This window comes from Micromonospora pisi, from assembly GCF_003633685.1.
GTDB classification, from domain to species: domain Bacteria; phylum Actinomycetota; class Actinomycetes; order Mycobacteriales; family Micromonosporaceae; genus Micromonospora_G; species Micromonospora_G pisi.
The window spans coordinates 6830737-6888407 of record NZ_RBKT01000001.1; the positions used below are offsets into that span (position 1 = coordinate 6830737).

49 protein-coding genes and 2 pseudogenes (2 of these 51 only partly in view) are annotated in these 57671 nt (G+C 70.9%); 28 read left to right on the forward strand and 23 right to left on the reverse strand.

Features of this window, described 5'->3' with window-relative positions; all coding sequences use genetic code 11:
• The 6 genes and pseudogenes from BDK92_RS29555 to BDK92_RS29580 all read left to right on the forward strand — a co-directional run.
• On the forward strand, positions 1-791 hold the 3' portion of the coding sequence (locus BDK92_RS29555; RefSeq protein ID WP_121159669.1) for a DUF1206 domain-containing protein. The gene continues 43 nt to the left of window position 1, outside the view; the window shows 791 of its 834 coding nt (coding positions 44-834); its start codon lies beyond the left edge, outside the window; it ends in the stop codon at positions 789-791.
• A 168-nt stretch (positions 792-959) separates the two neighbouring features.
• Positions 960-2144, forward strand: a pseudogene (locus BDK92_RS29560) (mechanosensitive ion channel family protein); the annotation flags it as partial.
• 222 nt (positions 2145-2366) lie between these two features.
• Positions 2367-2801 (forward strand): phage holin family protein, encoded by a 435-nt coding sequence (locus BDK92_RS29565; RefSeq protein WP_121159670.1) that lies wholly within the window; start codon positions 2367-2369, stop codon positions 2799-2801.
• Positions 2798-3148, forward strand: coding sequence for a DUF3618 domain-containing protein (locus BDK92_RS29570; protein WP_121159672.1), 351 nt, complete (start codon positions 2798-2800; stop codon positions 3146-3148). The genes BDK92_RS29565 and BDK92_RS29570 overlap by 4 nt, the downstream gene beginning before the upstream one ends.
• A complete protein-coding gene (locus tag BDK92_RS29575) occupies positions 3145-3417 on the forward strand; it encodes a DUF4235 domain-containing protein (protein ID WP_121159673.1) in 273 nt (90 codons plus the stop codon). The genes BDK92_RS29570 and BDK92_RS29575 overlap by 4 nt, the downstream gene beginning before the upstream one ends.
• Positions 3418-3752: 335 nt before the next feature.
• The gene (locus tag BDK92_RS29580; RefSeq protein ID WP_091424054.1) at positions 3753-3956 is read left to right on the forward strand and encodes a cold-shock protein; all 204 of its coding nucleotides are present in this window, start codon (positions 3753-3755) and stop codon (positions 3954-3956) included.
• Between the two features lie 103 nt (positions 3957-4059).
• Here BDK92_RS29580 and BDK92_RS29585 read toward each other — a convergent pair whose 3' ends face one another.
• Positions 4060-5043 (reverse strand): aldo/keto reductase, encoded by a 984-nt coding sequence (locus tag BDK92_RS29585; RefSeq protein WP_121159674.1) that lies wholly within the window; start codon positions 5041-5043, stop codon positions 4060-4062.
• Positions 5044-5128: 85 nt separating this feature from the next.
• Between BDK92_RS29585 and BDK92_RS29590 the strand changes: the two genes are divergently transcribed.
• Together BDK92_RS29590 and BDK92_RS29595 are read left to right on the forward strand one after the other, a co-directional pair.
• Entirely contained in the window at positions 5129-5953 is an 825-nt protein-coding gene (locus BDK92_RS29590; RefSeq protein WP_121159676.1) for a trans-aconitate 2-methyltransferase, read from the forward strand.
• Positions 5950-6975 (forward strand): adenosine deaminase, encoded by a 1026-nt coding sequence (locus BDK92_RS29595; RefSeq protein WP_121159677.1) that lies wholly within the window; start codon positions 5950-5952, stop codon positions 6973-6975. The genes BDK92_RS29590 and BDK92_RS29595 overlap by 4 nt, the downstream gene beginning before the upstream one ends.
• A 127-nt stretch (positions 6976-7102) precedes the next feature.
• Here BDK92_RS29595 and BDK92_RS29600 read toward each other — a convergent pair whose 3' ends face one another.
• The 4 genes from BDK92_RS29600 to BDK92_RS29615 form a co-directional block, all read right to left on the reverse strand.
• On the reverse strand, positions 7103-8059 hold the full coding sequence (locus BDK92_RS29600) for a cation diffusion facilitator family transporter (protein ID WP_121159679.1): 957 nt from the start codon (positions 8057-8059) through the stop codon (positions 7103-7105).
• A gap of 626 nt (positions 8060-8685) precedes the next feature.
• A complete protein-coding gene (locus BDK92_RS29605; protein ID WP_121162706.1) occupies positions 8686-9444 on the reverse strand; it encodes a class I SAM-dependent methyltransferase in 759 nt (252 codons plus the stop codon).
• A 118-nt stretch (positions 9445-9562) separates the two neighbouring features.
• Entirely contained in the window at positions 9563-10954 is a 1392-nt protein-coding gene (locus tag BDK92_RS29610) for a HAMP domain-containing sensor histidine kinase (protein ID WP_211349685.1), read from the reverse strand.
• A 29-nt stretch (positions 10955-10983) separates the two neighbouring features.
• Positions 10984-11673: a response regulator transcription factor gene (locus BDK92_RS29615; protein WP_121159681.1), complete on the reverse strand. Its 690-nt coding sequence runs from the start codon at positions 11671-11673 to the stop codon at positions 10984-10986.
• A 74-nt stretch (positions 11674-11747) separates the two neighbouring features.
• On the opposite strand from BDK92_RS29615, the gene BDK92_RS29620 reads away from it, so the two are divergent.
• Entirely contained in the window at positions 11748-12665 is a 918-nt protein-coding gene (locus BDK92_RS29620) for an ADP-ribosylglycohydrolase family protein (RefSeq protein WP_121159682.1), read from the forward strand.
• Between the two features lie 115 nt (positions 12666-12780).
• Here the strand turns inward: BDK92_RS29620 and BDK92_RS29625 are convergent, their stop codons facing one another.
• Positions 12781-13923, reverse strand: coding sequence for a class I SAM-dependent methyltransferase (locus tag BDK92_RS29625; RefSeq protein WP_246017317.1), 1143 nt, complete (start codon positions 13921-13923; stop codon positions 12781-12783).
• 114 nt (positions 13924-14037) lie between these two features.
• Between BDK92_RS29625 and thrS the strand changes: the two genes are divergently transcribed.
• Positions 14038-16104, forward strand: coding sequence for a threonine--tRNA ligase (gene thrS / locus BDK92_RS29630; protein WP_121159685.1), 2067 nt, complete (start codon positions 14038-14040; stop codon positions 16102-16104).
• Between the two features lie 116 nt (positions 16105-16220).
• The gene (locus BDK92_RS29635; RefSeq protein ID WP_121159687.1) at positions 16221-16784 is read left to right on the forward strand and encodes an HIT family protein; all 564 of its coding nucleotides are present in this window, start codon (positions 16221-16223) and stop codon (positions 16782-16784) included.
• 12 nt (positions 16785-16796) lie between these two features.
• Here the strand turns inward: BDK92_RS29635 and BDK92_RS29640 are convergent, their stop codons facing one another.
• Together BDK92_RS29640 and BDK92_RS29645 are read right to left on the reverse strand one after the other, a co-directional pair.
• Entirely contained in the window at positions 16797-17483 is a 687-nt protein-coding gene (locus tag BDK92_RS29640) for a TetR/AcrR family transcriptional regulator (RefSeq protein ID WP_211349411.1), read from the reverse strand.
• Positions 17484-17491: 8 nt separating this feature from the next.
• Positions 17492-19027: an MFS transporter gene (locus tag BDK92_RS29645; RefSeq protein WP_121159690.1), complete on the reverse strand. Its 1536-nt coding sequence runs from the start codon at positions 19025-19027 to the stop codon at positions 17492-17494.
• Between the two features lie 131 nt (positions 19028-19158).
• Here BDK92_RS29645 and BDK92_RS29650 point away from each other — a divergent pair, with 131 nt between their 5' ends.
• Entirely contained in the window at positions 19159-20169 is a 1011-nt protein-coding gene (locus BDK92_RS29650) for an aldo/keto reductase (RefSeq protein ID WP_121159691.1), read from the forward strand.
• A 78-nt stretch (positions 20170-20247) separates the two neighbouring features.
• Here the strand turns inward: BDK92_RS29650 and BDK92_RS29655 are convergent.
• Positions 20248-21486, reverse strand: a pseudogene (locus tag BDK92_RS29655) (GTP-binding protein); the annotation flags it as partial.
• A gap of 309 nt (positions 21487-21795) precedes the next feature.
• On the opposite strand from BDK92_RS29655, the gene pgsA reads away from it, so the two are divergent.
• The 8 genes from pgsA (at position 21796) to BDK92_RS29695 (ending at position 29419) form a co-directional block, all read left to right on the forward strand.
• Positions 21796-22425, forward strand: a complete 630-nt coding sequence (gene pgsA, locus BDK92_RS29660) for a phosphatidylinositol phosphate synthase (RefSeq protein WP_121159694.1) — start codon at positions 21796-21798, stop codon at positions 22423-22425.
• 139 nt (positions 22426-22564) lie between these two features.
• Complete coding sequence (locus BDK92_RS29665; RefSeq protein WP_121159696.1) at positions 22565-23497, forward strand: phosphatidylinositol mannoside acyltransferase; 933 nt, start codon at positions 22565-22567, stop codon at positions 23495-23497.
• Positions 23498-23510: 13 nt separating this feature from the next.
• Positions 23511-24671 carry a glycosyltransferase family 4 protein gene (locus BDK92_RS29670; protein WP_121159698.1) on the forward strand — a complete coding sequence of 387 codons (1161 nt, stop codon included), beginning with the start codon at positions 23511-23513 and terminating at the stop codon, positions 24669-24671.
• Positions 24672-24752: 81 nt separating this feature from the next.
• Positions 24753-25313 (forward strand): hypothetical protein, encoded by a 561-nt coding sequence (locus BDK92_RS29675; protein ID WP_246017318.1) that lies wholly within the window; start codon positions 24753-24755, stop codon positions 25311-25313.
• Positions 25314-25432: 119 nt separating this feature from the next.
• Positions 25433-26350, forward strand: a complete 918-nt coding sequence (pdxS, locus tag BDK92_RS29680) for a pyridoxal 5'-phosphate synthase lyase subunit PdxS (protein ID WP_281278656.1) — start codon at positions 25433-25435, stop codon at positions 26348-26350.
• Between the two features lie 25 nt (positions 26351-26375).
• Positions 26376-26978, forward strand: coding sequence for a pyridoxal 5'-phosphate synthase glutaminase subunit PdxT (pdxT, locus tag BDK92_RS29685; protein WP_121162709.1), 603 nt, complete (start codon positions 26376-26378; stop codon positions 26976-26978).
• Positions 26979-27214: 236 nt separating this feature from the next.
• Positions 27215-27964 carry a YebC/PmpR family DNA-binding transcriptional regulator gene (locus tag BDK92_RS29690; protein WP_121159699.1) on the forward strand — a complete coding sequence of 250 codons (750 nt, stop codon included), beginning with the start codon at positions 27215-27217 and terminating at the stop codon, positions 27962-27964.
• 336 nt (positions 27965-28300) lie between these two features.
• Entirely contained in the window at positions 28301-29419 is a 1119-nt protein-coding gene (locus BDK92_RS29695; RefSeq protein WP_246017589.1) for a low temperature requirement protein A, read from the forward strand.
• A gap of 92 nt (positions 29420-29511) precedes the next feature.
• On the opposite strand, the gene BDK92_RS29700 is transcribed toward BDK92_RS29695, so the two are convergent.
• The 3 genes from BDK92_RS29700 to BDK92_RS29710 all read right to left on the reverse strand — a co-directional run bounded on the left by BDK92_RS29700 (position 29512) and on the right by BDK92_RS29710 (position 35203).
• Positions 29512-31404 carry a LamG-like jellyroll fold domain-containing protein gene (locus BDK92_RS29700; RefSeq protein WP_121159703.1) on the reverse strand — a complete coding sequence of 631 codons (1893 nt, stop codon included), beginning with the start codon at positions 31402-31404 and terminating at the stop codon, positions 29512-29514.
• A 216-nt stretch (positions 31405-31620) separates the two neighbouring features.
• Entirely contained in the window at positions 31621-33993 is a 2373-nt protein-coding gene (locus BDK92_RS29705) for a glycoside hydrolase family 95 protein (protein ID WP_121159704.1), read from the reverse strand.
• Between the two features lie 385 nt (positions 33994-34378).
• On the reverse strand, positions 34379-35203 hold the full coding sequence (locus BDK92_RS29710) for a TrmH family RNA methyltransferase (protein WP_121159706.1): 825 nt from the start codon (positions 35201-35203) through the stop codon (positions 34379-34381).
• 282 nt (positions 35204-35485) lie between these two features.
• On the opposite strand from BDK92_RS29710, the gene BDK92_RS29715 reads away from it, so the two are divergent.
• Positions 35486-37099, forward strand: a complete 1614-nt coding sequence (locus BDK92_RS29715; RefSeq protein WP_425462323.1) for an ABC transporter ATP-binding protein — start codon at positions 35486-35488, stop codon at positions 37097-37099.
• Complete coding sequence (locus tag BDK92_RS29720; RefSeq protein WP_121159709.1) at positions 37096-38988, forward strand: ABC transporter ATP-binding protein; 1893 nt, start codon at positions 37096-37098, stop codon at positions 38986-38988. Before BDK92_RS29715 ends, BDK92_RS29720 begins: the two co-directional genes overlap by 4 nt.
• Here BDK92_RS29720 and BDK92_RS29725 read toward each other — a convergent pair.
• Together BDK92_RS29725 and BDK92_RS29730 are read right to left on the reverse strand one after the other, a co-directional pair.
• The gene (locus tag BDK92_RS29725) at positions 38985-39668 is read right to left on the reverse strand and encodes a response regulator (protein ID WP_121159711.1); all 684 of its coding nucleotides are present in this window, start codon (positions 39666-39668) and stop codon (positions 38985-38987) included. The two genes, BDK92_RS29720 and BDK92_RS29725, sit on opposite strands and share 4 nt — an antisense overlap.
• Positions 39665-41272: a sensor histidine kinase gene (locus BDK92_RS29730; protein WP_121162710.1), complete on the reverse strand. Its 1608-nt coding sequence runs from the start codon at positions 41270-41272 to the stop codon at positions 39665-39667. The genes BDK92_RS29725 and BDK92_RS29730 overlap by 4 nt, the downstream gene beginning before the upstream one ends.
• Positions 41273-41410: 138 nt before the next feature.
• Between BDK92_RS29730 and BDK92_RS29735 the strand changes: the two genes are divergently transcribed.
• The 3 genes from BDK92_RS29735 to BDK92_RS29745 all read left to right on the forward strand — a co-directional run bounded on the left by BDK92_RS29735 (position 41411) and on the right by BDK92_RS29745 (position 45418).
• Positions 41411-42826 carry a cation:dicarboxylate symporter family transporter gene (locus tag BDK92_RS29735; protein ID WP_121159712.1) on the forward strand — a complete coding sequence of 472 codons (1416 nt, stop codon included), beginning with the start codon at positions 41411-41413 and terminating at the stop codon, positions 42824-42826.
• A gap of 108 nt (positions 42827-42934) precedes the next feature.
• The gene (locus BDK92_RS29740; RefSeq protein WP_121159714.1) at positions 42935-44122 is read left to right on the forward strand and encodes a YncE family protein; all 1188 of its coding nucleotides are present in this window, start codon (positions 42935-42937) and stop codon (positions 44120-44122) included.
• A 162-nt stretch (positions 44123-44284) separates the two neighbouring features.
• Positions 44285-45418: an acyltransferase family protein gene (locus BDK92_RS29745; RefSeq protein WP_121159715.1), complete on the forward strand. Its 1134-nt coding sequence runs from the start codon at positions 44285-44287 to the stop codon at positions 45416-45418.
• Between the two features lie 16 nt (positions 45419-45434).
• On the opposite strand, the gene BDK92_RS29750 is transcribed toward BDK92_RS29745, so the two are convergent.
• The 6 genes from BDK92_RS29750 to BDK92_RS29775 form a co-directional block, all read right to left on the reverse strand.
• Entirely contained in the window at positions 45435-45941 is a 507-nt protein-coding gene (locus BDK92_RS29750; protein WP_121159716.1) for a hypothetical protein, read from the reverse strand.
• Positions 45938-47404, reverse strand: a complete 1467-nt coding sequence (locus BDK92_RS29755; protein ID WP_121159717.1) for a sensor histidine kinase — start codon at positions 47402-47404, stop codon at positions 45938-45940. The genes BDK92_RS29750 and BDK92_RS29755 overlap by 4 nt, the downstream gene beginning before the upstream one ends.
• Entirely contained in the window at positions 47401-48096 is a 696-nt protein-coding gene (locus BDK92_RS29760) for a response regulator transcription factor (RefSeq protein WP_121159718.1), read from the reverse strand. The genes BDK92_RS29755 and BDK92_RS29760 overlap by 4 nt, the downstream gene beginning before the upstream one ends.
• The gene (locus tag BDK92_RS29765) at positions 48053-49120 is read right to left on the reverse strand and encodes a phosphatase PAP2 family protein (protein ID WP_170208734.1); all 1068 of its coding nucleotides are present in this window, start codon (positions 49118-49120) and stop codon (positions 48053-48055) included. The genes BDK92_RS29760 and BDK92_RS29765 overlap by 44 nt, the downstream gene beginning before the upstream one ends.
• A 151-nt stretch (positions 49121-49271) precedes the next feature.
• On the reverse strand, positions 49272-50105 hold the full coding sequence (locus BDK92_RS29770) for a helix-turn-helix transcriptional regulator (protein ID WP_121159721.1): 834 nt from the start codon (positions 50103-50105) through the stop codon (positions 49272-49274).
• Positions 50106-50134: 29 nt separating this feature from the next.
• Complete coding sequence (locus tag BDK92_RS29775; protein WP_121162711.1) at positions 50135-51061, reverse strand: SDR family oxidoreductase; 927 nt, start codon at positions 51059-51061, stop codon at positions 50135-50137.
• 143 nt (positions 51062-51204) lie between these two features.
• Here BDK92_RS29775 and BDK92_RS29780 point away from each other — a divergent pair, with 143 nt between their 5' ends.
• The 3 genes from BDK92_RS29780 (at position 51205) to BDK92_RS29790 (ending at position 54627) form a co-directional block, all read left to right on the forward strand.
• The gene (locus tag BDK92_RS29780; RefSeq protein WP_121159723.1) at positions 51205-52239 is read left to right on the forward strand and encodes an aminotransferase class V-fold PLP-dependent enzyme; all 1035 of its coding nucleotides are present in this window, start codon (positions 51205-51207) and stop codon (positions 52237-52239) included.
• Between the two features lie 146 nt (positions 52240-52385).
• The gene (locus tag BDK92_RS29785; RefSeq protein WP_121159724.1) at positions 52386-53966 is read left to right on the forward strand and encodes an MFS transporter; all 1581 of its coding nucleotides are present in this window, start codon (positions 52386-52388) and stop codon (positions 53964-53966) included.
• A 10-nt stretch (positions 53967-53976) separates the two neighbouring features.
• Positions 53977-54627: a TetR/AcrR family transcriptional regulator gene (locus tag BDK92_RS29790; protein WP_121159725.1), complete on the forward strand. Its 651-nt coding sequence runs from the start codon at positions 53977-53979 to the stop codon at positions 54625-54627.
• Between the two features lie 19 nt (positions 54628-54646).
• On the opposite strand, the gene BDK92_RS29795 is transcribed toward BDK92_RS29790, so the two are convergent.
• The 3 genes from BDK92_RS29795 to BDK92_RS29805 form a co-directional block, all read right to left on the reverse strand.
• Positions 54647-56563, reverse strand: a complete 1917-nt coding sequence (locus tag BDK92_RS29795) for a helix-turn-helix domain-containing protein (protein WP_121159726.1) — start codon at positions 56561-56563, stop codon at positions 54647-54649.
• A 17-nt stretch (positions 56564-56580) separates the two neighbouring features.
• The gene (locus BDK92_RS29800) at positions 56581-57363 is read right to left on the reverse strand and encodes a 3-hydroxybutyrate dehydrogenase (RefSeq protein ID WP_121159728.1); all 783 of its coding nucleotides are present in this window, start codon (positions 57361-57363) and stop codon (positions 56581-56583) included.
• 239 nt (positions 57364-57602) lie between these two features.
• A protein-coding gene (locus BDK92_RS29805) for a hypothetical protein (RefSeq protein ID WP_147457155.1) crosses the window boundary here: on the reverse strand, positions 57603-57671 show its 3' portion. It continues 222 nt past the right edge of the window; the window shows 69 of its 291 coding nt (coding positions 223-291); the start codon falls outside the window, past its right edge; its stop codon occupies positions 57603-57605.

A 57671-nucleotide genomic window follows, 5' to 3' on the forward strand; every position in this document is an offset into this window, starting at 1 on the left:
CGTCCCGAGCCGCGAACAGCCCCGCCCTGGCCGCCCTGGCCCGGGCCGGATTCGTCGGCTACGGAATCGTCCACCTTCTCTTCGCCTGGCTGGCGCTCCAGATCGCCTTCGGTACGGCCGCCGACGACGGTGACCAGTCCGGTGCCCTGCGTACCCTGGCCGAACAGCCTCTGGGCGGGTTCCTGGTGATCGCGATCGGGATCGGCCTGCTGGCGATGGCGGTCTGGCAGGCGTTCGAGGCCGCCATCGGGCACACCGGGGACCAGGGCCGCGAGCGGATCTTCGAACGGCTCGCCTCCGCCGGCCGTACTCTCGTCTACCTCTACTTCGCGTGGACCGCGTACCAGGTCTTCAGCCACGCCAACTCCTCCAGCGCGGACAAGCAACAGGCGCTCACCGAGGAGCTGATGGCCTCGTCGGGTGGCCGCTGGCTGGTCGGCGTGGCCGGGCTCGCGCTCGCCGCCCTCGGCGTCGGCCTGGTGGTCTACGGGGTGAAGAAGCGCTTCGAGAAGCACCTGATGACCGGCCAGATGAGCCCGAAGACCCGGATCCTGAGCCGCCGACTGGGTGTCGCCGGCTACAGCGCCAAGGGCGTCGCGTACGGCATCGCCGGCCTGCTGGTCCTGACTGCCGCCGTGACGTACGACCCGGACCGGGCCCGGGGGCTGGACGCCGCGCTGCACACGCTGCGCGAGCAGTCGTACGGCACCCTGTTGCTCTCCCTGGTCGCGCTCGGCATCGCCGCGTTCGGTGCGTTCTGTTTCGTGCAGGCCCGGTACCGCAACGTTTAAGCCGGATAGAACTGGCTATTTTGCGCAATCTCGCTATCTACCGCATGTGACCTTGGGACCCGTACCACCTGACCGGTGTTTCCCCGTGGGTCGGCGCCTGATCGCCGGCCCGCGCGGAGCACCGGTCACCTGTACGCGGGACCCCGGTCCGGCCCAGGGGAGAAAGTTGTGCCGGAATACGCCGAGACGATCGCCACCGGACTGGGCGCCGCGGCGATCGCCCTCCTCGTGGCCGAGGTGCTCTACCGCGCCATGCACTGGCTGGGCCGGCGGTCACTGCTCCTGATCGAACTGGCCGAGCACGGCCACCGGCCCTTCCAGGTCGCCGGAACCATCTTCGCCGTGCAGGTCGGGCTCCGCCACAGCACCGGTTACGCCGAGGACGCCGAATGGCGGCATGCGCTGCTGCACGTGCTGGTCCTCGGCACGATCGCCGGCGCCGCCTGGCTGGTGGGTGCGGTACTGCTCGCCGCCGAGGACACCGCGCTGGCCCGGTTCCGGACCGACGTACCGGACAACCGGCAGGCCCGGCGGATCAAGACCCAGGTGGTGATGCTGCGCCGGGTCACCATCGCGGTGATCGTCGTACTCGCCCTCGGTGCCACGCTGATGACCTTTCCCAGCGTGCGCGGCGTCGGCGCCAGCGTGCTCGCCTCGGCCGGTGTGATCGGTGTGGTCGCGGCACTGGCCGCACAGACCGTGCTCGGCAACGTCTTCGCCGGCATCCAGCTCGCCTTCAGCGACGCGGTACGCCTCGACGACGTGGTGGTGGTCGAGGGGGAGTGGGGACGGATCGAGGAGCTGACCCTCAGCTACGTGGTGGTCCAGATCTGGGACGACCGGCGGCTGATCCTGCCGACCTCCTACTTCACCAGCAAGCCGTTCCAGAACTGGACCCGGACCAAGGCGGCGGTGCTCGGCACGGCGGAGTTCGACGTGGACTGGTCGGTACCGGTCCAGTTGATGCGCGAGGAACTGCGCCGGCTGGTCGAGGGTACGGAGCTCTGGGACGGGCGGGTCTGCGTACTCCAGGTCACCGACGCGGTGGGCGGTCTGGTCCGGGTACGGGCGCTGGTCAGCGCCGCCGACGCGCCGAGCCTCTGGGACCTGCGCTGTCTGGTCCGCGAGCACCTGGTCGCCTGGATCCGGGACCAGCGTCCGATCGCCCTGCCCCGTACCCGGGCCGAGGTTGGCGGCGCCAGCGGCGGGTTCGACTGGTTGGACGTGTCGACGACCGGTCGGGGCAGGTCGGCCTCCGCGGCCGAGGCACCGGACGACGCCCGCGTCTTCGGTGGTAGCGACGACGGCGACGCGCGCAGCAGCACGTTTGTCGGCCCCGACGAACCGGTCGACCCCGGCCCTCCCGCCGGCCACCTCAACGGTGCCGACCTCGGCCCCCGCAACGGTGACGCCGGCCCGCCCAAGGGTTAGGAAGGGCCCCTTCCTCTACCGAATGCGATAACAAGGGGCCCTTCCTTCACCCCTGGTCGGCGGTGGGGGGAAAAGTTTGTGGGCGGAGGATTGACCAGGGCCAGGTCGGGGCATACAGGTCGGGCACGCGGATAGGAGGACACCATGGCCGACCTGCGCGACGGCAAGGTAACCCGACCGGTGGCCGAGCAGTCGGTCGCCGAGTTGGTGCAGCGCGCGACCGAGCAGGTGTCGAGGCTGGTCCGCGACGAGCTGACGCTGGCCCGCGCCGAACTCACCCAGAAGGGCAAGCACGCCGGCATCGGCGTGGGCCTCTTCGGCGGTGGCGGGGCACTGGCCTTTTACGGGCTCGGGGCCCTGGTCGTCACGGCGATCCTGGCGCTGGACGTGGTCCTGCCGGCCTGGGCGGCGGCCCTTGTCATCGCCGGAGCGCTCTTCCTCGGCGCCGGGCTGCTCGCCCTGATCGGCAAGCGACAGGTCACCCGGGCGGTGCCGCCGGTCCCCACAGCGGCGGTCAAAAGCATGCGCGCCGATGTCGACACGGTTGCCGCAGCGGTGAAGGACAGGGGACAGCCATGACGATGAGTAATGGCAGTGGCGATCACGAAGCGTTGCGAGAGGATATCCGGCAGACCCGGGCGGAGTTGGCCGAGACGGTCCAGGCGCTTGCCGCCAAGGCGGATGTGAAGGCCCGTATCAAGGGTTCCGCCAGCCAGGTGACCGGCCGCCTGCGGGGGCAGGCCGCGCACGTCACGGGCGCGGTGCGGGCGCAGGCCGGGGAGCGGGTCGGCGAGGCCCGCTCGTCGGTGTCGGAGGTGAACCAGGCGGTCCGGCGTAGGCCGGTGCCGTGGGCTGCCGGCGTGCTCGCCGCGGCTGCGGTGGCGGCCGCGATCGTGGTCCTGGTGCTGCGGCAGAGGCAACGATGAGCAGGGGAATCGGCCGCGCCGCGTACCGTCCGGTCGGCATCCTGCTCGGCATGGGCGCGGGTGTGCTGGCCGGGGCGCTGTTCCGGCAGGTCTGGAAGGTGACGGCGGGCGACGGCGAGGCGCCGGACGCGACCGACGAGGAGCGCGGCTGGGTCGAGATCCTGGCCGCCGCGGCGTTGCAGGGGGCGATCTTCGCGGTGGTCCGCGCCGCCGTCGACCGGGGCGGTGCGATCGGCGTACGGCGGCTCACCGGATCCTGGCCGCAGTGACCGATACACCCCTTGCGACTGTCCGTTAGGTACAGCGCGGATCGCTCTCGGTATTGGCCCCCGATATGCCCGCCACCACTGGTAACCGTGGTGGTCGGACGCTGCCTGCCATCGATGGTTCGCCGAAGAAGTAGCGGCCGTTCAGGTCACATGTCGGAGAATTTCGTCGGGTAGGCTGTGCGAAGTTTTTGCGTACGTGGTTTGCTGTTCCCCGCTGTTAGAGACAGCGGGGTGTGAGAAGTCTCCCTTCGTGGGGGCCGCCTCAGGCGCCGCTGCTCGAAAACGGCCAACCGGCCGCACGGCGTGCTCGGCCGCCAGTTTAGAAGGAGATACACATGGCGCAGGGAACCGTGAAGTGGTTCAACGCAGACAAGGGCTTCGGCTTCATCACCGTCGACGGCGGGGGTGCTGACGTGTTCGTCCACTTCTCGGCGATCCAGTCCAGCGGCTACCGCACGCTGGAGGAGAACCAGCGGGTGGAGTTCGAGATCGCTCAGGGCCAGAAGGGCCCGCAGGCTGAGCAGGTCCGCCCCATCTGAATCAGTGACGGCCGGCCGCCGCCGGCCCAGTAATTGATCCATCACCGGATCGACGTCGAGCCCCGCGGCCAGCGATGGTCGCGGGGCTCGATGCGTCAGTGGGTCACCAACGGTCGTGCACCTGGGGCCGGATCAGATCGTCGTAGACCGCGTTCACACCGGCCAGCGTCTCCGCCGGCAGCGGTGCCAGATCGTTCGCCGCGACGTTGCCGAGAGCCTGCGCGGGGTTACGGGCGCCGGGGATGACCACGGTGACGCCCTGCTGGTCGATCACCCAGCGGAGTGCGAACTGGGCCATCGTCGCGCCCACGGGGACCAGCGGCAGCAGACGCCGTACGGCCTCCAGGCCGACGCTGAAGTCCACTCCGGAGAAGGTCTCTCCGACGTCGAACGCCTGCCCCTGCCGGTTGTAGTTGCGGTGGTCGTCGGCACCGAACGTGGTCCGTTCGTCGTACTTGCCGGAGAGCAGGCCACTGGCGAGCGGGACCCGGGCGATGATGCCGACCCCGGCGGCCTCGGCCGCCGGCAGCACCTGCTCCAGGGGCTTGAGCCGGAACGCGTTGAGGATGATCTGGACGCTCGCCACCCCGGGGCGGGCGATCGCGGCGAGGGCCTCGTCGCAGGTCTCCACACTGACCCCGTACGCGCTGATCCGCTTCTCCTCGACCAGGGTGTCGAGGTCGTCGTAGACGGCGTCGGTGGAGAAGACCACGGTGGGCGGGCAGTGCAGCTGGACCAGGTCCAGCCGGTCCACCCCGAGGTTGGTCCGGGACCGGTCGGTCCAGGCCCGGAAGTTGTCCAGGGTGTACGCCTCGGGGGTCTGCGGCACCCGACGGCCCATCTTGGTCGCCACGGTCAGCCCGGCGTTGGGGCGCTCCCGGAGGAAGCGGCCGATCAGCTGTTCGCTGCGTCCGTCGCCGTACACGTCGGCGGTGTCGAGGAAGGTGACCCCGCCGTCCACCGCCGTGGCGAGGATTTCGAGGGCATCGTCCTCGCTGACGTTGCCCCAGTCGGCACCGAGTTGCCAGGCACCGAGCCCGACCACACCGACCTCACGCCCCAATCGGGGGAAGCTTCGCTTTTTCACAGCAGGAGCCTAGTCCTCCCGGTTGGGGGAGCGGGCCGTGGTGCCCCTATGCTAAACAAAACGTACGTACGGTTTGGAGATTGCCATGTGGGATCCGAGCAGATACCTGCGCTACCGGGACGAACGCGCCCGCCCCTTCCACGACCTGCTCGCCCGGCTCCCCGCCAGCGCACCGAGGACCGTGGTCGATCTCGGCTGCGGACCGGGCAACCTCACCACGACCCTGGCACAGCGCTGGCCACAGGCTCGGGTCACCGGACTCGACTCGTCACCCGAGATGATCGACAAGGCGCTCGAACTGGGGTCCGGCATCGAGTTCGCCGTCGGCGACGTACGCGACTGGGTCCCGGACCCGACCGTCGACGTGGTCGTCTCCAACGCCGTACTCCAGTGGGTGCCCGGACACGAGGAGTTGCTGGTCCGCTGGGCCGCCCAGTTGCCCGCCGGGGCGTGGCTCGCGGTCCAGGTGCCGGGAAACTTCGACGCCGCCTCACATCGTGCCCTGCGCGCCGTCGCCGAGGACCCCCGGTGGCGGGAGCGGCTGGTGCCGCTGCTCCGGTCGGCGCCCGTCTCCGACCCGATCGGTTACGCCGCCCTGCTGACCGGGGCAGGCTGCGCGGTGGACGCCTGGGAAACTACCTACGTGCACCTGCTCCCGGCCGACCAGGCCGCCGACCATCCAGCGCTGACCTGGATGGAGGGGACCGCCCTGCGCCCGGTCCGGGCGAGCCTGGGCGGTGACACCCCGGCCTGGGCCGACTTCCGGGCCACGCTCGGCGCCCAGCTCGCCGAGGCGTACCCGGTTCGGGACGGTCTGGTGTACTTCCCGTTCCGCCGCCACTTCTTCGTCGCCCAGACCGGTGCGCGTGCCGTGGCGGATCAGCGACCCGCAGTTAGGGAGAACCCGTGACCGATCTGTCGGCCTTCATCGCCGGACTGCCCAAGGTGGAACTGCACGTGCACCACGTCGGTTCCGCCTCCCCCCGGATCGTGGCCGAACTGGCCGCCCGGCACGAGGGGCGTACCCCGGTGCCAGCCGACCCGGCCGCCCTCGCGGACTACTTCGCCTTCCGCGACTTCGCCCACTTCGTCGAGATCTACCTGAGCGTCGTCGACCTGATCCGGGACCCCGACGACGTCCGGATCCTCACCTACGAGGTGGCCCGCGAACTCGCCCGGCAGGAGGTCCGGTACGCCGAACTGACCATCACCCCGTACTCGCACGTGCGGCGGGGAATCCCGGCGCGGGCGTTCTGCGAGGCGATCGAGGACGCCCGCAAGGCGGCGGCGGTCGAACTCGGCATCGAGTTGCGCTGGTGCTTCGACATCCCCGGCGAGGCGGGGCTCCCGGCCGCCGAGCAGACGCTGCGCATCGCGTTGGACGAGCGCCCTGACGGCCTGGTCAGCTTCGGTCTCGGCGGACCGGAGATCGGCGTGCCCCGGCCCCAGTTCAAGCCCTACTTCGACCAGGCCCGCGCGGCCGGACTGCGGTCCGTACCGCACGCGGGGGAGACCACCGGTCCGGAGACCATCTGGGACGCGCTGCGCGAACTCGGCGCGGAACGGATCGGGCACGGAATCTCCGCCGCGCAGGACCCCCGGCTGCTGGAACACCTGGCCGAACGGCGGATCCCGCTGGAGGTCTGCCCGACCTCGAACCTGCGCACCCGTGCCGTCCGGAGCATCGACGAACACCCGCTGCCGACCCTGGTCGACGCCGGGGTGCTGGTCACCATCAACTCGGACGACCCGCCGATGTTCGGCACCACGCTCGAACAGGAGTACGCGGTCGCGGCCAACCTGCTCGGCCTCGGCCCGGACGGGGTGGCCGCACTCGCCGTCGACGCGGTCACCGCCTCGTTCCTGCCGGCACCCGAGCAGGCGCGGATCATCGCCGAGATCAACGGTTACCTGGCCTCTGCGGTCGGCTGAACCACGACCCCCGGTCGGCCGCCCAGCGGGGTCGACCGGGGTCGGCCGGACGCGCCGCCGAGCGCCGTCGGGCGGCCCCGCGAGCCGTCCAGGGCCGGCCGGTACGGGCTCGGCCGACGTGTCCTGCTCACCGCACCGCTCGCGGCTCCTCGTCCCCCGGTGCGGAGAGCGTCAGCACCGCCTCGGCGACATTCGGATGGCGTTCCATGTCCTGCTCGAGCCGGCGCAGGCTCAGCGCCAGCCGGTCCTCGGGTTCGTTGCCGGCGAGGTCGACCGCCGCGACGACGAAGAGCCGGTCCGGCCCCACGTACTCCATGTGCAGGTAGGTCACCCGGTCGACGTCCGGGCGGAGCAGGAGTTGCTCCACGATCAATTGCCGGGTCGCGTCGTCGATGGCCTGACCGACCAGGAACCGGCGGTTGCGGTCGATCAGGATGATCGCGACGACGCCGAGCATCACGCCGATCAGGATCGAGCCGAGGGCGTCGAAGAGCGGTGACCCGGTCAGCTGGTGCAGCAGCACACCGAGGAATGCGAGGACAAGCCCGACCATCGCAGCCGAGTCCTCGGCGAAGACGGCCCGCAGGGTGGGGTTGGAGGTCGCGATGACGTGTTCGAGCGTGCCCGTGTTGCGTTCGTGGGCGAGCCGGCGGGCCTGCTGGTACGCCCGTACGAACGAGACACCCTCGATGACCGCGGAGACCGCGAGTACGACGTACGCCACCGGGTAGTCGCCGGCGGGTTCCGGCGCGAGCAGCTCCTGGATGCCGTGCTGTACGGAGAGCACGGCGCCGGCGGTGAAGAGTCCGAACGCGGCGATCATCGACCAGACGTACGCCTCCTTGCCGTAACCCTGGGGGTGACGGACGTCGCGGGGGCGCTGGGAACGGCGTTCCGCGACGAGCAGGAAGACCTGGTTGGCGGTGTCGACCCAGGAGTGGGCGGCTTCGGCCACCAGCGAGGCGGAGCCGGTGACCAGCGCGGCGGCCGTCTTGGCGGTCGCGACCAGGAGGTTTGCGGCGAACGCGATCACGACCGTGAGCAGGCTCTCCTGTGCCTGGCCTCGCGCGGGAGGTGATGGCATGGCGGTGACTTTCTCGGCTGGCGACCGTCGAGGCTGCCGTGGGCCTCGGGTCGCTGTTAGCTGGTCCGGCACCCGCCGGGTGACGGACCACCGGGTCGGGAGCGGTCGCCCGGTCGGGGGACGGCTTGTCAGGTCGGCAACAGGGCGACGGATTCCCCGCCGCCTTCCGGACGAAACGGTTTTGCCGAGCGAAGACGGAAATCGGGGGAGAAGGAGCTGGCCCGGCACGGGGTGCTGCGGGCGGCCGTGCCGGGCCAGCGTACGGGGGCGGCTCGCGGTGCCACGCCGACCAGGGGATCGGCGCCCGGCACCGGAGCGTCGCCGGTGAGGCAGGGCCGGTGGGGGCCGGACCCACCTTCCTGCTCGGGCTGGCGCGCGCGACGGGACGGGTGTGGGGGACCGAGTCCCGCCGCGCGCACGACTCCCGCCGGACCAGGATGGGGAAACTGGTGGTAGTCCGGCGGAACTGGATGGGATCGGTGCCAATCCTGCCATCGGCGATCCGCCTCGATCACGGGATTAATCCAGACCTAAGCTGAACTTGAAGATTTCTTGCCTGTTGCGCGGAACCGTGGCCCGAGAGCACGTTCCACAGTGGTGTAACGGCCACGATCCCTTGTGGAGGGTCAGCGCGGACCGGGCTGATCTCCCGGCGGGGTGCGGTACACCGAGACGTGGGAACGCGATTCGGCGGTGAAGTCGGACCCGGCCCAGTCCGCATGCCTGGACTCCAGCTCGAACCCGGCCAACTCGGCCATCAGGTCCAGCTCCGCCGGCCAGATGTAGCGGTGCGGGGTGCGGGACAACCGCGCCTGCGTGCTGTCGTCGAACCTGAAGTGGTGCGACACCACGTGCTGGTGCAGCACGTCGTAGGTGTCCAGGCCGATGTAGCCGGGCTCGCAATGCCAGACCATGGCCTGCTGGCCGGGTGGGAGCTTACGCAGCTCAGGCACCCAGAGCTCGATCACGAACCGGCCGCCCGGTGCGAGATGACGGGCGGCGTTGCGGAAACAGGCGACCTGCTCGGCCTGGGTGAGCAGGTTGGCGACGGTGTTGTAGACGAGGTAGACGAGCGTGTAAGTCCCCGGGGCGACGGCGGTCGCCATGTCGCCGACGACCACCCGGATCGCCGCCTCGTCCGCCTTCGTCCGCAGTCGGTCGATCATCGGCTGGGACAGCTCGATGCCGGTGACGGGCACACCCCGCGCGGCGAGCGGGACGGCCACCCGGCCGGTTCCGATGGCGAACTCGAGCGCCGCTCCGTCGCCGGCGAACTCGGCCAGGCGGTCCACGGTCGGCCCCAGGACCTCGGGCGCGAACATGCCGGTGCCCGGCGTGTCATAGCGGCGGGCGGCGTCGGCGTTCCAGATCTCGTCCTGTCGCATACCGCCCACCATCGCCACGGACCTGCCTGCTGTCCAGCGGTTTACCGGCCCGCAGGCGGTCGAGCATGGGCCGGGCCGGCGCCCGGCGCCCGGCGCCCGTCGGCCGGAGCCGGCCCGGTCAGCTTCCCGTACCGCCGGGTTTCGGCTGTCGGCGTCCCTTGCCGTCGCGTTCCCGGGCCAGCCGCCCGACCAGCCCGAACCGGCTCACCTGACGCGGTATGGCCTCCGGGTCGGCGAGCAGCATCACCACGCTGGCACCGCCGAGCCGGGCCCGGTCGATGCTGACCGAACCGTTCGCCTGCAACGCCACCCGTCGGGCGATGTCCAGCCCCAGACCGGTGGAGCCCCGATCGCTCGCACCCCGGCGCAACGCGCGATCCGGGTTGGCGATACCCGGCCCGGCGTCGTCGACCCGGACCGCGATGTAGCCGTCCCGTCGGGAGACGGCCACCTCGAACGCGGTCCCCTGCGGGGTGTAACGGAACACGTTGCCGAGCACCGCGTCGAGCGCCGCCGCCAGCTCCGCCCGTGGCACCGGTACGGGGATGCGAAGCTGGGCGCCGCTGATCCGGTGCGGACGGTTCTGGTCCCCGGCGAGCGCGGCCCAGAAGACCATCCGGTCCCGGACCACCTCGCTGACGTCGCACACGCCCGGCGCGGCCTCCTGCGCCACCGTCTTACGGGTGGTGTTGATCAGCACGTCGATCTCACCCTCCAGGGTGACGATCGCCTGCCGGATCCGCCGGATCGTCCGGCGCCGGTCGAGTTCCGCTTCGCTGAACGAGCCGACGCTGGTGTCGTCGGAGTCGAGTGCGTCCGCGTCGAGCCGCAGCACCGTCAGGGGCGTACGCAGCCGGTGGGAGAGGTCGGCGACAAGTTCACGTTCGTCCGTACGCGAGGTGACGAGCCGGTCCGCCATCCGGTTGAAGGCGTAGCCGGCCTCGGCCAGCTCCCGTGGGCCACTCGGCTCGATCCGTACCTCCAGATCGCCGTCGCCCACCGCGAGCGCCGCCTCGACCAGACCACGGGCGGAGGCGACCGCACGGGCCGCGAGCCGGTCCACCACGATCACCGAGACCACCACCAGCCCGACCGCGATGGCGATCAGCGTGAGCCAGCGCCCGGCCGCCCCTGGTTGCAGCGCGGCGTCGGGGATGAAGACCTCGACCACCGCGACCTGGTCGTTGAGCTGCACCGGCTCCAACCGGACCACACCGCCGGGTACGTCGGCGACGACCAGCTCACCACCGGACCTGGCCCGGTCCACGTCAGCCTCGCTGGCGTGGGTCGTGCCGCCGGTCTCCAGCCCGTGCACCACCGGCCGCTCGGCCGAGGCGCTGTCGAACTGCTCGATCACCTGGGTGAGTCGGGTCGGATCCGCCCCGGCGGCCAGCGCCCCCACCACTACGGCGGCGTGTCTACCCGCGTCGGCGAGCGCGTGCTCCCGCGCCTCCTGCTGCAACGCCAGGCCGAGCGGAACGAGGAAGGCGAGCGCGACGATCGAGGTCATGCCGGCCCCGAGATAGGCCAGCGCCAACCTCAGTCCGGTACCACCAACCGGAACCCGACCCCCCGCACGGTGCGCAGGTAGCGGGGTTTCGCTGCGGACTCGCCCAGTTTGCGACGAAGCCAGTACAGATGTACGTCGATTGTCTGATCCTCGCCGACTGATGGCTGACGCCATACCTCCTCCAACAGTTCCCGGCGGGACACTACCCGGCCCGGTCGCGCCGCGAGATAGGCCAGCACGTCAAATTCCTTGCGAGTCAGCGCGAGCGGCACCCCGTCGAGCAGGGCGCTGCGCTCTCCCACGTCCACCCGCAGCCCACCGACCTCGTGCACCGCGGGGGCCACCGTCCGGCTGGCCCGCCCGGCCCGGCGCAGCACGGTGGTGATCCGGGCGTCCAGGTGCGCGCCGGTGAACGGCTTGACCATGTAGTCGTCGGCGCCGGCCCGGAGCAGGCGGACCACGGACTGCTCGTCGTCCCGGGCGGTGGCGATGATGATCGGGACGTCGGTGATGCCGCGGAGCATGCGCAGCGCGTCCGCACCGTCCAGGTCGGGCAGACCGAGGTCGAGCACCACCAGGTCGGGCGTTTCGGCGGCGACCCGGCGCAGGGCGTCGAGAGCCGTACCGACCGCATGCACCGCATGCCCACGGTCAGCCAGGGAGCGCAGCATCGCGCCGCGTACGACGTGGTCGTCCTCGACCAGGAGCACCGTGGCCACGTGAAGACCGTACTGCCCCTGGCAAGTGCGGCGTGTTGCGCCCACGTGCCTTTTGCCGGCATGCTCCCCGTACCATGTCCTTCGTACTTGTCGATGACACCCGGCTTGCCCTGGCTCGGGACAGCTTGGCGGGTCTCTCGGTGGGAGACGCCCTCGGCGGTCGCCACTTCGTGCCCGGCCACGGCGTGGCGCCCTGGGGAACCAGCCTGCCCGACGCGCTCTGGCAGTGGAGCGACGACACCGAGATGGCCTGCTCGGTCCTTGCCGTCCTCGCCCGGCACGGCGCGATCGAGCGGGACGAGCTCGCCGCCGCCTTCGCCGCCCACTACGACCCCGCCCGACGGTACGGCGCGGGCGCCGTCGAACTACTCGAACTGATCCGTGCCGGTACGCCCTGGCCGGTCGCCGCAGCAGCGGCCTTCGACGGGCAGGGGTCGTACGGCAACGGTGCGGCGATGCGGGTCGCGCCGCTCGGTGCGTACTTCGGTGACTCCCCGGCGCGGGCGGCGGCGCAGGCGGCGGCGTCGGCCGAGGTGACCCACGCCCACCCCGAGGGAATCGCCGCGGCGGTGGCCGTGGCGGTCGCCGCCGCGCTGGCCGCCCGGGCCCGGCTCTCCGGTGACCGGCCCGAGCCCGAGCGGTTCCTCGCCGCGGCGGCGGCCCCGCTCGACAGCGCCGGGGAGGTCTACCGGGGTATCCGCCGGGCGATCACTCTCGGTGACCGTACGAGCGCCGAGGTCGCCGACGAACTGGGCAACGGCAGCCGGGTGAGCGCCCAGGACACCGTCCCGTTCGCGCTCTGGGTCGCCGCGAGGTATCTGGACGACTATCCGGCCGCGGTCCGCGCCTGTGTCGAAGCCGGTGGCGACGTCGACACCACAGCGGCGATCGTCGGCGGCGTCGTCGCCGCGTACGCCGGGCTCGGTGGCGCCGGCGGGGTCCCCGCCGACTGGCTCGCCGCTCGCGAACCCCTCCCCGCCTGGCTCCCCTGACCGCGCACCCTCCCGCCGTCCCCGTCCCCGTCCCCGTCCCCGTCCCCGCCGCCGCAGCGGTTAGGAAGGGCCCCTTCCTATACGGAAAGCGATAACAAGGGGCCCTTCCTTACGCTCACGGGAGGCGGAGGACCCAGCGGTACGCCTGGACCAGACCGGTGTCGAAGCCGGCGGCCGACCCCCACAGGAAGAGCCGGAAGCGGCGGTAGAGCGGCTCTCCCCAGTTGTGCACGATCTCGTCCCGGGCGCCGTCCAGCCGGTTGGCCCACTCCCGACAGGTCAGGTAGTAGTTGTGCCGGTCGTCGGTGACGCTGAGTAGTTCGAATGGCGAACGGGCGACGTGTCGGAGGTACTGGTGCAGCAGCAGGGGCGCCGAGGCGCCGGGGTAGATGTAGCGCTTGAGGAAGGTGGAGGCGGCGTGCTTGCGCCGCATCGCCAGCGCGTCCAGGTAGACCCGGCCGCCCGGCCGGAGCAGTTCGGCGTACTTGCGCAGGGTGGTGCGGTAGTCGGGCAGGTGCTCGGTGACGCCCATGTTCACGATCGCGTCGAAGCGCCGGTGCGGCGAGTAGTTGAAGATGTGCTCGCGGACCACCTCGACCGGCAGCCGTTCCCGCTCGAAGAGGTCGACGAGGTAGCGCTCGGACTCCTTGGAGAGCGTGGTGGTGGTGACGTTCACCCCGCGCCGGGCGGCGTGTTCGGAGAACGCGCCCCAGCCGCCGCCGACCTCCAGCACGTGATCGCCGGGGCCGACCCCGATCGCCTCCAGCGCCAGGTCCATCTTCCGGGTCATCGCGTCCTCGAGCGGTTCGTCGTCGGAAGCGAAGACACCCTCGGTGTAACACCGGTGCCGGTTGTCCAGGAAGGTGAGGAAGAAGGCCGAGTCCTCGTCGTAGTGGTGTGAGATGGAGCGGCGGTCGTCCTCCCGGCGGCCCCGTACCAGCGCGGGGAGGAAGCGACTCACCCAGGCGACCGGGTGGAAGTCGGTGAAGAAGGCGCGCATCCGTAGCGCCGCGGAGAGGTCGCCCTCCACGTCGAGCCAGCCCTGGAGGTACGCGACCGCGACCCCGAACTGGTCCAGCCCGGCCAGGGCCTTCGCGCCCCGGGGGTCGCTGATGGTGATGGTGAACTTCGGGTCACCGGTGCCGAATACGTGCGCCGGCGCACCGGCGTTCGCCACCGCAAACGGCATTGCCGGTTGGGCGGCGAAAAAAGTCTCGTACCTGCGCTGTAGTGCGCTGACTACGTCCGAGGGTGCCACGGCGCCAATCTATCGCCGCGGTCGCGTCGCTGGGAGGCGTAAATCCAGGACCGATAGCATCGGATAGCCGATCCAAGGGCGTTGCCCGTTTTGTCTTAATTGAAGGAGTCAACCGTGTCCGCACCCCGTACCCCCGTCGTGGCTGACCCGGTCGTCGTCGCGGCCGGGACCACGGCGGCCGACGCGGTAGCCGCGGCAGGCCTGCCCGCAGCCGGCCCGAAGGCGATCGTGGTCGTCCGGCAGGTTGCCTCCGACGGCACCGGTCAACTGCGCGACCTCGACTGGACCCCCGAGGTCGACACCGAGGTCGAGCCGGTCAGCCTCGACTCCCCGGACGGGCTCAACGTGCTGCGTCACTCCACCGCGCACGTGCTCGCCCAGGCCGTCCAGGACGTCTTCCCGGAGGCGAAGCTCGGCATCGGGCCGCCGATCGAGAACGGCTTCTACTACGACTTCGACGTGTCGAAGCCGTTCCAGCCGGAGGATCTCGACAAGCTCGAGAAGCGGATGCAGGAGATCGTCAAGTCCGGGCAACGGTTCCGTCGTCGCCGCTTCGCCAGCCTGGACGAGGCCCGTACCGAACTGGCCGACGAGCCCTACAAGCTGGAGTTGATCGAGGTCAAGGGGGCCGGCGACTCGTCCGGCGGTTCCGGGCTGGACGCGGGCGAGGTGATGGAGGTCGGCTCCGGTGACCTCACCATCTACGACAACCTGGACGTCAACTCCGACAAGGTCTGCTGGTCCGACCTCTGCCGCGGGCCGCACCTGCCCCACACCCGGCTGATCGGCGCCTTCAAGCTGATGCGCTCCGCCGCCGCGTACTGGCGCGGTTCGGAGAAGAATCCGCAGCTCCAGCGGGTGTACGGCACCGCCTGGCCGACCCGGGACGCGCTCAAGGCGTACCTGAAGCTGCTGGAGGAGGCCGCGCGTCGCGACCACCGCAAGCTCGGCTCGGACCTCGACCTGTTCAGCTTCCCCGACGAGATCGGCTCCGGCCTGGCGGTCTTCCACCCCAAGGGCGGGATCATCCGGCGGGAGCTGGAGAACTACTCCCGGCAGCGGCACGAGCGGGCCGGGTACGAGTTCGTCAACACCCCGCACATCACCAAGGGACACCTCTTCGAGACCTCGGGCCACCTCCAGTGGTACGCCGACGGCATGTACCCGCCCATGTCGGTCGAGGGCGCGGACTACTACCTCAAGCCGATGAACTGCCCGTTCCACAACCTGATCTACCGGGCCCGTGGTCGCTCCTACCGTGAGCTGCCGCTGCGCCTGTTCGAGTTCGGCTCGGTCTACCGGTTCGAGAAGTCCGGCGTGGTGCACGGCCTGACCCGGGTCCGGGGCATGACCCAGGACGACGCGCACATCTACTGCACCCAGGAGCAGATGGCCGGCGAGCTGAAGTCGCTGCTGCGCTTCGTGCTCGACCTGCTGCGCGACTACGGCCTGGACGACTTCTACCTCGAACTCTCCACCCGTAACCCGGAGAAGTCGGTCGGCACCGACGAGAACTGGGAGCGGGCCACCGAGGCGCTGCGGTCGGCCGCCGAGGAGTCCGGCCTGGACCTGGTGCCCGACCCGGGCGGCGCGGCGTTCTACGGCCCGAAGATCTCGGTCCAGGCGAAGGACGCGATCGGCCGGACCTGGCAGATGTCCACCATCCAGGTCGACTTCAACCTGCCGGAGCGGTTCGGCCTGGAGTTCCAGGCATCTGACGGCAGCCGTCAGCGCCCGGTCATGATCCACCGCGCGCTCTTCGGTTCGATCGAGCGGTTCTTCGGGGTGCTGACCGAGCACTACGCCGGGGCGTTCCCGGCCTGGCTGGCGCCGGTGCAGGTGGTCGGCATCCCGATCCGCGAGGAGCACACCGGATATCTCGCCGACTTCGTCGAGGCGCTGCGCGCCGAGGGGATCCGGGCCGAGGTGGACAGCTCCGACGACCGGATGCAGAAGAAGATCCGTACCGCCCAGCAGCAGAAGATCCCGTTCATGGCTATCGCCGGTGACTCGGACGTGGAGGCGGGTTCGGTCTCCTTCCGCTACCGGGACGGGTCGCAGCGCAACGGGATCCCGCTGGCCGAGGCGGTGGCGCACGTGGTCGAGGTGGTCCGTTCCCGGGTCAACGCCGGCCCCGCCGCCGAGCCCGTGACCGAGGAAGCCGAGCAGCCCACCAGCTGAGGTGTAAGGAAGGGCCCCTTGTTAACGCATAGCGTTAACAAGGGGCCCTTCCTTACGTTTCCGGCGGGTACGGGCGGGGGCCGGGACCTGGTTGCGCTGACCGTAGGATCACCGGTGTGACAGGGGCGGCGCAGCACACGGGAACCGACGTTCCAGCCGACGAGACCGGGACACCGGACGGGTTGGACCGGCTCTGGACCCCGCACCGGATGACCTACATCTCCGGGCAGGACAAGCCGGACGAGGGGTACGAGAAACCTTCCGGCTGTCCGTTCTGCCTGGCCCCCTCCCGACAGGGCGCCGACAGCCTGGTGGTGGCCCGGGGCAAGACGGTGTACGTGGTGCTCAACCTGTACCCGTACAACCCGGGACACCTGCTGGTGTGCCCGTACCGGCACGTGGCCGACTACAGCGAGCTGGACGCGGCGGAGACCGCCGAGCTGGCCGCGCAGACCCAGACCGCGATGCGGGTGGTCCGGCGGGTCAGCAGCGCGCACGGGTTCAACATCGGGATGAACCAGGGCGGCGTCGCCGGTGCCGGCATCGCCGCCCACCTGCACCAGCACGTGGTGCCCCGCTGGGGCGGCGATGCCAACTTCATGCCGGTGATCGGGCGTACCAAGGTCCTGCCGCAGCTTCTCACCGACACCCGCGACCTGCTCGCCTCCGCCTGGACCTGACCCCCGGGCGGGTCAGGCGGGGGTCAGGTGGGCCAGTTCGACGGCGAACCGGTCCGTCGCCTCGTGCAGCGGCGGCCACGGGAACTTCGGTAGGTGCTGGCGCAGCGACACGGCACCGTGCAGCGCGGTCCAGAGGGCGGTGGCGTCCGCGACGGGGTCGGTGCTGGTCGAGCGACCGGCGGCGACGCAGCTGCTGACACCGTCGATGAGCATCCGGAACGCGTCGAGGTGGTGCTGCTTGGCCGGCGGGATCCCGTCCAGGCCCGGTGAGGTCGGGTCCGAGGGCGGCGGCGCCTGATCCTCCCGGTCCGGGGTGTCGACCGATGGGCGTCCGCGGCTGAAGAGCAGCCGGTACGAGGCCGGCTCGCGCATGGCGAAGTCGACGTACGCGCGACAGCCGGCCAGCAGCCGCCGTACCGGGTCGGTGGCGAGGTCGAGCGTACTTGTGGAGTCGTCGATCGCCTGGCTCAGCCGGTCGAACCCGGCGTCCAGCACCGCGTCGCGTACGGCCGCCAGGTCCTCGAAGTGCGCGTAGATCGACGGCGCGGAGATGCCCGCCTCCCGGGCGATCGCCCGAAGCGTCAGCGTCTCGTCGCCGCCCGCCTGTTCGACGAGCCGCTCCGCCGCGGAGACGATCTCGTTGCGCAGGAGATCGCCCTCGCCACGGCGGTTGCGGACACGTCGGGTCGTCGGGCTCATGCCGGGCATTATCCCGCGAGGACCGCTTCGGGCTCTGCGACGCCGGTCGGCACCGACCCGGGTGTCGGGCGCCGCCGGAGTCCGACACCCACCCCGATGGCGGCCACCAGGGCCACCCCTGCGGCGACGAGCAGCCCCCGGCCCATCGCGACGGTGAAGGCGTGGTCGGCCGTGGCCAGGAGTTCGCCCGCCCCGGGCGCCGGCGTAGCGGCGGCGACCGCGTGCGCCGAGGGCAGATCGTGACCGGCGACGGATGGCGCGTCGGCCATCGTGGCACGGTAGTGGGTCGAGACGATCGCCCCGACCACGGCGATTCCGAGCACCCCGCCCAGCTCACGGATCACGCTCTGGAGCGAGCTGGCCATCGAGGCGTACGTCGCCGGCACCGACCCGTTGATCTCCAGGCTGGCCGGAGCCATCAGCATGCCCATGCCGAGTCCGACAATGGCGGTGAAGCCGGCGATGACGGGGAACGTCGTGTCGGTCGTGGCGGTGGCGAGTGCGCCGAGCCCGGCGGCGACCAGCAGCAGGCCGAGCGTGAGCGCCCGGGCGGTGCCGAGCCGGGCCGTGGTCAGCGACGACGTGGCGGACGCGACCGACATGGCGATCGCGAACGGTACCGCCCCGAGCCCGGCCAGCAGGGGCGAGTAGCCGTGCACCAGTTGCAGGTACTGCGACAGCTCGAAGAGCGTGCCGAAGAGGGCGAAGAAGGTCACCGCCAGCGCCAGCGAGGCCAGCTCGAACCGGCGGTTGGTGAACAGGTCCAGGCGTACCAGTGGGTTGGTCACCCGCAGTTCCCACCAGACGAACACGGCGGCGAGCAGGACCGCCGTGCCGGTTTCGCCGAGGGTCGTGGCGTCGGTCCAGCCGCGTTGCGGTGCCTCGATGATGGCGTCGACCAGTGCGGCGATCGCGAGCGTCGACAGCAGTGCGCCGAGGAGGTCGAGCCGGCCGCTGGGCTGCGCCGGGATCCGGGGGATGACGGCGAGGATTCCGGCGAGGGCGAGCGCCACGATCGGGAGGTTGATCCAGAACGTGCTGCTCCAGGAGAAGTGCAGCAGCAGGGCGCCGCCGGTCACCGGTCCCACGAGTACGCCGACCCCGGCGGCGGCGGACCACGCGCCGAACGCCTTCGCCCGTTCGTGGGGCGGGAACATCCGAGTGACGATCGCCAGGGTCGCTGGCATGACGAACGCCGCCCCGAGTCCCATCACGGCGCGCCAGGCGATCAGCTGCGTGGGTGTGTCGGAGAGGGCCGCGGCGACCGATCCGCCGCCGAAGACGACGAGGCCACCGATCAGGGCTCGCCGCATGCCGAGTCGCGTTCCGAACGCCCCGGCGAGGATCAGCGCCGACGCGAAGATCAACGTGTACGCGTCGGTGATCCATTGCAGGTCGGAGGTGGTGGCGTGCAGGTCACGTGCGAGCGAGGGCAGCGCCGTGTTGAGCACGGAGTTGTCCAACGTCACGGCGACCAGGGTGAGGCTCAGTACGCCCAGCGCCGCCCAGCGGCGCGGATGCCCGTTCAGGTGGTCCTCGGTCATGGCTGTCACGCTTCCGCTCCTTGAGTTAACGGCTGTAAGGCTAGAAGTTAGACTCACATCCGTTAACTAACAAGCGTTTAGTGATGGGATGACTCTGGATCGTCGACGGAGGAGATGGCACGCTCTGCGGCATGACGGTGAGCACACGGGTGTTGGGACGCAGCGGCATCGAGGTCAGTGCCCTCGGCATGGGGTGCTGGGCCATCGGCGGACCATGGTTCGCCGGTGACCAGCCGCTGGGCTGGGGACAGGTGGACGACGACGAGTCCACGCGCGCCATCCACCGCGCGCTGGAACTCGGCGTGACCTTCTTCGACACCGCCGACGTCTACGGCGCCGGACACAGCGAACGGGTGCTCGGCCGGGCCCTGGCCGGACGACGCGACGAAGTGGTCATCGCCACCAAGTGGGGCAGCACCTTCGACGAGCGCACCCGGCAGTCCACCGAGCCGGACTGGTCCCCGACGTACCTGCGCCGCGCGGCCGAGGCGTCACTGCGCCGGCTCGGCACCGACCGGATCGACCTCTACCAACTCCACCTCAACGAACTCGACGTCGACCTGGCCGAGCCGCTGCTCGGCACCCTGGCCGACCTGGTCGCCGAGGGCAAGGTCCGGTGGTACGGGTGGAGCACCGACTTCGCCGACCGGGCCGAGTCGTGGGCGCTCGGCGGCACCCACACCACCGCCATCCAGCACTCCCTCTCGGTGCTCCAGGACTCGGCCGAGGTCCTCGCGGTCTGTGAGAAGCACAACCTGGCCAGCGTCAACCGGGGTCCGCTCGGGATGGGGCTGCTGACCGGCAAGTACACGGCCACGACCACCCTCGGCGCCGACGACGTACGCGGCATCGCCCCGCAGTGGCTGGACTGGTTCCGGGACGGCCGTCCGGCACCGGAGTGGCTGGCACGGGTCGACGCGGTCCGGGAGGCGCTCACCGTCGACGGCCGCACCCTGGCCCAGGGGGCGCTCGGCTACCTCTGGGCGCGCAGCGGCCGTACGATGCCGATCCCCGGCTGCCGCACCGTCGCGCAGGTGGAGGAGAACGCGGGCGCGTTGGCGTACGGGCCGCTTACCGCCGCCCAGTTGGCCGAGGTCCAGCGCCTGCTGGCCGCCCTGCGTACGGCACCGGAGCAGCGCTGACGGTGGCGGATCGACCGGCCGGCGCGTACCCCGCGCCGGCCCGTCGACTCACGGCTGGTTGTCGGCTTCCCTCGCCTCGATGAGCAGCGGGTCCCCGGGGGCGGAGATGGTGTCGCCGGCCCGGGCGCTGTCCACGCCGGTGACCACGCAGATGTCGCCCGCGACGCAGGCCGGAACCGCGCGCCGGGTCTCGCCCAGCGGGAGGTGGAGCCGGTCGAGGTGTGCTTCGGTGCCGTGGCCCGGTTGGCCGTCCTCGTCCGGCCCGGGACCGCTGACGTACACGGTCTGGTCGGGGCGGAGCGTGCCGGAGAAGACCCGTACCAGGGAGATCTTTCCCAGCTGGGGGTCGACGGTGGTCTTGACCACCTCGGCGACCAGCGGGCCGTCGGGGTCGCAGAGCAGCGGGGGCCGGGGCGAGCCGTCCACCCCCGTGATCACCGGCAGGTCGCGTTCCAGCGGGGAGGGGAAGCTGCCGGTCAGGACCTCCAGCAGCGCGTCGACGCCAACCCCGGTCTCGGCGCAGACCGGCACGACCGGGTAGAAGTGCCCGCCGGTGACCGCGGTCTCCAGATCGTCGATGAGGACGTCGGCCGCGATCTCCTCACCGTCGATGTACCGGTCCAACAGGGTCTCGTCCTCGCTCTCGGCGAGGATGGTCTCGATCAGCTCGTCGCGGGCCTCGCCGATCGCCGGCAGGTGCTCCGGCTCGGGCTCACGTACGGCCGCGGGAAGCCCGCCGGTGTAGTCGAGGACCCGCCGGGTGATCAGTTCGAGCAGGCCGGCGACGGAGACGCCGTCGTCACCGAGCATCGTCAGGTGCAGCGGCAGCACGTTGTCGCCGAAGAGCCGCTGGCTGAGCGCCACGGCCTCGTCGAAGTCGGCCTTGGGGTGGTCGAGCCGGGAGACGGCGACGACCCTGGGCATGTCGAGGGCGGCACACTCCTCCCAGAGGTCGACGGTCGCCGCGTCCATGCCTCCGGCGGCGGAGACGACGAAGAGGGCGGCGTCGGCGGCGCGCAGCCCGGCGCGGAGTTCGTCGGCGAACTCGGCCGAGCCGGGCGTGTCCAGCAGGTTGACCTTGATCCCGTCGTACCGGAGCGGTGTGCAGGTGAGCTCGGCCGAGCGCTGCCGTACGGCTTCGGTGCCGCCGGCACCGGCCGGCCGGTCGACTGTGCCGGTCGCCGCGAGCAGCGCCTCGACCAGGGCGGTCTTGCCGGCGCCGGAATGGCCGACGAGAACCACGTTGCGGATCTCGGAGGGCTCGCCCGTCACCGGTGCCGGATCGGCTCCGCCCTCGTTCTGACTGTGCTGCGCCATCGGGCGCACCTCCCTCTGCCGGTGGTCGATCGTCGCGACACGCTGTTGGTCAGCTCTGGCATGTCGAAGTCTGGTGGGTGACCGTCGGGTTCGACGGGAGGCGGCTCCGGGGACCGGGCCCCGGATGCGCGCGCGGCGATATCCTCGGCTGGCGCGTGGTGTGCCGGGAAGGTGCCGTTTCGTAGCGTGACCTGGGTCACACTCCTGTGTCTGATCCCAACCGCGCCGGACGGTACACAACCCCACAGCGCGAAGTAAGCAGACCGGGCGTACCGCGAGTGGTCGGGCGACCGTTATCGTGAGACCGCCATGGCGAAGATCTTCCAAGTATCAGCCCGAGCGGGCCTGGCCCGCGTCATCGAACCGGTCGCCCGCGCGCTGCTGCGCCGCGGCGTGACCCCCAACGCGGTCACCGTGACCGGAACCGTCGGCGTGCTGGTGGGCGCCCTCGGCTTCGGCGCTCGCGGTGAGCTGGTTGCCGGTGCCATCATCGTCACCATCTTCGCGCTCACCGACCTGCTCGACGGGACGATGGCGCGAATGTCCGGCGGTTCCACCAAGTTCGGCGCCTTCCTCGACTCCAGCATGGACCGGGTGGCCGACGGGGCGGTCTTCGGGGCGGTGGCCTACTGGCTCGCCACCGAGAACGATCGCTGGGGGGTCGCCGGCGCGCTGGTCTGCCTCGTCGCGGGCGGCGTCGTCTCCTACGTCAAGGCGCGGGCCGAAGGGCTCGGTATGACCGCCAACGTGGGTATCGCCGAGCGCACCGAGCGGTTGATCATCGTCGGGGTCGGCGGCATCCTCCAGGGCGCCGGCGTCCCGCACGCGCTCACCGTCGCGCTCTGGCTGCTCGCAGCGGTCTCGGTCTTCACCGTCGGGCAGCGGATGACCCACGTCTACCGCCAGGCCCAGCGGATCGAGCCGGGCGTGAGCCGGTGACCGTGTCAGCCCACCCCGTGTCAGCCCACCCCGTGCCCGCCCACCCCGTGCCCGCCCACCCCGTGCCCGCCCACCCGGTGACCGGGCGATCCCGCCTGCTGACCGGGTCATCCCGACCGGCCGGGAACGGCGTGGTCGGGTGAATCTCGGCGAGCTGGGCTATCTGGCCGGCTGGCGGATCACCCGCGCGGTGCCGAAGTCGGTGGCCGCCGCCGTGTTCCGGCTCGGCGCGGACCGGGCCCACCGGCGAGGTGGTCCAGGCGTGCAGCGGCTCGCCGTCAACCTGCGCCAGGTGGTCGGTCCGGATCTGCCGGAGGCCGACTTCGACCGGCTGCTGCGGCGCGGGCTCCGGTCGTACGCCCGCTACTGGCTGGAGATGTTCCGGTTGCCGTCGCTCTCGCACGCGCAGCGGTTGGCCACGTTCAAGCTGGTCGGCGCCGAGAAGCTGGCCGAGGCGGTGGCCGCCGGCCGGGGCGTGGTGATCGCCCTCCCGCACGGTGGCAACTGGGACGCGGCCGGGGCGTGGGTGGCCGCGAACGGCTGGCCGATCACCACGGTCGCCGAGCGACTCAAGCCGGAGGCGGTCTACCGCCGCTTCCTCGAGTTCCGCCAACGGCTCGGCATGGAGATCATTCCGCTCACCGGCGGAGAGCAGCCGCCGTTCGACGTACTCGCGGAGCGGCTCACCAAGGGGCACGTGGTGCCGCTGCTGGCCGATCGGGATCTCACCCGTCGAGGGATCGAGGTGCGGTTCTTCGGTGCGCGTACCCGGATGCCCGGCGGGCCGGCGTTGCTCGCGATCCGTACCGGGGCGCCCCTGTACGTCGCGTCGATGTGGTACGAATCGGACATTGCCTGCGCGGAGTTGCTCGGCCCGCTGGAGCTGCCCGACCCGGCGAGCGGCACCCTCGCCGAGCGGGTACGGCTGCTCACCCAGCGCATTGCCGACCATCTGGCGACCGGTATCGCCCAGCATCCGGAAGACTGGCACATGTTGCAGCGGATGTGGTTGGCCGAGAAGGATCGGATCGCGACGGATCCAGCGGCCCCGGCCGCCCCCGGGCCGGCCTGAGGGGGAGGGCGCAGTGCGGATCGGCATCGTGTGCCCGTACTCCTTCGACGTGCCGGGCGGGGTGCAGAACCACATCATGGATCTGGCCGAGGCCCTGATCGGTCTCGGACATGAGGTGAGCGTGCTGGCGCCGGCGGACGAGGACTCCCCGTTGCCGCCGTACGTGGTGCCGGCCGGTCGTTCGGTGCCGTTCCCGTACAACGGTTCGGTGGCCCGGATCACCTTTGGCCCGGTCTCCACCGCCCGGGTACGTCGATGGCTGGCCCGGGGCGACTTCGACGTACTGCACGTGCACGAGCCGTTCGCACTGAGCCTGTCGCTGCTCGCGGTCCTCTCCGCGCGGGGGCCGGTGGTGGCGACCTTCCACACCGCGATGACCCGGTCCCGGGCGCTCGCCGCCGCGCAGGGCATGCTCCAGATCGTGCTGGAGCGGATCACCGCCCGGATCGCGGTCAGCGCGTTGGCCCGCAAGGTGCAGGTGGAACACCTGGACGGCGGCGCGGTGGAGATCCCGAACGGGGTGGCGGTGGCGAAGTTCGCCGACGCGGAACCGTTGCCGGGCTGGCCGGGGGAGTGCGCCCCGGGTACCGGCGGCACGATCGGCTTCCTGGGCCGGTTCACCGAGCCGCGCAAGGGGTTCGAGGTGCTCCGGGAGGCGTTCGTGTCGCTCGCCGCCGAGCGTCCGGGCCTGCGGCTGCTGGTCGCCGGGCCGGGGGAGGCGGAGGAGTTGTTCGAGGGGGTGCCACCCGAGTTGCGGGAGCGGATCACCTTTCTCGGCCTGGTCTCCGAAGCAGACAAAGCGCGTATGTTGCGCAGCGTGCACATCTACGTCGCACCGAACCTCGGTGGAGAGTCCTTCGGGATGATCCTCACCGAGGCGATGGCCGCCGGGGCGGCGATCGTCGCCAGCGAACTCGACGCGTTCCGTCGGGTACTCGACGGCGGCCGGGCCGGCCAGCTCTTCCCGACCGGGGACGCCACCGCGCTCCGTCGTACGCTCGTCGAACTGCTCGACGACCCGGACCGTCGGGTGGCCCTGTCCGCCTGCGCCCGGGAGGTCGCGGCGACGTTCGACTGGCCGACGGTTGCCCGTCGGGTTCTGGAGGTATACGCAGCCGCGATCGAGGCCACCGATGGCCGCGTGATCGACCAGGAGTGGGTCGGCCCACGCTGACCCGCCTCCCGCGGTTGGCTCGCAGGAGATGCCGGCGGCACCATTACGCCCCGGCCGGACGGGATGAGGAGCCGCACTACGATGCCGCACATGTGGTGGGTGGTGGGTGGAATCGTCGTGATCGCCCTGGTCACGATCTACCTGTCCTGGACGGCCGGCCGGGTCGAGCGGCTGCACCTCAGGGTGGCCGCCGCCGCCCGGTCGCTCGACGCGCACCTGCTGCGCCGGGCCGCGGCCGCCGCGGTGCTGGCCGAGGAGAACTACTCGGTGGAGCTCTACGCCGCCGCGCGGATCGCGCTCGACGCCGGACCGCAGGAACGGGAAGCGGCCGAGAACGACCTCACCCGCCAGCTACGTGCCACCCCGTTGACCGGGGAGGACCGGGCCGTCGAGGCGGTGGTCGCGGCCAGCCGCCGGCTCGGCCTGGCCCGCCAGGTGCACACCGATCTCGTACGCGACGCGCTGACCGCCCGCCGCCGCCCGGTCGTACGACTGCTCCGGATGGCCCGTAAGTACGAGCGGCCCACCTACTTCGACGTGGACGACCCCACCCTGCACCCGCAGCCGGAGTCCCCGGAGCCACCGGCTCCGCCGAAGATCACCACGCTCTCCGGGAACGAGGGGCTGTCCGGCGCCTCGTAGGCGTGAGGCTGACCACAGGGCAGGCCACAGCAGGGTTGATTGGCTGTCGGAAGGGCTCCGCACCGCGCGTAACATCGGTCTCGGTTCCGTGAAATCCACCCCCGAGGAGTGACTACGCCGTGTCCGATTCCGTCGTGCAGCCCGAATCCGCCACCCCCGTCGTCGGCAGTGCCCGAGTCAAGCGCGGGATGGCCGAGATGCTCAAGGGCGGCGTGATCATGGACGTGGTCACCGCCGAGCAGGCGAAGATCGCCGAGGACGCCGGCGCGGTCGCGGTGATGGCGCTGGAGCGGGTGCCGGCCGACATCCGGGCCCAGGGCGGCGTCTCCCGGATGAGTGACCCGGACATGATCGACAGCATCATCAACGCGGTCTCGATCCCGGTCATGGCGAAGGCGCGGATCGGTCACTTCGTCGAGGCCCAGGTGCTCCAGGCGCTCGGTGTCGACTACGTCGACGAGTCCGAGGTGCTGACCCCGGCCGACTACGCCAACCACATCGACAAGTGGGCCTTCACCGTGCCGTTCGTCTGCGGTGCGACGAACCTGGGTGAGGCGCTGCGCCGGATCACCGAGGGGGCGGCGATGATCCGCTCCAAGGGTGAAGCGGGCACCGGGGACGTCTCCAACGCGACCACCCACATGCGCAAGATCCGGGGCGAGATCCGTCGGCTCAGCTCCCTGCCCGAGGACGAGCTGTACGTCGCCGCGAAGGAGCTCCAGGCCCCGTACGAGCTGGTCCGCGAGGTCGCCGAGACGGGCAAGCTGCCGGTCGTACTCTTCACCGCCGGCGGCATCGCGACCCCGGCCGACGCCGCGATGATGATGCAGCTCGGCGCCGAGGGTGTCTTCGTCGGCTCGGGCATCTTCAAGTCGGGCAACCCGGAGCAGCGGGCCGCGGCGATCGTCAAGGCGACCACCTTCCACGACGACCCGGACGTGCTGGCCAAGGTCTCGCGCGGGCTCGGCGAGGCGATGGTCGGGATCAACGTCGACGACATCCCGGTGCCGCACCGTCTCGCCGAGCGTGGCTGGTGAACACGGCCGACCACCGGAGCGCACGATGACCACGATCGGCGTACTCGCGTTGCAGGGTGACGTACGCGAGCACCTGCTCGCCCTGGCCAGCACCGACGCCCTGGCCCGGCCGATCCGTCGGCCGGCCGAGTTGGACGACGTCGACGCCCTGGTCATTCCGGGCGGTGAGTCCACCACCATGAGCAAGTTGGTCGGCGAGTTCGAGCTGTACGAGCCGATCCGCAAGCGCATCGCCGACGGGATGCCGGTCTACGGCTCCTGCGCCGGGATGATCATGCTGGCCACCGAGGTCCTCGACGGTCGCCCCGACCAGCGGGGTTTCGACGGCATCGAGATGACCGTCCGGCGCAACGCCTTCGGCCGCCAGGTCGACTCGTTCGAGGCGCCGGTGGAGATCGTCGGTGTGCCCGGTCCCCGGTTCGACGCGGTCTTCATCCGCGCCCCCTGGGTGGAGCGGGTCGGCGACGGGGTGCGGGTGCTGGGGCGGGTGACCGAGGGTCCGGCCGCGGACCGGATCGTGGCGGTACGGCAGGGCAACCTGCTCGCCACCGCCTTCCACCCGGAGCTCACCGGTGACCTGCGGGTGCACCAGTACTTTGTCGACATGGTCCGGGACGCCACCGCCTGAGCCGGTTGCCGGTGCCCCGGTGGCGGCGGAACGCCGTGGCCTGACGGGGTGTGACGGCCCGGTGGGTCCCGCCGGTAGGATTGCCGGGTTCGGCCGGGCAGTCTGCTCATTTCGCCTTCCGCCCAGAGCCGACAGCGGATCTTCACCCGGTCTGATTGTCGCGACATCGGCGACATCGCCGGGAAGATGAGCGGGCAGTCGACTGTTGACGCGTGGGTTAGCGACGGAGGTAACAGATGTCCGGCCACTCAAAGTGGGCGACGACCAAGCACAAGAAGGCGGTCATCGACGCCAAGCGCGGCAAGATGTTCGCCAAGCTGATCAAGAACGTCGAGGTGGCGGCGCGGACCGGTGGCGGTGACCCGACCGGTAACCCCACCCTCTACGACGCCATCCAGAAGGCGAAGAAGAGCTCGGTCCCGAACGACAACATCGACCGTGCGGTCAAGCGCGGCTCCGGTCTCGAGGCCGGCGGCGCCGACTGGCAGACGGTGATGTACGAGGGCTACGGCCCCAACGGCGTCGCGCTCCTGATCGAGTGCCTCACCGACAACCGCAACCGGGCCGCGACCGAGGTGCGTACCGCGCTCACCCGAAACGGCGGGTCGCTCGCGGACGCCGGCTCGGTGTCGTACATGTTCACCCGCAAGGGTGTGGTGATCGTGCCGAAGGCGGGGCTCAGCGAGGACGACGTGCTGCTCGCGGTCCTCGACGCCGGTGCCGAGGAGGTCAACGACCTCGGCGAGGCATTCGAGGTGATCACCGAGCCGACCGACCTGATTCCGGTCCGTACCGCCCTTCAGGAGGCCGGCATGGAGTACGAGTCGGCCGAGTCCTCGCTGGTCCCGAGCGTCACCGTGCCGCTGGACGAGGAGGGCGCGCGGAAGATCTTCAAGCTGATCGACGCGCTGGAGGACTCCGACGACGTGCAGAACGTGTTCGGCAACTTCGACATCTCCGACGAGGTCATGGCGGCCGTCGACTAGTTCCGTACCCTCGCCAGGCCGAGCCCACGCGGCTCGGCCTGGCGACCTCGGGTGCCGGCCCGGCGATGACGCCTGTGGCCGGCCAGCTGGTCCGGGACACGAAATACCCTCATCACGGATGATCGGTAGCGAAAGGTCCGTCCTTTCGTACGATCGTGGTGAAGGAGGTGTTTGTCCCGCTATGGCCACACGCATTGGCTTGGACGTGGCCGCTTGCCAACCTTGGCGCGGTCCACCGGTGACGGCGTTGTGGCCACCCAGCCTCGGTAGCGGGCGACCATCGACCGGGCGGTAGGGCTCGCGCGCCAGCCCGAGGGGCCACAACGGGCGACCCTGCTGGAACTCTTCCTCGACCTGGTCTTCGTCGCCGCGCTTGCCCTGACCTCGCAGAAGCTCGCTGCCGACCTGACCTGGACCGGCGCCTTCGAAACCGTGCTGCTGCTCATGGCGGTCTGGTGGGTCTGGTCGGTCACCGCCCTGACGACCGACCTCTATCTCGCCCAGCACCCGCCGATCTACCCGATGACCATCTCGGTCATGTTCGGCACCATGCTGATGACCGCCGCGCTGTCCACGGCATTCGGCCAGGACGGCGCGGTCTTCGCGGGCGCGTACGTGGCGATCCACCTCGCTCGCAGTCTCTTCCTGACGCCGGCACTACGTGGCCGCGAGGCACGCCGGCACGCCGCGCGGTTCTTCTTCTGGTTCACCGTCTCCGCCGTGCCATGGCTCGCCGGCGCCGCCACGACAGGTGTGTCGCGGGGTCTGCTGTGGGCGGTCGCGCTCGCGGTGGACTACACGGCCGCGTTGCTGCGTTACCCCACGCCCGGGCTCGGTGGCGTGCCGAGGTCGCAGTACCGGGTGGCGGCCGAACACCTGGCCGAGCGGTACCAGCAGTTCTTCACCCTCGCCCTGGGGGACGTCATCCTGGTCACCAGCCTGACGTACGCCGGGACCGGGTTCGCCGTCGACCGGACCGCCGCCTTCGTGGTGGGATTCGCGACCGCCGTCCTGCTGTGGCAGATCTACGTGCAACGTGCCGGCGCGCTGCTACAGGCGGCCATCGAATCCTCCCAGGACCCGGGCCGGCTCCTGCGGTCGGCGCCCTACACCCACCTGCTCATGGTGGCCGGTGTGGTCGCCTCCGCGGCCGGGGCGGAAGCCGTCATCCAGCATCCCACCGGGAAAACTGGTTTCGGGCTGGTCGGCGTCATCTTCGGCGGTCCGGTGCTGTTCCTGATCGGCCGGGCCAGATTCGAGTACGAGGTGTTCAGCCGGGTGTCCCGGTCGCGGCTGGTGGCGCTGCTCGTACTGGTGCTCGCGGCGCCCGTGATGATGTTCGTGCCGCCGCTCGGGGTAGCGATCGCGGGCAGCCTCGTCCTGTCCGGCGTCGCCGTCGCGGACATCGTCCGGGCACATGGCCGTCCACCCGAGCCACCGTCACCCGCGATCTAGCGCTACCGCGTTCTCGCCCATGCCGATGCGGGTTAGGAAGGGGCCCTTCCTCTACCAAAAGCGATAACAAGGGGCCCTTCCTTACCCCGGGGTCAGGCGGTGGCGTTCATGAAGCGGGCCACCGGCAGCGCGTGGTCGACGATCCGTACGTCGCCGAGCCAGCCGTAGAAGCCCTGCTCGACCAGGCGGTCGTAGTGGTACGCCCCGAAGAACCACGACTCGCCCGAGGTGGCCAGGCCGACCGCCGGGGTGCTCGGGTTGCGCAGCAGCGGCGCCCCGTCGACGTAGAGCGTGGTGTGCTGCCCGTCGTTCACCACCGCGACGTGGAACCACTCACCGGTGCGCATCTCGTGACCCCAGTTGCTGGAGATGTCGTTCTGGTTGGTCGGGAAGACGGCCCACTGCAACGCCATCCCGTCGGAGAGGGAGAGCGTCGCCAGCGGCTCCGACGGGTCACCACCGGTCTTGCCGCCGTCGCGTCCGGCGCCGAACCGGCTGACCACACTCATCCAGGCGTGGTCGCTGGCGCGTACGTCCTCGGGCAGTTTGACGAACGCCTCGATGGTGTAGCCGCCGGTGAGGGTCAGGTCGTTGATCGGTGCCGTGTCGACCGTACGCAGGTAGGCGCCCCGGGCGGGCTTCTTGGCGCCGTTGAACCGCAGGCTGGCACGGGTCGGCTGGGCCGGGTGGTGTTCGGCGGACCAGCGCAGCGCGGTGGCGTCGCTGCCGGCGAGGGTGACCCGGGTCAGGTGGTTGCCGTTGCCGGAGAGGTCGTTGACCTGGTAGCCGTCCGGGACGGTGGCCCCGTCGGTCGCCGACTGGTCGAACCGCCAGTAGCCGATGGTCCCCTTCACCAGCAGTTCCTTGACCGGGCGCGGATCCGGCGCCGGCACCGGGGCGAAGCCGGCGAAGCGGGCCGGGAAGTCGATCGCAAGGCTGAACCGGTCGACCGGGCCGGTCAGCTCGATCTCCTCCCGCTCCAGCGGGTTGCGCCGCTCGGCGACCTTGCCCAGGATCCACGGCGAGAACGTCTCCACGTCGATCGTGTTGCGGGCCAGGTCGAAGTGGTAGAGCCGGATCATGGCGCTGCCGCCGTAGTAGCGGTCCTGGTAGTCGGTGACGTGCACGTGCACGTCGTGCCCGGCGGCGTTGGTGAGCACGGTCCGCCCCGGCGGCCAGTAGTGACCGTTCAGGGTCAGGAAGATCTGGTCGCTGTCGTTGATCAGGTTGTTCCAGAGCGACTGGCCGTAGGCGGAGAGCGTGGCCTTGCCGGCCGCGTCGGCGGACGCGACCTCGTGGGTGGTGAGGATCGCCGGGGTACGCGGGTGCGCGGCCAGGACCTGCTTCGCCCAGGTGATGGTGCCGGCCGAGGCACGCCAGTCCAACGCGAAGATCAGCCACTCCTGGCCGGCGGCGCGTACCAGGTGGTAGGTGTTGTAACCGTCCGGTGTGGCCCCACCGAAGGTTGACAGCGGCGCGAACCGGGACGGCGGGAAGACGTCGAGGTAGGCGCTCGGGCCGCGCTGGTCGTCCGTACGCGAGTTGATGTCGTGGTTCCCGGCGAGCACGCTGTACGGCATCTTGCGCTTGTCGAAGATGTCGAAGACCTTGCCCGCGGCGTCCAGTTCGGCGGCGGCGGCGTTCTCCACCACGTCGCCGAGGTGCGCGGCGAAGACGATGTTCTGTGCCGCGCGCTGGTCCACGATGTAGCGCAGCGACGCGGTGAGCGGGGCCGGGTCGCCCCGGTCGCCGTCGAAGAGGTACTGGGTGTCCGGGATGACGGCGATGGTGAAGCGAGGGCTCTCCGGGTCGACGTTGCCGTTGCCGGCGGCGGTCGTCTCGGCGGCGAGGGCGGGGTGCGCACCGGCGCCGAGCACCCCGGCCGCTGCCGCTCCCGCCCCGACCAGGCCGGCACCGCGCAGGAAGGTGCGGCGGCTCGCGGCGCCCGGTACGGGCGAAGGGGAGTTGTCGACGGGCTGTTGCATGCTTCGGGGCTCCTGATCTGCCGGAAGGGGACCGGCACATTAGGAGTGACCGCCTCGAACGATGATCACCAGCGCGGGCAACGCCAGCCGAACGCCGAGTGAAGGATCCGCGAGTGTGATCCACGCGCTCACAGCCTCGCTGAAGGTGCCGACGGGCGCGCGCCGCTCGGGGGCATTCCACCCGGCCACGCGCGCCCGTTCAAGTGCGGCAGGTCGTCAACGCCCCGGGGTCAGGGTCACTTCCTCTCCCGGCCGCAGCGTCACGCGTTGCCGCCAGTTGCCGGCCCGTACCTCGGTGCTGGTGCCGCCGATGCTACGGACCGTAGCCCGCAGGACCTTTCCGTCCCGCCAGGTGATGTCGGTCTCGAAGCCGCCCCTGGCTCCGATGCCGGTGACCGATCCCTGCGCGGCCCAGGCGCGGGGCAGCGCCGGCAGCAGCTCGATCACGCCGGGGCGGGAGTAGAGCAGCATCTCCAGGGCCGCGGTGGCGCCGCCGAGGTTCGCGTCGATCTGGAAAATCGTGTAGCTGCCCTGGCTGTACATGTCGAAGAAGTTCGCCGAGGTGCCGTTGCCGTTGTTCATCGACGGGCGCATCACGGTGAGGTACAGCTGGTACGCACGCTCGGCATCCTTGAGTCGGGCCCAGCACAGCGAGCGCCACGCACATGCCCAGCCGTAGCTGTCCATGCCGCGCGCCAGGAGGAGGTTGCGTACGCCGTCAAGCAGTTCCTTCGGACTGGTGTCGAAGGCGATCCGGTCGGCTGGAAAGAATCCGATCAACGGGGAGAGGTGTCGGTGCGTGACCTCGCCGAGGTTGTCCGGGGTCATCCACTCCTCGAGCCAGCCGGTCGTCGGGCTGACCCGGGGCAGGTAGAGCCGCGACTGTAGATCCTTGACCTCGGCTGCGAACTCGGCGTCCCGGCCGAGCCGCTCGCTCGCGACCTGGATCTGCTGGAACAGGTCCCAGGCGAGTTCCTGCGCGTACGTGATGCCCTTGGCGTCCGGCCCGTGCTCCGGTGACCAGGCGGTGTCGTCGATGAGCACCTCACGGGAGGTGCCGTCCGAATCGGTCACGGTTGTGGTGATGAGTCGGGCCTGCCAGAACTCCGCCGCTCCCTTGAGCACCGGGTAGATCTTCTCCAGGTACGCGCGGTCCTGGCTGTACTCGTAGTGCCGCCACAGCGAATTGCACAGCCAGGCGTTGCCGGAGGGGTGCCACACCCAGCCGCTGCCGCCGTGGATGTTGGTGGAGAACGCGACCGCCCAGCCGGCCAGCTTCCCGCTGCTGTTGCGGAAGCGGTTCTTCGGGTCGTTGAACAGTCGTCGGGTCACGTCGGTCCAGACCGGCAGCTGGGACACGCAGTAATCAGCCAGCGCGTCCGCACACTCACCAAGACCTGCCGGGTCGGCAAGCCAGTAGTTCATTTGCACGTTGATGTCGGTGTGGTAGTCGGCATACCAGTCAGGGGTGTTGTTGTGGATCCACAGGCCCTGCAGGTTCATCGGCAGCCCGTCGCGGGAGCCGGTGATCGTGAGGTAACGGCCGAACTGGAGGTAGGCGGCCTCAAGCTCGGGGTCCGCGGTGGACGGATCGGTGTACCGCACGGCGAGGCGCGACCACGAGTCGAGCGCGCGCTGCACCGGCGACGACGAGCCGAGGTCGATCGTCATCCGGTCGTACAGCCGTCGATAGTCGGCAACGTGCGTGCCGAGGAGTTTGGTCGGGGCGATCCCGGCGGCCGCGGCGGCTTTCGCGCGGGCGAGAGCCAGCGGATCGGTCGACGGATCACGGAAGTCCCTCGCCGCGTCCGGGGAGTAGTCGGTGCCCGCGCAGATCACGATCAGCACCTCGCGGCAGCCTTCGAAGGTGACCTTGGCGCCGTCGGCGCGGACCCGGCCGCCACTGCCGAGCACGGTGACCGCCGCCGCGTACCGCAGACCGTTGGCGAGCGCCCCGGCGAAGCTCGCCCGGTCGCCGGTCGCCGTGGTGGTCTCGCCGTGGGTGCCGACGAGGGATATCGCGCCGGTGTGGCTGCCGCCGCCGGACTGGGTGAGCCGTAGGACGATCACGTCGTCCGGATGGCTGGCGTAGATTTCGCGGCGGTAGTGCGCCTTGCCGATCCGATAGCTCGCCGAGACGATTCCGTTGCTGAGGTCGAGCTGCCGACGGTAGTCCGTGTATTCCTCCGGGCCGTGCCCGGTCAGCGTGACATGCACCTGGGCGAGTACGCCGAAGCTGCCGAACCCGGACGCGTCGTACCCCAGCTGGCCGTCGCTGGTCAGCGAGTCGTTGCGGCCACCGGTCCAGAAGGACCCATCAGTCAGGTAGAGCGCGTCGTCGACTGGATTGCCGCTGACCAGCGCACCCAGGCGACCGTTGCCGATCGGGAGGCCCTCTCGGATGATCTGGTCCTCCCGGGCCGGCGTGCGGTACCAGAGCGTGGTGGCCTGGGCGTCGGGAACCAGCGTGGCGTCGGCGGGCCGGACCGGTGCGGCGTGCGCGGTGAACGGCCGGGCGCCGCCGAGCGCGATACCGGCCGCGGCTGCACCGGTCAGGCCGAGGAAGCCACGGCGGGACGATTCGAGCACTGCCTCTCCCCTCAGTGATCGGACCTCTTGTCTTAATCGAGGCGGTGACCGACCAGGATGGAGGGGCCAAAGTCCTCAATAGATCCGATGTTTCGCAACATACGGCGGAAGTTTCGAGCATGTCAACAGATCGGGCATCAACGCCGCCGCGAAATCGTCGCCACGGCTGCTCCCGGATGCCCCCGTCCGCCGCCTGCCTCGTCCGGCCGACAGCCGGCCAGCGCATGCCGCTGGCCGGGCGGTAGGTGTGGGGGCGTGCGGCATCACGGCGTCGGTCGTGGTGGCGGCGCAGGAGGCGCCAGCCTCGGGGTGTCCGGTGACGTGCTCCAGACGGAGGTGCGGTGAGGAACGCCGCTTCCGGGCGCCCGACCCGAGGAGATGCGGTCTATTGTGTGCGAGCGCGTTGGCGGGCGGCCTCGTAGAGCACGACCGTGCCGGCGGTCGCCGCGTTGAGGGAACTGGCCGCGCCGGTGATCGGGATCCGTACGGTCCGGTCGCTCACCTCCCGCCAGCCGGTGCTGAGCCCGTTCGTCTCGTTGCCGACCAGCACCACTCTCGGCCCGGTCAGGTCGTAGTCGGCCACGTCCAGGTCGCCGTCCTCGTCGGTGCCGACGATCTCGATCGGTAGGCCGTGCCCGCGCAGACCGGTCACCCAGTCGACGACCTCCCGATGGCTGGCGGCGCGTACGACCGGGACGGCGAAGAGTGAACCCGTGCTCGCCCGGACCGCCTTCGGGTCGTACGGGTCGGCGGCGTGACCGGTGATGACCACACCGGAGGCGCCGAACGCGTCCGCCGAGCGGACCAGCGTGCCGATGTTGCCCGGTGTCGTCGGCCGGTCGAAGACCAGCACGAGGCTGTCCGGGCCGGCGGGCAGGCGATCGAGCCGGTCCTCCGGCAACCCCACCACGGCGAGCAGTTCCGGCGACTCCTCGTCCTTGCCACCGAGTTCGGCCATCAGGTCGGGTGTCATCACGACCCGCACACTGTCGACCCGGTCGAGCAGGTCCCGGGCCCACCTCGACAACCCCTGCCCGTACGGGTGGAGCAGGGCGCGGATCTCCCAGCCGTGCTCGACGGCGAGGCTGATCGGTCGTACCCCCTGGACCAGGAACTCACCCGCCCGCTGCCGTTTGGTGCGGTTGGTCAGGAGCGCCTGCCACTGCTGGAAGCTCGCGTTCCGGGTGGTGATCTTCAAGGTCTTCGCCACGTGGGAACTGGCCCTCCTGGTCCGGGATCGAACCCGACCCTACAGGGACCGGCGCGAGGTCAACGGCGCAGGTGGCAGCGGTCAGGGGCGCGGCTCGACCCGTCCACCGCACCGTGGACCCGCGGCTCCCGCCAGACGGCGGAGACTAGGGTGCGGGGGATGACCGACACGTACGCGGACCCCGGCGAGCCGGACGTACGCGGTCCCGGGTGGTATCTGTGGTGGCTGGTGACCAGCCAGTGGCGGCGGATCCTGTTGGGCGCCACGCTCGGCACCGTCTGGATGGTCTGCCTGACGCTGCCGCCGTACCTGCTGAGCCGGGCGATCGACGACGGGCTGCGGTCCGGGCACTCGGCGGCGCTGGTCGGCTGGGTGGCGGGCCTGCTCGGCGTCGGGGTGCTGAACGCCTTCGTCGGCATGTTCCGCCACCGCACGATGACCCGGATCCGGATGGACGCCGCCTTCCGTACCGTGCGGGTCGTGGTGGGGCAGGCGACCCGGCTCGGTGCCGCGCTGCCCCGGCAGGTGACCGCCGGCGAGGTGGCCACGATCGGGATCGGCGACGTCTGGGTGGTCAGCGGGGTGCTCACCATCTGCGGTCCCGGCGTGGGCGCGGTCATCGCGTACGTCGTGGTGGCGGTGCTGCTGTTCTCGGTCTCGCCGCTGCTCGCGGCGGTGGTGCTGCTCGGCGTACCGCTGCTCAGTGTGCTGGTCGGGCCGCTGCTGGGGCGGCTGCAACGGGTCGGGATGGTGTACCGGGAGCGGGAGGGGACGCTGGCCGACCGGATCGTGGACATCGTCGGTGGCCTGCGGGTGCTCAACGGCTTCGGTGGCAAGGAGATCTACGCCGAGCGCTACCGGCAGGGTTCGCGGGCACTCCAGGCCGACGGATACCGGCTCGGTGCGGTGACGAGCTGGATCGAGGCGCTCAAGGTCGGCCTGCCGATGGTCTTCCTCGCCGCGGTCACCTGGCTGGCCGCCCGTACCGCCGCGCAGGGCGGCATCAGCGTCGGCGAACTGGTCGCGGTCTACGGGTACGTGGCGGTCCTGGTGGTGCCGGTGGCGTTCTTCATCGAGGGCGGTCTCGACCTCAGCCGGGGGCTGGTCTCCGCCCGCCGGGTGATCCGGTTCCTTCGGTTGGAGCCCGACGACGCCGTCCGCCGGGTGACCGCGCAGGCGCCGGTGCTGCCGTCGCCGCTACGTGATCCCGCCTCCGGTGTCGAGGTGGCACCCGGCAAGCTGACCGTGCTCGCCGCCGCCCGGCCGGCGGAGTCCACGACCGTGGTCGAGCGCCTCGGCGGCTTCGTGGACTCCGACGTGACCTGGGGTGACGTACGGCTCGACGCGATCGACCCCGCCCGGGTACGGGACCGGATCCTGGTCGCCGACAACGAGGCCGCCCTCTTCTCCGGCACCCTCCGGGAGGTGCTCGGGGGTCGGTGGGACCGGGACGAGGAGGCGATCCTGCGGGCGGTCCACGCCGCCGCGGCGCGGGATGTCGTACTCGGCATGCCGGACGGGCTCGACTCGACCGTCGACGCCCAGGGGCGCAATCTCTCCGGCGGCCAGCGGCAGCGGGTCCGACTGGCCCGTGCGCTGCTGGCCGACCCCGAGGTGCTGCTGGCCGTCGAACCGACCTCGGCGGTGGACGCGCACACCGAGGCGGCGGTGGCGTCCCGGCTCCGGGCCACCCGGACCGGTCGTACCACCGTGGTCGTCAGCACCTCGCCGCTCCTGCTCGACCAGGCGGACCTGGTGTACTACCTGCACGACGGCCGCGCGGTCGCCGCCGGCACCCACCGCGAACTCCTGCTCGCACACCCCGGCTACCGCCGTCTGGTCGCCCGTACCACCGCCGACGAGCCCGGCCCACCCGCCCAGCGGGAGCCCCGGTGACAGCGGGTCGGCGCCGCGACGCGCTGCCCGTCGCCGAACCGGCCCGGGTACGCCGTGCGGCGCTCCGGCTGATCCGGGCCGACCGGCGCGCCTTCACCGCCGTGCTCCTGCTGAACGCGCTCGCCGCCGCCGCCGGACTGGTCGGACCATGGCTGCTCGGCCGGATCGTCAACACCGTCCAGGCCGGCGGCGGGGTGGCGGAGGTGGACCGGCTCGCCCTCACCATCCTGCTCTTCGCCCTGGTCCAACTCGTCCTCACCCGCTACGCCCAGTACCTCGGGCACCGGTTCGGTGAGCGGACCTCGGCCCGCATCCGTGAGCGGTTCGTCGACCGGGCACTCGCCCTCCCCACCTCGGTGGTGGAACGGGTCGGCCCCGGTGACCTGACCACCCGTGGCACCACCGACGTCGCCAGCGTCGGCCGCGTCCTGCGCGACGCCGCCCCGGAGATCCTCGTCGCGCTGGTCCAGGCGATCTTCATCCTCGGGGCGGTCTTCGTCCTCGCCCCACCGCTCGGCGCCTGCGGTCTGCTCGGTCTGCTCGGCCTCGTACTGGTGACCCGCTGGTACCTGCGCCGGGCGCACACCGCCTATCTCGCCGAGGGGGAGGCGAACTCGGCGCTCGCCGAGGTGCTGGTGACCACCGCCACCGGCGCCCGTACGGTCGAGGCGCTCGGGCTGCGGCAACGCCGGATCGACGCCTGCCTCGCGGCGATCGAGCGGTGCCGGCGCACCCGGGTCCGTACCCTCTTTCTGCGCAGCGTGGTCTATCCCGGCACGGACATCTCGCACGTCCTCCCGGTGGTCGCGGTGCTGCTGCTCGGCGGGTTGCTCTACAACCACGGCACGGTGAGCCTCGGAGCGGTGGTCAGCTCGGCGGTCTACCTGCGGCAGGTGTCGAATCCGCTGGACACCATCCTGATCTGGATCGAGCAGTTGCAGAGCAGCGGCGCCTCCTTCGCCCGGGTCGAGGGTCTGGAGCCGACTCCCCGGCCGGCATCGACCGGCGGCACCGACCCGGCCGACGACCGGATCGAGGTACGCGGGGTCCGGTACGCCTACGACGACGAGCGGGACGTGCTGCACGGGGTGGACCTGACCGTACGGCCCGGCGAGCGGCTGGCGCTGGTCGGTCCCTCCGGCGCCGGCAAGTCCACCCTCGGTCGGCTGCTCGCCGGCATCGACGAGCCGGGTACGGGCAGCGTGACCGTGGGCGGGGTGCCGATCGCCGACCTGTCGCCGGACCGGCTGCGTCAACAGGTTGTCCTGGTCACCCAGGAACACCACGTCTTCCTCGACTCGGTACGGGGCAACCTGCTGCTCGCCGCCCCGTCGGCCAGCGAGGCCGAGTTGCGGGCGGCGCTCGCCGCCGTCGGCGCAGACTGGGTCGACGAACTGCCGGAGGGGTTGGAGACCGAGTTGGGTGACGGCGGTTACCGCCTGGACGGTGCGCGGGCGCAGCAACTCGCGCTGGCCCGGGTGGTGCTGGCGGACCCGCACACGGTGATCCTCGACGAGGCGACCGCGCTGCTCGACCCGACCACGGCGCGGGACACCGAGCGGGCGCTGGCCGCGGTGCTCGCCGGCCGTACCGTGGTCGCGATCGCGCACCGTCTGCACACCGCTCACGACGCGGACCGGGTGGCGGTGTTGGAGGGCGGACGGATCTCCGAACTCGGCACCCACGACGACCTTGTCGCGGCCGGCGGCCCGTACGCCGCGCTCTGGCGCTCCTGGCACAGCGAAGCCGGGGCCGCTGTCGGGGTCGGGGCCGGGGACGGGGTCGCTGTCGGGGCCGGGGACGGGGTTGCCGTCGACGCGGAGGCCGCCGTCGAGGCCGATGTTCCCGTCGAGGTCTCGTCGACCCGGACCGGCGACGTTTCCGGCTAGGTCGGGCGGTATTCGACCTCGGGTCGGCCAGGGGTGCCGTACCGGGGGCTGCGGCTCACCCGACCGGTGCTGACCAGGTGTTCGAGGTAGCGGCGGGCGGTCACCCGAGAGGTGCCGGTCCGGGCCGACACCTCGGTCGCGGAGAGCCCCGGCTCGGACCGCAGGGTGGCGAGCACCATGTCCAGGGTCTCCGCGCCGAGCCCCTTCGGCAGGGTGTCGGCGTCCGCGCCGCGCAGGGTGGCGAACATCCGGTCCACCTCGTGCTGGGCCACCACCGCGCCGTCGGCGAGCGCCTGCCGGCGGTATTCGGCGTACCGCTCCAGCTTGTCCCGGAACGCGGCGAAGGTGAATGGCTTGAGCAGGTAGTGGGTGACGCCGAGGGCGACCGCGGCACGGACCATGGTGAGGTCCCGGGCCGAGGTCACGGCGAGTACGTCGGTGGTGCTGCCGGCCGCCCGCAGTGCCCGGCAGACGTCCAGGCCGTGCAGGTCGGGCAGGCGGAAGTCGAGCAGTACGAGGTCCACCCCGGCGCCGCCCTCGGCGCGCAGCGCCGCCATCGCGTCCCGGGCGGTGTGTACGACCCCGACGACGCTGAAGCCGGGTACCCGCTCGGTGTAGGCGCGGTGCGCGTCGGCGAGTAGCGGCTCGTCCTCGACGACCAGCACCCGGATGGTGGTCACGTCGGAGACTCCCGGGGGATCGGCAGCCGGGCCGGGATCGGCAACCGGACGCTGAACAGGGTGCCACCTGCGGCGGGACGGGTCACATCGACCTTGCCGTCGTACCTTGAGACCACCTGGCCGACGAGGGCCAGGCCGAGCCCCCGGCCGGCGCTCTTGGTCGACCAGCCCCGCCGGAACGCGTCGGTGACCTGGGCTGGGTCCAGCCCGGGTCCGCTGTCGCCGACCCGGACCTGCACCTCCCGTTCGGTCGCGCCGACGTAGACCCGGACCTGGCGGGGTGGTTCGGTGCCGCCGACCGCCTCGAGGGCGTTGTCGACCAGGTTGCCGACGACGGTGAGCAGGTCGCCGATGGGCAGCGGGTGGCCGTCGAGGCGGGACTCGGGATCGACCACGAGCTCCACGCCCCGTTCGCCGGCCTGGGCGGACTTGCCGAGCAGCAGGGCGGCGAGTGCCGGCTCGGTGACCGCGCCGACGACCCGGTCGGTGAGCTGCTGGGCGAGGGTCAGTTCGGCGGTGGCCAGTTGCACCGCCTCGTCGGTACGCCCGAGCTCGACCAGGGTCAGTACGGTGTGCAGCCGGTTCGCCGACTCGTGCGCCTGGGCCTGGAGCGCCTCGCTGAGTCCGCGTACGGAGTCGAGTTCGCTGGCCAGGGTGCGCAGTTCGGTGTGGTCGCGCAGGGTCAGTACGGTGCCGACCGCCCGACCGCCGAAACTGGTCGCGCGCTGGTTGGCGACCAGCACCCGGTCACCGGCGAGCATGGGTTCGTCGTGTGCGGCGCGGCCGGAGAGGAGCAGGTCGGCCACGGCTGGTGGGAAGCCGAGGTCGGCGACGGGGCGCTCCTGCACCGGGTCGGCACCGGTCAGCCCGAGCAGGCGCCGTGCCTCGTCGTTGATCAGTGCCACCCGCCGGTCCGGGGTGAGGACGAGCAGCCCTTCGCGGACGGAGTGCAGGACGGCGTCGTAGTACTCGTACATCCGGGTGATCTGGGCCGGGCCGAGTCCGTGGGTCTGCCGGCGCAGGCGGCGGCTGAGCAGCCAGGAGCCGGCCGCGGCGAGGGCCAGTGCGGCGGCGGTGGCGGCGAGCAGCGCGGGTGCCTGGGCGAACAGTTTCCGGTTGATCGCGTCGGTGGTGATGCCGACCGAGACCAGCCCGATCACGGCGCCGCTCTCGGTGCGTACCGGCACCACCGCTCGGACGGACTCACCGAGCGTACCGACGTTGATCGTGGTGAACGCCCGGCCGGCGAGCGCCGGTTCGATCTCGCCGACGAACGGTTGACCGATCAGTGCCGGGTTGGGGTGTGAGTAGCGGGTCCGGTCCGGGGCCATCACGACGATGAAGTTGGTGCCGGTGGCCCTGCGGGTCGACTCCGCGTACGGCTGGAGCGTGGTGGCCGGGTCGGGGGAGCCCAACGCGCTCGCCACGTCGGGGGAGCGGGCGACGGCCTCGGCCACCGCGAGCACCTCCTCCTGGGCGGCGCTGCGTACGTCGGCGCGGGCCAGCAGCACCGCGCCGGTCATCCCGGCCACCACGAGCAGGCTGACGACCAGGACCTGCAGGGCGAAAAGTTGGCCTGCGATGCTCCACCGTCGTCTGGACATGCGCTCCAGTGTTCCCTGTACCGTCGGCGGTCGGCGCGACGGCGCCGTGGTCAGCCGCTTGTTTCGATTCGGGGTCGCCCCGGTGAACACAATGAACGCAAGGCTGTGCTCCGGTGAGATCCAGGCCACTGTCTCGGCATGGACACCCCTACCGCCCGGCCACGACGGGACCGCACCCACTTCCTCTACCTCGCCGTCATCGTCGCCGTCGTCGCCGGCATCGTCCTCGGCTTCGCCGCCCCGGAGGCGGCCAAGGAGCTGAAGCCGATCGGTACCGGCTTCGTGGCGCTGATCAAGATGATGATCAGCCCGATCATCTTCTGCACCATCGTGCTCGGCGTCGGCTCGGTACGGCAGGCCGCGAAGGTCGGCAAGGTCGGCGGCCTCGCGCTTGGCTACTTCCTGGTCATGTCGACCGTGGCGCTCGCGATCGGCCTGGTGGTCGGCAACATCGTGCACCCCGGCTCGGGACTGCACCTCGGCGCCGCCCAGGCCGCGGCCGGCCAGGCCCAGGTCAGCGGCGCGAGCGAGGGTACGGTCGACTTCCTGCTCGGCATCATCCCCACCTCGCTGCTCTCCGCGTTGACCGAGGGTGAGGTGCTGCAGACCCTGCTGGTCGCGCTCCTGGTCGGTTTCGCGGTGCAGGGCATGGGGCGCCGGGGCGAGCCGGTGCTGCGCGCGGTCGGCCTGATCCAGCGGCTGGTCTTCAAGATCCTGACGATGGTCATGTGGCTGGCGCCGATCGGTGCGTTCGGCGCGATCGCCGCCGTGGTCGGCGCGACCGGCGTGGACGCGTTGAAGAGCCTGGCCCAGATCATGATCGGGTTCTACGTCACCTGTGTGATCTTCGTGGTCGTCATCCTCGGCCTGCTGCTCCGCTTCATCGCCAAGATCTCGATCTTCGCCCTGCTGCGTTACCTGGGCCGGGAGTTCCTGCTGATCCTCTCCACCTCCTCCTCCGAGTCGGCGCTGCCCCGCCTGATCGCGAAGATGGAGCACTTCGGGGTGAGCAAGCCGGTGGTCGGCATCACCGTCCCGACGGGCTACTCGTTCAACCTCGACGGCACCGCGATCTACCTGACCATGGCCTCGCTCTTCGTGGCCGAGGCGCTGGGCAAGCCGCTCGCCATCGGTGAGCAGATCTCCCTGCTGGTGTTCATGGTCATCGCCTCCAAGGGCGCGGCCGGCATCACCGGTGCCGGGCTGGCCACCCTGGCCGGCGGGTTGCAGAGCCACCGGCCGGACCTGGTCGACGGCGTCGGCCTGATCGTCGGCATCGACCGCTTCATGTCCGAGGCCCGCGCGCTGACCAACTTCGCCGGCAACGCGGTGGCCACCGTGCTGATCGGCACCTGGACCGGGGAGTTCGACCGGGAGCAGGCACGCGAGGTGCTCGCCGGAAACCGGCCGTTCGACGAGTCGACCATGGTCGACGAGCACGGCCCGGCCGACGACGACGACCTGCCCACCGGTTCGTCGCAGGACGCCTCCACCTCTTCGACGGACGCCGCCGCCGGGCGTGCCGAACCGGCGGAGGCAGGCGCCCGAGGCTGACCAGCCGGGCGCGACCGCTTTTCGGGCCACTCACCCAGGTGCCGGGGGTGAGTGGCCCGAAAAGTCTGTAATGGGATTGATACGAGGAATCGTCGCTAAAGTAAGGTAGTGACGAGAGGGCGGAGAATCCTCGCCGGGTCGACGGCCCTGCTGATCGCACTCGCCGCCTGCACCGAGCAGCGGCCACAACGATCGGGGCCGGCGTCGGGCGCCCCCGGGCAGCAGGTCGAACCGGTGACCTCCCCGGGCCTGGAGCTGATCGCCGGAATGCCGCCCTACGTCTCCACCACCAACGTGTACGGCGCGGCCGGTCCCGACCAGCTCAGCGAGGCGGTACGCGGGGACAAGCCCCTGGTCTACGTGCCGAACACCGGCAGTGACGACGTCTGGGTGATCGACCCGGACACGTACCAGGTGGTGGACAAGTTCCCCGGTGGCCCGGAACCGCAGCACGTCGTCCCCTCCTACGACCTGCGTACGCTCTACGTCGCCTCCAGCCGGGTACCCTCCGGCGGTCTCGTCCCGATCGACCCGCGTACCGGCCGGCCGGGCGCGATGATCGACGTCGAGGACGTCTACAACCTCTACTTCACGCCGGACGGCAAACAGGGGATCGTGGTCGCCGAGTACTACCAGCGGCTCGACTTCTACGACGCCACGAACTGGCGGCGTACCGGGTCGGTGACCTTTCCCGAGTGCGCCGGGATCAACCACATGGACTACTCGGTCGACGGGCGGACCATGCTGGTGAGCTGCGAGTTCGCCAACCGGATGCTGGTCGTCGACGCGGTCACCCACCGCAAGCTGCGCCAGTTCGACCTGGATGTGGTCGCCGACGGGATGCCCCAGGACACCCGCCTCACTCCCGACGGGCGGCACTTCCTGGTCGCCGACATGATGGCCGCCGGGGTGTACGTCTTCGACGGGGCGGCCACCAACCGGACCGGGTTCATCCCGACCGGCAAGGGTGCGCACGGCATCTACTTCAGCCGGGACGGCACACTCGCGTACGTCACCAACCGGGACGAGGGCAGCGTGAGCCTGATCGACCTGGCCACCCTCACCACCGCCGGCCTCTGGCGGATCCCCGGCGGCGGCAGCCCGGACATGGGCGGGCTCTCCGCCGACGGTCGGGTGCTCTGGCTCTCCGGTCGCCACCACGACGAGGTCTACGCCATGAGCACCGCCGACGGCCGGCTGCTGGCCCGGATCCCGGTCGGCTCCGGCCCGCACGGGCTCACCGTCTGGCCGCAACCCGGCCGCTACTCCCTCGGCCACACCGCCAACATCCGGTAAGGAAGGGCCCCTTGTTATCGCTTTTTGTATAACAAGGGGCCCTTCCTAACGCCTCGGCGCGGCATTACCGAGTGGTGACAATTTGCGGACCGGGTGCGGACACGGGCCTGGCATCTTCGGGCAGATGATCTACCAACTGGTTGTCGTCCCCGAGGCGCCCCGATGACCGAGACAGCAGGAAACCAGGACCACCGCCCGCTCGTCGCCGGCCCCGTCGCGATCACGACCGTCGCCGATCCGGTGCCGACCCCACGCGTACGGTGGGCGGACGTCGCCAAGGGTGTGTGCATCATCCTGGTGGTGTCATGGCACGTCGTCATCAAGCACTACCTGCAGATAACGTGGCACCTCGGCGTGCCCCTGCCAGGGCTGTGGGGAAAGCTGGGTGAGCAGCTCCTACCGCTGCGGATGCCGCTGTTCTTCACCATCTCCGGTCTGTTCGCGGCGAACGCCGTCACGCGACCGTGGCGGGCGACGGCCCGGTCCCGGATCGCGCAGTTCCTCTACCTGTACGCGATCTGGCTGCTGATCCACACCGCGATCCTCGCCCTGGCCCCGCAGCTCCCGACCGATCGCGCGAACTCGGTCTCCGGCCTCCTGGAGCAGCTCACCATCACCCCGTCCAACCTCTGGTACCTCTACGCGCTGGCGCTCTACTTCACGTTCGCCAAGGTGACGTACCGGCTTCCCGCCCCGGTGCTCCTCACCGCCGCCGCGGCGCTCTCCGTCATCACCGCCGCCGGTCTGCTCGCCACCCCGGGCAACCGTGGCGGCGTCTACCAGAACCTGGTCTTCTTCCTCGCCGGGTTGCACCTCAGGCCGTACGTCGAACGCTGGGCCGCGACCGCGACCAACCGGCGGCTCGGGCTGACCTTCGCCGCGTACGCCGTGGCGCTGGTGGCCATGGCCGTGGCCGGAGCCGAGACCTGGCCCGGCGTCTGGCTTCTGGTGTCCATCACGGCGGTGCTCTTCGGTGTCACCGCGGCCGATCGGGTCGGCCGGTGGCGCGTGGTCGGCGGGGCGCTCGCCAGCCTCGGGCGTCGCACGCTTCCGGTCTACGTCATCCACATGCCGGTGCTGGCCCTGTTGCACCGGCTGCTGGTGGGCCCGCTCTCCGAACTGGGCGACGCCGGGCAGTTCCTGGTGGCGCTCGCTGATCCGGTCCTGCTGACCGCGTTGGTGGTCGCGCTCTCCCTGACCATCCACCGTGCGCTCGTCGCCATATCGGCGAGATGGCTGTTCGAGCTGCCCAGGTGGCGGCACCGCCGGGTCGAGGCGGTGCCGCACACCGGTTAGGCGGATCGCTGGCGGGTCAAGGGGTGACCGGACAGGTGTTCGGCCCCCGGCTCCGTCCCCGCCCGACGAGGGTGACCGGGGCGGAGCCGGCTTCCTGACCGGTGGCCGTCAGCGCGTCGTTGACGGTGCAGACGATCTGTGCCACCGCTGTCGCCGAGAGCGCGGTCACGTCACTGGCGTACGTCACCGTCGTACCCGTCGGTTCGGAGGCGACCTCGACAACCCTGGCGTCCAGTGGCACCTCGCTGGTCAGCCCCCGCGCCCGCTCCTGCGCGTCCGGACCGTCGGTCAGCAGCGCGAGCGTCTCCGCGAGCGACGACGTCTGACCGGTGTCGCGTACCACGAGCGTGAGGTTGATCTCCGACACCAGGTAGAGCCTGGTGTCGGCGGCCACCTCCTGGACCGGTCCGGCCGGGGCGGCGCCGCCGACGATGACCCCGCTGGGGCGGACCCCGCAGCCGGCGAGGGTCGCGGTGAGCGCCAGACCCGCGAGCAACCCGCGTACGGCTCTGTTCCCGGTCACCTGTCTCCTCCCTCGTCCGGCGGATCGGCTGACCAGCGTGGCAGGCGAAGGGTGAACACCGCGCCGCCGGCCGGCTGGTTGGCGGCCACCAGGCTGCCGTGGCGCTCCGCGTCGTGATGCAGCCGGGCGTTCTCCCAGGCGATCGCGAGGCCGAGGCCGCTGCCGGTGGAACGGTTCCGGGCGGTGTCCGCCTTGTAGAACCGGTCGAAGACCTGCGGCAGCACCTCGGCGTCCAGTCCCGGCCCATGGTCGGCGACCGCCAGGACGATCCAGTCCGGTTCGGTGTGCAGACGTACGGACACCGGTGGGGCGCCGTGCCGCAGCGCGTTGCCGACCAGGTTCGCGAGGATCACGTCCAACCGGCGCGGATCCAGCCGGGCCGTCACCCCCGTGGGCAGTTCCGTCTCCACCTCGTCGGACCAGCCGCGGGCGCGCAGCGTCGCGGTCACCGCCGTGGCCACGTCGACGGGGTCGAGCGCGAGCGCCGCCGTGCCCGAATCGAACCTGCTGACCTCGATCAGATCGTTCACCAGCCGGGTGAGGTTCTGGGTCTCCTGGCTCACCAGCCGGGCGGCCCTACCGGCGTCTCCGGGGAGTTGGGCCGCCTCCTCGTCGAGCACGTCGGTGACCGCGGTCATGGCGGCCAACGGGGTACGTAGCTCGTGGGACACGTCGGCCACGAAACGCCGTGCGTCGGATTCCATCCGGCGCAGCTCACCGACGTACCGTTCCAGCGTTCCGGCGGTGTCGTTGAAGGTGCGCGCGAGGTCGGCGAGTTCGTCGGAGCCGCGGATGGTGAGCCGGCTCGCCAGGTTGCCTTCGCCCAACCGTCGTGCCGCCCGCCCGAGTTCACGCACCGGCCGCAGCACGCTCCGCGCGGCGAGCGACGCCAGCAGCACCGCGAACACCAGGGACAACCCGCCGGTGAGCCAGGCCATGACGGCGAGCTGGTCGATGCTCCGCTCCTCGGCCAGCAGGCTGTGCAGGCGGTAGATCTCCAGCCCGGACGCGACCGGCGTGCCGTCCGGTCCGGTGCGCATCAGTTGGGTCCCGATGACGAGGCTCGGCGTCCCCCGGTAGGAGACGCGTTGCCAGACGACCCGGCCGCCGCGTACCGCCTGGCGCAGGTCCGGCGAGAGCAGTTCGGGCGGCGGGCCGATCGCCGATCGCCGGCCCTGGTACAGGACGACAGTGCTCTCGTCACGGGTGGAGAGTGCCTCGGCGAACCCGTCGAGTTCGTTCTGGGCCGGTGGCAGGTTCCCGACCGGGAAGAGCTTGTCCGCCTGGCCCACCAGTGCGACGACCGCCGCGTCCTGGGCTTTGCGCAGGATGACGTCGCGGGCCTGGACGTAGCCGCTGCCGGCGACGGCGGCCGCCGTCGTCAGGCCGAGCAGCACGAAGGCGACCAGGAGCCTGACCCGCAGTCCCCACGCCCTGCCACCGAGCCACCGCCAGCGGTTCACAGTGGTCCGAAGCGGTAGCCGAAACCACGCACCGTCTGCACGTAGGCCGGGGTTGCCGGATCGTCCTCGATCTTCGCGCGCAGTCGCTGGACACAGGCGTCGACGAGCCGCGAATCGCCCAGGTAGCCGTGTTCCCAGACCGTCTCCAGCAGTTGCTGACGGCTCAGTACACGACCCGGCGTGCCGGACAGTTCGAGCAGCAGGCGCAGCTCGGTCGGGGCGAGACCGACCGGCACCCCGTTCTTGCGTACGACCAGCGCGGCCCGGTCGATGGTCAGCGCACGGTGCTGCTCGGTCCCGGTCCGGTCCCCGCCGGGTCGGCGCTGGTCGCCACCGGCCCGCCGCAGCACCGCGCGGATCCGCGCCTCGAGCACCCGGGCCTGTACCGGTTTGACCACGTAGTCGTCGGCGCCGGCCTCCAGACCCGCGACCACGTCCATGTCGTCGTTTCGGGCGGTGAGCATGATGATGGGCAGGTCGCCGCCGGCACGGATCCGTCGGCAGACCTCGAATCCGTCGATTCCGGGCAACATGAGATCCAGGACCACGACGTCGGAGACGGCCGCCTGTAACCGGGCGAGGCCCTGTTCCCCGGTCGCCACCGCCTCCACCGTGTGCCCCTGCCTGGTCAAGGCGAGATGCAGCCCGTCACGCACGGTCTGGTGATCTTCGATCAAGAGCACTCGGGACATGTCGCCAACTATCGCACCACGGGCCGAAGGTGGCAGTTTCCGCATTACCTACCATGTGCTTGAAATGATTGCGGTAAGCATTGATGTCCGGATTTTTGGGTCCGGGGCCGCCGGGGGAGACGCGCGGTGGCCCGAAGCGCGGCGGCCTGAAGTCCACCGACCACACCAGGGACAACGCCGAGACCACGGCGAACACGGTGAATCCGGTGCCGGCCGCGATGGCGACGAACGGGCCGCTGCCGGCCACCGGGGCCGACCCGCTCCCGTCCGACGGCACCGGCTGTGGGACGAGCAGGAGCAGGCCCGCCACCAGCACCATCGATCCGAGTACGCCGGCCAGCCCGCCGGACAGTCTGATACCGGTACCCGGGACGGCCCGCCGCACCGTCAACGCGGCGGCGGCCAGGAAGAACAGCACCTCGGCGAGGAGCACGCCCCCGATGACGTCACTGAACCGGTGCCAACCGGCGATCATCGTGGCCGAGGCGACCGCCGAGACCCCCGCGACGCCCGGTAGGGCGAACCACAAACGAGCCCGGGCGGGCAGCACGAGCATGAATGCGAGCAGCAGCGCCATCGCGGCGGTGACGTGGCCACTGGGAAAGCTGTTGTGGGTGGTCGAGCCGACCACGCCGAGCTCCGGCCGGGGTATCGCCGACTTCGCCAGACCGGCCACGCCCACCGCGCAGAGCACCATGAACACCCCGGCCACGCCCGCGTACAGGCGTCGGCTGAGCACGCCCACCAGCAACACCGAGGCGACCAGGATCGCCAACACGGTGTAGTCGCCGAAGAAGGCCAGCAGGGTCTTCGCCGGGTCGGTCAGCACGCTCTGCTGCTCGTACCCGCCACCCCGCTCGGCCGGAGGCAGGAGGAGACCGTCCAACTGCTGACCACGGGGCGTCCAGAGAAACACCCGGCAGGTCAGCACGAAGGCGAGTGCGCACACGAGCGCGGCTCCGAGATAGCCGAGCGCTCCCTGGGGCAGCCCCCCGGCGGGTGACGGCCCCGAGCCGGGGCCCACCGGCCCGGATCGTCCGGCGGATCCGGGCAGAGGGCTGTGGGGAGTCAAGGAGTACAACGTTCCCGAGCGCATCCGACAATGGTCGGCCGTGAATATGAAGATCCTGCCCGTACCGTGTCATGGTTCTGTCACGGTCGCGCCGGGACATCGATCAGATGCCCTGGCCGGCGACCACCGAAAGCAGTCGCAGTTTGTCGTAGCTCTCGCTGCCCGGGGTGGCGGTGTAGACCAGAAGTGACTGGGACTGGTCCGGGTCGACGAGCACCTGGCAGTGCAGTTCGAGCAGTCCGAGTTGCGGGTGCTGGATGCGTTTCGGGGCGCAGTACGGCCCGGCCACCGGGTGTTCGCGCCAGATCTCGGCGAACTCCGGGCTCGCCGCGAGCAGTGCCTCGACGATGCTGCCGGCGCGCGAGTCCGCGCCGTCGCGGGTGTACGTGCGGTGCAGGTCCGCCGCGATCAGGCGACTGTGCCGGGGATGGTCCTCCTCGGGATACACCGATCGTGCGGTCGGGTCGGCGAACCACCGGTAGTGCCAACTACGGGCCAGTCCGCTGTGGGCGGTTTCGTCACCGAGCAGCGCACTCGCGAGCCGGGTCTGTTTCAGGGTCTCGCCGAGGTTGCTCACGACCTGGGCGGGTACGTCCTCGAGGCCGTCGAAGATGCGCATCATCCCCGGATTGATGTGGTCGGTACGGAGGACCCGCCGCGGGGTGGGGTAGCCGCCGAGGCGGAACAGGTGATCCCGCTCGTCGAGTGAGAGCCGTAGCCCGCGGGCGATCGCGGCGAGCATCTGCTCGGAGGGTTGCGGACCGCGCTGCTGTTCGATCCGGCTGTAGTAGTCGGTCGACATGTCGGAGAGCGCGGCAACCTCCTCGCGACGCAGCCCGCCGGTACGCCGACGCCGCCCCCGGGGCAGGCCGACATCCTCCGGTTGCAACGCCTCGCGCCGGGTCCGGAGGAAGTCGGCGAGTCGAGCCCGTTCCATCGGATCAGCTTCCCTCCTGCTCGCGGAACTCACACGTGGGTGGCGAAATCGACCCTCGCCAGGCGTTCGGAGACGGTCCAGAGCCGGGCCGCGTCGGCCTCGCTCCGGGCCGACCGGTAGACGCCCAGTTCGGTCGGGCCGCCGGTGAACTGGCCGAGGCCGTCGGGACCGTAGAACCGGCCACCCCGCGCGTCCGGGCTGGTCGCCGCGTACAGGGCGGGCAACATGCCGGCCTCGACGCTCTGTACGAACACGCCCCAGCGATGCAGCCGCTTCATGAGTGCCTCTTGTGGCGAGCGCTTGGTCCGGCCCAGGTTCGGCCCGGACGCGTACAGGTTCGTCAGGGTCGTGCCCGGGTGGGCGACGTTGCTGACGATGTTCCAGCCGGCCGCGCTGGCACGTCGGTCCAGTTCCAGCCCAAAGTGCAGGTTGGCCAGCTTCGAAAGGTTGTACGAGCGGACCGGCGAGTACTTCCGTTCGCTCTGCAGGTCGTCCCAGTCGATTTTCGCGTACCGGGCGGCACTGCTCGACATCGTGGTGACCCGGGCCCGGCCCGCGTCGAGCAGCGGCAGCAGGCCCGCCACCAGCGCCAGGTGGCCGATGTGGTTCGTACCGAACTGCAACTCCAGGCCGTCACGGGTGATGTGCCGGGTGGGCGGGGTCATCACGCCGGCATTGTTGATCAAAATGTTGACCGGACGACCCTCGCGCCGGAGTGCTTCGGTGAACGTCCGTACGGAGTCCAGTGAGGCCAGGTCGAGCTCACGGGTGGAGGCGACGGCCCGGGGAACACTCGTACGGAGCCTTTCGAGCGCGGCGGTGCCCTTGACCGGGTTTCGCACCGGCAGGACCAGTTCGGCGCCGGCCCGGGCCAGCCGTTCGGCGAGGCCGAGACCGATGCCGTCACTGGCGCCGGTGACCACGGCAAGTTTTCCGGTCAGGTCGGGCACGGTCATGTCCTTCACAACATCTCCCTGGTCAACGGTGTTTCCGTCCGGTTCGGCTCCAACGGTCACACCGGTGCTGGCGCAGATCCAGGTGCAGCTCATCCAGGGATCGGTGGTCCGTGGATATCGCCAGGGCGACCTATCCTGCCCGCATGGATCTGGTCCGCGCGCAGGAGTTGTGGAATCCCGAGCCGGGTTGGCTCAACACCGCCAGCTACGGGCTGCCACCACGACCGGCCTGGGAGGCGTTGCAGGCGGCGCTCGGGCAGTGGCAGGTCGGGCGTACCTCGTGGGAGGGGTGGGGTGAGCAGGCCGAGCGTTCCCGGCGGGCCTTCGCCGGGCTGCTCGGGGTGCCGGTCGGTGACATCACGATCGGCAGCACGGCCTCCCAGTTGCTGGCGCCGATCGCGGCGGCGCTGCCGGCGGGAACGAACGTCCTCGCCCCGACCGAGGAGTTCACCTCGAACCTCTTCCCCTGGCTGGCGCAGGGCGAGCGGGGCGTACGGGTGCGGACGGTGCCGGCCGACCGGCTGGCCGAGTCGGTCGACGCGGGTACGGATCTGGTCGCGTTCAGCCTGGTCCAGTCCGCCACCGGGGCGGTCGCGGAGTACGACGCCGTGGTGACGGCCGCCCGTGAGCACGGCGCCCTGGTGGTGGTCGACGCGTCCCAGGGCTGCGGGTGGCTGCCGTTCGACGCGCACCTGGCGGACGCGGTGGTGGTGACCGCGTACAAGTGGTTGATGGCACCGCGTGGTGCCGCATTCGCGTACCTTGCCCCGAGCCTGCGTGAGCGGCTCACCCCGTCGGCCGCGAACTGGTACGCGGGTGAGGACCCGCACGCCTCCTATTACGGCCCGCCGCTGCGACTCGCGGCCGACGCCCGCCGGTTCGACCTGTCGCCGGCCTGGTTCTGTTATGTCGGTGCGGCTCCGGCGCTGGAACTGCTCGCCGAGATCGGCCTGCCGGCGATCCGCGAGCACAACGTCTCCCTGGCCAACCGGTTCCTCGCCGGTCTGGGGCGACCGCCGGGCGACAGCGCGATCGTCACTGTCGACGTGCCCGGGGCGGAGGAGCGGCTGGCGGCGGCCGGTGTCCGGGCCGCGGTCCGGGCGGGCCGGGTACGGGCCTCGTTCCACCTCTACTCGACCACCGAGGACGTCGACCTCGCCCTGTCCGCGCTGCGCTGAGGTGTCAGCGCGGGCGGTCGGGTGAGCCCGATCACATTTCAATACGATACGGTTTCGTATCGCATCGCCGAGGACTAGCCTCCTTTTCGTTACGAGTCTGTTCCGTATCGTATTGGTGATACGGAGTATCGGGGGTAGAGGCGTCGATGCAAAACCCACAACCATTCGAGAACACCGGGCATCCCCGGCGCTGGGCCATCCTCGGCGTGCTGGTGATCAGCCTGCTGGTGGTGGTCCTCGACAACACGATCCTCAACGTCGCCCTGCGTACGTTGTCCGACCCGGTACACGGGCTCGGCGCGAGCCAGGGTGAGCTGGAATGGGCGATCAACTCCTACACGCTGGTCTTCGCCGGCCTGCTCTTCACCTTCGGAGTGCTCGGCGACCGGCTCGGCCGCAAGCGGTTCCTGCTCTTCGGGCTCGCCATGTTCGGGCTCTCCTCGCTGCTCTCCGCGTACGCCCAGAACCCGGGCCAGTTGGTCGGCGCGCGGGCACTGATGGGTCTCGGCGGTGCCGCGATCATGCCGGCCACGCTGTCGATCATCTCCAACGTCTTCGACCCCCGCGAGCGGGCCCGCGCGATCGGCGTCTGGTCCGGGTCCGTCGGCCTCGCCGTCGCGATCGGCCCGGTCCTCGGCGGACTGCTGCTGGAGCACTTCTGGTGGGGTTCGGTCTTCCTGATCAACGTGCCGGTGGTACTGGTCGGCCTGGTCGCCGCCGCCATCCTGGTGCCGGAGTCGCGGGACCCGCGCCCCAACAAGATCGACGTGGTCGGTGTCCTGCTCTCCGTGATCGGTCTGGTCGCCCTGAGCTACGGCATCATCGACGGCGGCGAGCACGGCTTCGGTCGGCCACTGGTCTGGGTCGCGATCATCGGCGGTCTGGCGGTGCTGGGGGCGTTCGTGGTCTACGAGCGGCGGGTCGAGTTCCCGTCACTGGACGTCCGGCTCTTCAAGATGCCCCGGTTCGCCGCCCCGGTCGCGGTCGTCGGGCTGACCTTCTTCGCCACCATGGGCGTGATGTTCTTCAGCTCCTTCTACCTGCAACTGGTCCGGGGTTACGAGCCGCTCCACACCGGCCTGCTCTACCTGCCGTTCGCGGCGGCCCAGCTGATCTTCGCCCCGCGTAGCGCGGCCATGGTCAAGCGGTACGGGAGCAAGGCCGTCTCGGCGGTCGGTCTGACCCTGACCGCGCTCGCGCTCTTCGTGTTCGTCTTCATCGGTGCCGAGACCCCGATCTGGGTCCTCCTGGTGTCGTTCTTCGTCCAGGGCGTCGGAATGGCGAACATCGTCGCGCCCGCCACCGAGTCGGTGATGTCCTCGCTGCCCCGGGAGAAGGCCGGCGTGGGCTCGGCGGTCAGCAACACCATCCGGCAGGTCGGTGGCGCACTCGGGGTCGCGGTGATCGGGTCGGTGCTAGCCGGCGTCTACCGGGACCAGATCGCCTCGGCCACCGGAGCGCTGCCCGCTCCGGCCCGGGACGCGGTGAACGAGTCGATCTCCGGTGCGTACGCCGCCGCGGCTCAGCTCGGCCCGGCCGGACAGAGCGTGATCGGCGCGGCCAACGACGCGTACGTCTCCGCCATGCACTGGGCCTCCGGGATCTCGACCGTCATCGTGGTCCTCGGCATCCTGGTGGTGCTGCGCTGGATGCCCGGACGGGCGGCGACCCAGTCGCACGTCCAGCCCGAGCCGGCGGCCACGCCGGAACTGGCCACCACGTCATAAGTCGGAAACAATGACCGACATGACCACCACCGCTGATGCTCCGCGGTCGCCCGGGCGACCGCGGAGCACCCGCGTCGACGAGGCCATCATGGAAGCGACCCTGGACCTGCTCGCCGAGGGCAGCAGCATCGAGGCGCTCTCCATCGAGGCGATCGCGGCCCGCGCCGGCGTCGGCAAGGCGACCATCTACCGCCGATGGTCGGGCAAGGAAGCACTGATCATCGACACGCTGCGCACGCTCAAGGGCCCACCGGCCATGCCGAACGGCAAGAACGTCCGCGAGGACCTGGTGATCCTGCTCAACGCCGTGGGCCACAACCCGGACGCCCGCGCCGCGTCGATCTTCCCGTGCATGATGCCGACGATCCAGCGCGACACCTCAATGCACCGGCTCTACCAGGAGATACTCGAACCCCGCCGGCAGGTGATGCGGGACGTGCTGCGCCGGGGCATCGAGCGCGGCGAACTCCGCCCCGACCTCGACGTCGAGCTGACCCTCTCCATGCTCACCGCGCCGGTGCTGTTGCAGCGCCTGCTGAACTGGCACCCGAAGCTCGGCGACGAGAACCTGCCCGAACGGGTGGTCGACGCCTTCTTCGCCGGCATCGCCACCAACCCGGGCACCGCCACCAACCCGGGCACCGCCACCAACCCGGGCTGAGCGGCCCGGCCGCCTCCGGTCAGGCGGGCGTACGGAGGCGGTGCAGCCGGAGCGCGAGCTGGACCTCCAGCGCCCGCTCCGGCTTCTGCCAGTCCGGTCCGAGCAGCTGCCCGACCCGCTCCAGGCGCTGGGTCACCGTGTTCACGTGTACGTGCAGCTGCTCGGCCGCGCGGGCCAGACTGCCCCCCACCCCGAAGTACGCCTCCAGCGTCTTCACCAGGGCGGTGCCGCGTCGGGCGTCGTAGTCGACCACCGGTCCCACCGTGTCGGCGAGGAACCGGGCCACGTCCCGGTCACCGTCCTCGGTGACCGAACCAAGCAGGAGTCCGACAAAACCGAGCTCGGCCGTGCTCGCCCCCTCACCGGCCCGGCCGAGCGCCCAGAGCGCCGTCAGGCAGCGGTCCGCCTCGCGGAACGCGGTACCGAGCGAGGCCGGCCCGGTGGACGGGCCGCTCGACCCGGCGGTCACCGGGCGACCGGTCACCCGGGACAGGTCCCGGACCACCGCCCGTGCCGCCGCCCCGGCATCCTGGCCGGGCAGCATGAGCACCACCCGCCCGTCCCGGGCAGCGGCCAGACCGCCCCGGGTGGAGGCGTACGTGGTCGCCCAGGAGACGACCCGCTGCCGGGCCGAACCGGTCGTGGCGATCACGTCGTCGCCGACCGCCACCAGGACGTGCGGCGCGTCCAGCTCCACCCCGAGCCGCCGGGCCCGGCTGCGCAGCGCCTCCGCGTCCCGTACCGGGCGGGCGATCAGGTCATCGAGCAGTTCGCCCCGGACCCGTCCCTCGGCCTCGGCGACGGTCCGGCGGAACAGCAGCAGCAACGCGGTGACCAGTGCCGCCCGCTCCAGGATCCGCTGGTCGGCGTTGACCAGTTCGTCGTCGGGATGCAGCACCAGGGCGCCGAGGTTCTCCGTACCGGCGACCACGGCGGCGTACCAGAGGGGGCCCCGGCGGACACTGCGTCCCTCGGCCCGGGAGGCGACCACGGCCTCGACCAGCGCCGCCCGGTCCGGCTCGCCGATGCTGCCCACCCGGGCCAGTAGCCGACCCTCGGCGTCCAGCGCCAGCAGTGCCCCGCCGAGCACGTCGGTCACCGCCGCCGCGACGTCCTCGACCCCACCGCCGCGCAACACCAGCGCGGTCATCCGGTCGTGCGCGGCGGCGGCCCGCTCGACCGACGCGCTGTGTGCCTGGATGGTGGCGTTCGCCGAGGAGAGCTCGGCGAGCGCGGCCCGGGTCTCCAGCAGCAGCCGGGCGGTGTCGATCGCCACCGCCGCGTGCGCGGCCAGGGAGACCAGCAGCGCGACCTCCTCCCGCGCGAACGGTCTGGCGGAACGGTTCGCCGCGTAGAGCACCCCGATCACGCTCGGCCCGAGCCGCAGCGGAACTCCCAGGATCGCGACCAGGCCCTCCTCGCCGACTCCGGCGTCGATCTCGCCGGTGTGGTGGAAGCGGGCGTCCTCGGGGTAGTTCGCGGTCGCGTACGGGGTGTCGGTCTGCGCGACCAGGCCGCCCAGTCCGGCCCCCATCGGCAGCCGCAGCCGCTGGAAGCGGGCCGAGACGGAACCGTCGGTGACCCGCATGTACGTGTCGCCGTGCTCCTCGTCGTTGAGCGTCATGTACGCCACGTCGGTGCCGAGCAGGTGCCGGGCCCGGTGCACGATCGCCCGGAGCACCGCGTCCAGGTCGCGCAGCCCGGCCAGGTCGCTGGCGGTGTCGTACAGGCCGGAGAGTTCGACCTCGCGTTGGCGCCGCCGTTCCAGCAGCGCCCGCACCCGCAGCGCGACCACCTTGGCCTGTTCCAGTTCGGCCAGCCGCTCGGCCGGTAGGCCGGCGGCGCGGGCAGCGAGCAGTGGCCCCTCGAACTCCACCGCGGCGGCCTCGCGGGCCAGCAGCTCCAGGAATTCGATCGGCGACGACATGGGACCCATTGTGCGTGTGGGGATCTTCAGTTTGCCGTCCAGCCCCCGTCGACCGCGATCGCGGTGCCGGTGATGAACGACGCGGCCGGCGAGCAGAGGTATGCCATCAGCTCGGCCACCTCCTCCGGCTCGATCAGCCGTTTGATCGCGGCGCGAGCCAGCATGATCTTCTCGACCACTTCCTCCTCGGCGATGCCGTGGGTGGCGGCCTGGGCCGCGATCTGCCCCTCGACCAGCGCGGTACGGACGTACGCCGGGTTGATGCAGTTGGCGGTCACCCCGTGCGCGGCGCCCTCCAGCGCCACCACCTTGGAGAGTCCCTCCAGGGCGTGTTTCGCCGAGACGTAGGCCGACTTGTACGGCGAGGCCCGCAGCCCGTGCACCGAGGAGATGTTGATCACGCGGCCCCAGCCCCGCTCGTACATCCGGGGCAGCGCGCGCTGGATCAACAGGAACGGCGCCTCGACCATCACCCGGTGCAGGTACGCGAAGCGCTCGACCGGAAACTCCTCGACCGGCGCGACGTGCTGCAGGCCGGCGTTGTTGACGACGATGTCCACCCGGGCGTCGATCGCCGAGGTCGCCGCCGAATCGGCCAGGTCGACCGCGAGCGCGTTCCCGCCGATCTCCGTCGCCACCGCCTGGGCCGCCTCGGCGTTCCGGTCGACCACGGTCACCACCGCGCCGGCCGCCGCGAGCCGGACCGCGCAGGCCCGGCCGATGCCGCTGCCACCACCGGTGACCAGCGCGGTGCGCCCCGACAGGTCGAGCTGTACGACGTGGGGATCAGCCACGCTTTCTGCCGTCATGGCGCAAGAAGCTACGACCCGTACGGCCGGGCGCACATGGGCAACGAACACATACTCCACGGCGGGGCTATGTGGCTCCAGGCGGGATACGTGGCGACGGTGGCCGGACTCGTGGCGCTGCGTCCGCCCCGAAGCCATCCATCCACCCGGATTGCCGGCGGTGGGGGCCGTGTGGCGAGTCGGGGAGCCGGTGCGACCTGAAGACGTGTCTCACCGGCTCCCCGATCATCGCAGTGGGATCAGCAGGTCACGACGCCGTCAAAGTCGCCGAGGAAGTACCACTCGTAACGCCAAGTCGTGTGGGCCTT

Coding starts and splice junctions, on each gene's coding strand:
- BDK92_RS29565 (WP_121159670.1), top strand. CDS start 2,367: ATGGCCGACCTGCGCGACGGCAAGGTAACCCGACCGGTGGCCGAGCAG.
- BDK92_RS29600 (WP_121159679.1), bottom strand. CDS start 8,059: ATGCCATCACCTCCCGCGCGAGGCCAGGCACAGGAGAGCCTGCTCACG.
- BDK92_RS29795 (WP_121159726.1), bottom strand. CDS start 56,563: ATGGGTCCCATGTCGTCGCCGATCGAATTCCTGGAGCTGCTGGCCCGC.
- BDK92_RS29580 (WP_091424054.1), top strand. CDS start 3,753: ATGGCGCAGGGAACCGTGAAGTGGTTCAACGCAGACAAGGGCTTCGGC.
- pgsA (WP_121159694.1), top strand. CDS start 21,796: ATGGCGAAGATCTTCCAAGTATCAGCCCGAGCGGGCCTGGCCCGCGTC.
- BDK92_RS29590 (WP_121159676.1), top strand. CDS start 5,129: ATGTGGGATCCGAGCAGATACCTGCGCTACCGGGACGAACGCGCCCGC.
- pdxT (WP_121162709.1), top strand. CDS start 26,376: ATGACCACGATCGGCGTACTCGCGTTGCAGGGTGACGTACGCGAGCAC.
- BDK92_RS29570 (WP_121159672.1), top strand. CDS start 2,798: ATGACGATGAGTAATGGCAGTGGCGATCACGAAGCGTTGCGAGAGGAT.
- BDK92_RS29700 (WP_121159703.1), bottom strand. CDS start 31,404: ATGCAACAGCCCGTCGACAACTCCCCTTCGCCCGTACCGGGCGCCGCG.
- BDK92_RS29770 (WP_121159721.1), bottom strand. CDS start 50,105: ATGGAACGGGCTCGACTCGCCGACTTCCTCCGGACCCGGCGCGAGGCG.
- BDK92_RS29715 (WP_425462323.1), top strand. CDS start 35,486: ATGGTCTGCCTGACGCTGCCGCCGTACCTGCTGAGCCGGGCGATCGAC.
- BDK92_RS29745 (WP_121159715.1), top strand. CDS start 44,285: ATGACCGAGACAGCAGGAAACCAGGACCACCGCCCGCTCGTCGCCGGC.
- BDK92_RS29575 (WP_121159673.1), top strand. CDS start 3,145: ATGAGCAGGGGAATCGGCCGCGCCGCGTACCGTCCGGTCGGCATCCTG.
- BDK92_RS29730 (WP_121162710.1), bottom strand. CDS start 41,272: ATGTCCAGACGACGGTGGAGCATCGCAGGCCAACTTTTCGCCCTGCAG.
- BDK92_RS29760 (WP_121159718.1), bottom strand. CDS start 48,096: ATGTCCCGAGTGCTCTTGATCGAAGATCACCAGACCGTGCGTGACGGG.
- BDK92_RS29610 (WP_211349685.1), bottom strand. CDS start 10,954: ATGACCTCGATCGTCGCGCTCGCCTTCCTCGTTCCGCTCGGCCTGGCG.
- BDK92_RS29780 (WP_121159723.1), top strand. CDS start 51,205: ATGGATCTGGTCCGCGCGCAGGAGTTGTGGAATCCCGAGCCGGGTTGG.
- BDK92_RS29675 (WP_246017318.1), top strand. CDS start 24,753: ATGCCGCACATGTGGTGGGTGGTGGGTGGAATCGTCGTGATCGCCCTG.
- BDK92_RS29735 (WP_121159712.1), top strand. CDS start 41,411: ATGGACACCCCTACCGCCCGGCCACGACGGGACCGCACCCACTTCCTC.
- BDK92_RS29790 (WP_121159725.1), top strand. CDS start 53,977: ATGACCGACATGACCACCACCGCTGATGCTCCGCGGTCGCCCGGGCGA.
- BDK92_RS29800 (WP_121159728.1), bottom strand. CDS start 57,363: ATGACGGCAGAAAGCGTGGCTGATCCCCACGTCGTACAGCTCGACCTG.
- BDK92_RS29645 (WP_121159690.1), bottom strand. CDS start 19,027: ATGACCGAGGACCACCTGAACGGGCATCCGCGCCGCTGGGCGGCGCTG.
- BDK92_RS29690 (WP_121159699.1), top strand. CDS start 27,215: ATGTCCGGCCACTCAAAGTGGGCGACGACCAAGCACAAGAAGGCGGTC.
- BDK92_RS29775 (WP_121162711.1), bottom strand. CDS start 51,061: ATGACCGTGCCCGACCTGACCGGAAAACTTGCCGTGGTCACCGGCGCC.
- BDK92_RS29605 (WP_121162706.1), bottom strand. CDS start 9,444: ATGCGACAGGACGAGATCTGGAACGCCGACGCCGCCCGCCGCTATGAC.
- BDK92_RS29640 (WP_211349411.1), bottom strand. CDS start 17,483: ATGAGCCCGACGACCCGACGTGTCCGCAACCGCCGTGGCGAGGGCGAT.
- BDK92_RS29620 (WP_121159682.1), top strand. CDS start 11,748: ATGTCCTTCGTACTTGTCGATGACACCCGGCTTGCCCTGGCTCGGGAC.
- BDK92_RS29785 (WP_121159724.1), top strand. CDS start 52,386: ATGCAAAACCCACAACCATTCGAGAACACCGGGCATCCCCGGCGCTGG.
- BDK92_RS29650 (WP_121159691.1), top strand. CDS start 19,159: ATGACGGTGAGCACACGGGTGTTGGGACGCAGCGGCATCGAGGTCAGT.